Below are 56,364 nucleotides of genomic sequence, written 5' to 3'. Positions count from 1 at the left end.
GTCGGTGAATCTCTCGAACATGTCAGGCTCCTCCGGGTGCCGAGTCTTCTGGCACCTACGTAGAGGCTAACGACCCACGGATGCCGGTATGCCCGTGTTCGCTGGGGGCGCACCCGCGGGACTGCCGGGCCTCCCTCCGCGGGGCCGCCCGGAATCACGACTCCCTCCTTGACACCGCACGCCCGGCATCCATATCGTTTATCAATACCAACGATTATCGATATGGAGGATGCTGTGACCACGACCATCCCATCCCGCACTCTGTCCCGCGCCGACACCGCTGCGATGTGGCTGTTCATCGTCGTCGGCATCGGCGTCTTCGTCGTCTCCGTCGTCGCCGCCGTGACGCGCATCGCATCGGCGTTCGGATCGGCGCCTGTCCACGTGCCGGCGTGGTTCGCGGGCACGCGAGCCGACGCGCCCATCGGGCCGGACGGCGCTGCCGTGAGCGTCGAACTCGACCGGGCGATCCTCACGACCGATGCCCTCTCGGCCGCCGGGAAGGGCGCGCTCGTGCTCGAACAGGTCGTCGCGGTCGCGGCGATCGGCTCGCTGATCGGATGCCTCATCGCACTCACCGTCTCGACGATGCGCGGGCGGGTGTTCAGCCGACGCAACACGGTGCTGGTCACGACCGCCGGCATCGCGCTGTTCCTCTGGATCTTCGGCGTCCCCTTCTTCGGCAACATGGTCGCCAACGACGCGTTCCGCGCGATCTCGGCCGGCACATTCGACAACGCCATCGCGACGGTCGACGTCACGGGCTTGTTCCTCGCCGCCTTCGTCATCGCGATCTCCTCGACGGTGTTCACCGTCGGCGAGCGCCTGCAACGCGAGGCCGAAGGCCTCGTGTGAGTCCGGCGGACGACGACGAGGCCACCGGCATCCACTGCCGGCTCGACGAACTGCTCGCCGCGCGCGGGATGACGCTCGCGCGGCTGTCGGAGATGGTCGGGGTGTCGGTCGTCAACCTCTCGATCCTGAAGAACGACCGCGCTCGCGCGATCCGCTACTCGACGCTCTCGGCGATCTGCCGCGCACTCGAGTGCGAGGTCGGCGACCTGCTGGTGCGCGCGGACTTGCGCGCGCGCTGACGGGCGCGGCGACCGCTCGCGCTCCCTGGCGGCGTTCCCGGTCGCCACACCATTCCCGGGCGCCGAAACGCGGGTGCGCGCGCCCCACACCCGCAAAGCGGCGCCCCGGAACCTCACGCCCCGACCACCGCACCGCGCTCCCGGGTCTCACCCCGACGCCCGAGCCAGCGCGGCGCGCACGCGCGCGATCAGCGCGCCCGGGGCAGCGAAGACGTCCCCCTTCGTGACGCGCAGCACGCACCATCCCGCCGCCTCGAGACGCTCGTAGCGCGCGATGTCCTTCGCCCACTGCACCGGATCGGTGAGGTGGTGCTCGCCCTCGTACTCCAGCGCGACGCGCGCCTCGGGAAAAGCGAGGTCGACCTGCGCGAGCCACACGCCGTCCTCGAAGACGTCGAAATTGACCTCGGGCGCCGGCAACCCGGCATCCTCCACGACGAGTCGCAGCCACGTCTCGGGTCGCGACCGCGCGCGCTCGCTCACGCGCGGCAGCGCGTCGCGCAGGCGTGCGATGCCGACGCGTCGCCCGGCATCCATCGCGGCGGCGAGCTGGTCGCGCGTCGCGAGCGCCGGCGCATCATCGTCGTGGAGCGGGACGCGGACGACCGCATCTGCGACGGCGACGAGATCGCGCAGGTCGCGCAGTTCCGCCCCCAACTGCGCCCACACGGATGCCGGAGATGCCACCGGCACACCGTGCACAGGGTGAAGCGCGACGTGCGCCGAACCTTCCCGGATCGCGTGCCCTCGGACGCCCGTGCCGACAGGAGTGCGGCGCGGGGAGAACACCCCGACGTCGACGTGAGCGCGGGCGCCCAGCCACGGCGGCAGCGGCAGTCCCCACAGCAGCGCGGCGGTCGCATGCATGAAGAACTGATGCTCCGTCATCCGGTGGGCATACGCGAGAGCTCGCTCCACCGGCATCCGGTCGCCCTGCGACGACGCGTGCGGCGTCACCCGCACGCCGGGAAATGGCCGGCCCAGGTCTCGCGCCCGCAACCGGGAGGCGGTGACGCCGAGCGAGCGCGCGTGCGCGACGGAGAACACGTCGCCCAATTCGGGAGGAAGGGATGCCCGGTGCATCGCCCCACCCTGACGCACGGAGCCGTGGAGCGCGGCTCGCGGCCCACCAACCCGGGATAAGTCGCCGAATCCCCCACCTGTGGAGGAGTCGATGGGCCGCGCCGCCACCGCCAGCCCGCGAACCCCCCAACGTTCCCCGGCGCCAAAGTGCGGGTACGCGCCCGCCCGACCCGCAGACCGGCGCCCCGGAACCGACGCCCCCCAACGCTCCCGGGCGCCAAAGTGCGGGTACGCGCCCGCCCGACCCGCAGACCGGCGCCCCGGAACCGAAACCGACGCCCCCGCCCGCTACCCGACGATCGCGACGCGCGCGCCGTCGACGTCGGCGCGGCCCTGCAGCACGAGCGTCGTGGGGCGGGCGACCGCGCCGGGCACCCACGCGAGCGTCGCGCGCGGCGCGAAGCCAGCGGTCGCCATGGGCGTCGAGGGCGGTCCGAAGGTGACGGTGACCTCGTCGTCGCCGGTGATCTCGGCATCCGCCACGACGAGCGGCGGGCGCGACGATCCCCACGTCAGCACCACGAACTGGCCCTCCGCCGACGTCCAGGCGGCGCTCGGCGCCCCGTCGGTCGGCGTACCCGGCGCGTCGGATGCCGCACCTGCCAGCGCCGGGAGCGGTGCCGAACCCCGGACCGCGCCCGTCACCGTGATCGCCACGTCCTGCGCGGGATCGACCCCCTCCGGCACGGCGACGAGCGTGAGCCTCGGCACGTAGTCGCGCGTCGCGGGGCCGCCCGGGTCGGCGAGGACGACCGACACCGCCTGACCCGTGGCGTCGACCGAGGACGCGTAGGGCACCGCACTCGAACTCCCCCGCGTGACGAGCGCGATCATGCGCCCGCCGTCGAGCCAGACGGCATCCACATCTCCTTCGCCGAGCGCCATGCTCAACTCCCCACGATCGGGACGGTCACCGCCGTCTGGAACTGCGCGTCGCCACCCGTCAACATCACGCTCGCGCCGTCGTCGTCGACGTCGAGCCCGGCGGTCGAGACGAGCAGCGCCCGCGGCGCCATGTCCATCGTGCACACCTGGTCGGCGGGCGGGGTCACGAACGTGACCGTGACGCTCTTCGGGTCGGATGCCTCGACCTTCTCGACCTGCGGGGCGCACGACGACGAGCCCCGGTGAGGACGGCGAACAGGTCGTCGTCGACCCATCCGGCGGTCGGCAGGTAGTCGGTCGCACCGTCGGTCGTGAGGCCCGCGACGCCGTCGAGCTCGGTCTCGCCTCGCCCGCCCTGGCCGCCCGTGACGACGATGTCGACGTCCTTCTCGGGGTCGATGCCCTCGGGCACCCCCACGAGCGTCACACGCGGTGCGTAGTCGGCGGTGCAGGGCCGGTCGGCGTCGCCGTCGTCGAGGGTGACGGCGAGGGTGCCGTCGGCCTGCACGGTGGTCTCCGAGGCCGTCGGCACGCACGACGACGAGCCCCACGTGACGAGGGCGATCTGGCGGCCGCCGTCGAGCCAGCCGGCCTCGACGTCGATCTCGCCGGCATCCGTCACCGTGGGCGACGGGCTCTCGGGCGACGCCGATCCGGGCGACGAGGCGCACCCGGCGAACAGCAGGGTTCCCGCACTGAGCAGGGCGAAGAGGGCGGTGGAGCGGCGAACGGTGGTCATGGTGGTCATCCGCGCGCGTCGATCGGGACGGATGCCGGTAGGCACGCCATCGTCGCAGGCATCCACTCTGTCAGTGTCGCGAGCTGCGCCATCGTCTCACCCGGACGAGGCAATCGTCTACTGCAGCGCCGAGGTGAGGCGCGCGATGTTGTCGAGGACGGTGGAGCGCAGCGGCTGCTGCATCCATTCCTCGAGGGTGAGCTCGCGGCTCGACTCGCGATATTCGTCCTCGACGGCGCGCAGCTGCGAGACGAACTCCTCGCCGCGCACGAGGAGGGTGATCTCCATGTTGAGACCGAAGCTGCGCATGTCCATGTTGCTCGAGCCGATGACGGCGATGTCCTCGTCGATCGACATCGACTTCGAGTGCAGGATGTACGGCTTCTTGTACATCCAGATCTTCACGCCCGAGCGCAGCAGCGCCTCGTAGTAGCTGCGTTGCGCGTGGTACACCATCGCCTGGTCGCCCTCTTCGGAGACGAAGAGCTCGACGTGCACGCCGCGCTGGCACGCGGTCTGGATCGCGAGGAGCAGCCCCTCGTCGGGCACGAAGTACGGCGAGACGATGATGATCTTCTCGCGCGCCGCGAACAGCAGCGTCATGAACAGCTTGAGGTTGTTCTGGAACTCGAACCCGGGGCCCGACGGGATCACCTGGCAGTCGAGGTTGCCGTCGCCGTCGTGCGTGGCGAAGAGGCCCATGCCCTCAACGATCTGGTCGGTCTCGCTGTACCAGTCGCTCAAGAACACGGCGTTCACCGACTGGACGACTGGCCCTTCGAGCCGCGCCATCATGTCGACCCAGTGGAGGCCCCGCTTGATGTTCTTCTTGAGGTTGTAGGTCGAGTCGGTGACGTTCTGCGACCCGGTGAAGGCGACGGTGCCGTCGACGACGAGGAGCTTGCGGTGGTTGCGGAGGTCGGGCCGCTGGTACTCGCCCTGGAACGGCTTCACCGGCAGCATGACGTGCCATTCGGCACCCATGTCGGTGAGGCGCCGACAGGTCTCCTTATAGAAGGGCTTGCCCTGGTTGGCCCAGTGGTCCAGCAGCACACGCACGGGGATGCCGCGGGCGGCGACCTCTTCCATCGCGGCGAAGAACGGCTCGGTCGTGGCGTCGGACTGCAGAATATAGAACTCGACGTGGACGTAGTCGGTGGCCGCGCGGATCGCGGCGGCCATCTCGTCGATGCTCTGCTGGTAGTCGGAGATCATGCGGGCGCTGTTCTGGCCCGACAGCGGCATGGCGCCGAGGTTGCGGTTGAGGCGCACGAGCTGCGAGAACCACGGCGGCGGGTTCGGGCGGAGAGTGCCCATGTCGAGGCCGCTGCTGGTCTTGCGGATGTAGTCGTTGAGCTGCGCCTGCTTCTTCCGGCGCTCGCGCGGCAGGCGCGGGCTTCCGATGAGCAGGAAGAGCAGCACGCCGATGAACGGAATGAAGTAGATCGCCAGGAGCCAGGCCATCGCCGCCGTGGGTCGACGGTTGCGCGGCACGATGATGACGGCCAGGACGCGCACGGTGATGTCGACGACGAGGACGACGATGACCCAGACGAGGGCCCATCCGGACTGATCCACGTAGACTCCCCCGCTGGTCGATTGCGTTCAGCGTACCGACAGCGGCCTCAGACGGTGCGCTGATCTCCCTCGGCGCGCGGCGTGGTCGGCGGCAGTCCGCGCTTGGCGCGCTCTTCGGCCTCGATCCGGGCGTAGGTGCGCCGCTCGGTGCGGTCCATGCGAAGGATCGAGCGGAGCACGTAGATGAACAGCCCGAGCACCACCACGGTCGGCAGCAGCGACCAGACGACGGCAGCCCAGTAGGAGTCCATCCCTCCATGGTACGGAAGTCGCGCAGCGAAGTTGTCCACAGGCGGCGACTTCTCGGATCTGTCCACGGATGCCGGTGTCCCGCTCCCACGCGCCCCCGCGCACGGGCACGCTCGTGCGCATGTCCGTCACCGTGAAAGCCGCCGATGCGGCGCAGTTCCTGTCCCTCGTCCCCCGCCTGCTCGGGTTCACCCCGACCCAGAGCGTCGTCCTCGTGCCGATGGCGCGCGGCCGGAGCCTCGGCGCAATGCGCGTCGATCTGCCGCCCGAATCCGCGCCGGGCCAGTCGCCCGACGACGTCGACGACGGTACCCCCGCCGAGATCGTCGACACCGTCGCGTCGAGCGCGATCGGCATGATCTGCCGCATCGACGACGCCGACGCCGTCCTCGTCGTCGTGTACACCGACGCGCCGTTCGCGGGCGGTCCCGACCGCGCGATCGCAGGAGCGCACGTCGTCGGGGCGCTGATGCGGCAGGCGGATGCCTGCGGCCTGCGCGTCGTCGATGCGCTCACCGTCGCCGGCGACGGCTGGGGGTCGCACCTCGAGCACACGGTGCCGGCGGGAGGGCATCCCCTCGATCTCCTCCGGGTGCGCGGCACGGCGGCGACCGCGCTCGCGGATGCCGGCCTCGATGGCTCACCGCCGGGAGATCAGGTGTCGGGGGCCGCGCTCCCGCGGGTGCCGAAAGCGGCGCGGAAGGCCGTCGCCGAGGCGCTGCGCTCGCTCGCCGCGTCGCTCGAGGTGATCTGCGGCATCCCTTCGACCTCGCGCACAGCGCCGCGCATCGATCCGGCCGCGCTCGAGGCGGCCTGCGCACTCGACGACCTGCCGAGCACGTTCGAGGAGGCGCTCGGGTGGAATGTGCCGGCGGCGCCGATGCGCGCCGCGATGCTCGCGTGGTGCCTCGCCCGGCCCTCGCTGCGCGACATCGCGCTCGTGCAGTGGGCGACCGACATCGAGGGGGGCGACATCGCGATGGAGGCACAGCGCCTGTGGGAGGACGGCGCGGAGTACCCGGCGGATCTCGCCTCGGTCATGTGGGGCGAAGGGCCCAGGCCCGACGCTCTACGCCTGGAGGCGGCTCTGGACCTCGCGCGCGAGGTCGCCGCGCTCGCTCCGCGCACGCACAAGCCGGGGCCGCTCGCCGTGTGCGCGTGGCTCTCGTGGGCGCTCGGCCGCTCGACGCACGCCGACCGCTACGCGACGATGGCCCTGTCGTTCGACGACGAGCACGGCCTCGCCGAGATCGTGCGCTCGTTCGTCCACGCCGGCCACCTGCCCGACTGGGCCTTCCGCCTGCGCTGACCCGCAGCGCTACTTGACGAGGGGGAAGAGGATCGTCTCGCGGATGCCGAGGCCCGTGATCGCCATGAGCAGCCGGTCGATTCCCATGCCCATGCCGCCGGTCGGGGGCATGCCGTGCTCGAGCGCGCGGAGGAACTCCTCGTCGACGCGCATCGCCTCGTCATCCCCGCGCGCGGCGAGCTTCGCCTGCTCGACGAAGCGCTCGCGCTGGATGACCGGGTCGACGAGCTCGGAGTACCCGGTCGCGAGCTCGAACCCGCGGACGTAGAGGTCCCACTTCTCGACGACACCCGGAATCGAGCGGTGCTCGCGCACGAGCGGCGACGTGTCGAGGGGGAAGTCCATGACGAACGTCGGGCGCTCGAGGCCGCCCTTGACGAAGTGCTCCCACAGCTCCTCGACGTACTTGCCGTGGGTCGCGACCTTCTCGGGCACCTCGACGCCGACCTCGGCGGCGAGCGCCTGCAGGTCGGCGAGCGACGTCGCGGGGGTGATGGTGCGCCCGGATGCCTCGGACAGCGAGTCGTACATCGAGATGCGGTCCCAGTCGCCGCCGAGGTCGAACTCGGTGCCGTCGGCCCACGTGACGGTGGTGGAGCCCGAGACGGCGATCGCGGCCTTCTGGATCAGCTCCTGCGTGAGGTCGGCGATGCCGTTGTAGTCGCTGTACGCCTGGTACGCCTCGAGCATCGCGAACTCGGGGCTGTGGGTCGAGTCGGCGCCTTCGTTGCGGAAGTTGCGGTTGATCTCGAACACGCGGTCGATGCCGCCGACGACGGCGCGCTTGAGGAACAGCTCCGGCGCGATGCGCAGGTACAGGTCGGCGTCGAAGGCGTTCGACTGCGTGACGAACGGACGTGCGGCGGCGCCGCCGTGCTGCACCTGCAGCATGGGGGTCTCGACCTCGATGAAGTCGTGCGCGGCGAAGGTCTGCCGCAGCGACGCGTTGACCTTCGCGCGCGCGATCACCGTCTCACGGGCCTGGTCGCGGACGATGAGGTCGAGGAAGCGCGACCGCACGCGACCTTCTTCGGAGAGCTCGGTGTGCAGGTTCGGCAGGGGCAGGAGCGCCTTCGACGCGATCGCCCAGTCCGACACCATGATCGACAGCTCGCCGCGGCGGCTGGAGATCACCGGTCCGGTGACCGAGACGTGGTCGCCGAGGTCGACGAGCTCCTTCCACGCCTGCAGCGACTCCTCGCCCACCTCCGCGAGGGACACCATCGCCTGGATGCGCGAGCCGTCGCCCGACTGCAGGGCGGCGAAGCACAGCTTGCCCGTGTTGCGGCTGAAGACGACGCGCCCGGCGACGGAGACGACCACGCCGGTCTCCTCCCCCGCTTCGAGCGCCGCGAACCGGTCGCGGACGGCCGGGATCGTGTCCGAGACGGGCACGGCGACCGGGTATGCGCCGCCCGCGGCATCCGCCCGCTCCGCGAGCAGCCGCTCGCGCTTTCCGAGCCGCACGGCCTTCTGCTCGTGGACGTCATCGTCGTGGACGTCGTCGATGTCGGCGGCGGGCGCGGTGGCAGGCGCGTCGGTCATGGTGGGAGGCTCCTCGGAAAGTCGCCTTCGATTCTACCGAGGCGGCTTCGCCCCGCGGCCCCGGTCGGCGCGGTGCGCAACGGCAAGGCCCGGCGGGCGACACGCCGTCATCCCGGCGTCGTCGCACGGCGCGTCGGGCAGGAAGCCGTGCAGTTGGGTACGGGCCCCGAGCACCGCACCCCTCAGAGCGCGTCGGGCTCGGCATCCTCTGCGCTTTGCAGCGCGCGGTCGAGGGTCGAGTGGACGAGCATCGACAGGTACCGCCCCGGCTCGTCCACGCCGACGTCGGCGAGCAGCGCCGCCGATTGCCGGATGAGGGATGCCGAGAACTCCGTCGCCGTCGCGATCGCCTCGCCGTACGCGGCGCGGTCGGCCTCGGCGACGACGACGGGCTCGCAGCCGAGCTCGACGGCGAGCGCCTGCGCGATGGGGAGGACGGCGGCCGGGGCCGTCACGGCGGCATACGCGTCCTGCAGCTGGCGCAGGTCGATCGAGGTGCCCGTGAACGCGATGGCCGGGTGCACGGCGAGCGGAATGGCCCCGCGGGATGCCGCGGGCGCGAGCACCTCGACGCCGAACGCCGGGTCGGTGTGCAGCACGAGCTGACCGATCTGCCACGCCCCGAGGTCGGCGAGCCCCGCGACGACGCCCGCGAGCTCCGCATGCGGCAGGGCGAGGACGACGAGCTCGCTCCGTCGGACGATCTCGTCGGCGGCGAGCACGGGGATGCCGGGCAGAATCGCCTCGACGCGGTCGGGGTCGGAGCCCGCCGTGATGCCCGTGAGGGCGTGTCCGGCCCCCGCGAGCGCCGCGCCGATGACCGGGCCGACGTGACCCGCGCCGATGATCCCCACACCGAGTCTGCTCGCCTGGGTCATCGCGCCTCCTCTGTCACGATCACGGGGGCGTCCCCGCCGGGAGCGTCCGCGCCCCACCGGTGCGAACGGTCGCCCGCCGCCGCGGCGACCGCGGCGTGGGCGATGGCGTCCCAGGCATCCAGCGCGTCGCGGCGATCGATGACGCCCAACGCGCCCGACACCGGTCCGAGGATCGTGTGACCCGTGAGGTTCGCGAGATCGCACGCCCGGTCGATCGGCCCCTGGCTGATGCGCACCGACTGCAGACGCGCGAGCGGCAGGACGACGAGAGCGCGCCGCAGCACGCCGTGACGCAGGAGCAGCGCCTCGGGCAGGAGGCGGAGCCCGTTGCGACGCCATGAGAGCGGGCGCAGCCATCGACCGCGGCGGGGCGTCGTCGTGAAGGGGTCGCCCTCTCGGCGCGACGAGCCGGTCATGCCGGTCTCGTAGAGGTCATGCGCCTGCGCGTCGGTGAGCCCCGGCAGCAGCAGCCGCAGCACACGGTCGACGTCGTCGCGGGTGCCGACGGGCAGCACCTCCGACATCTCGAGCGACTGCGTGTCGGTGGCCGACCGTCCCGACAGCCGGTTGATGCGGATGGCCCACCAGCCGAACCGCCGCCACAGGATCGGCTGGCGCACCTCGATCGCGTGGACGCGACCGGGCGGCAGCACCTCGGTGACGGTCGTGAACAGCCCGAACGTGATCCGCACCCCGCCCCGCGTGGGGGCGATCGAGTAGCGCAACGCCTTCGTGATCGACCGGAACCAGTACGCCCCGAAGCCGAGGATCGTCGGGATGATCGTGAACAGGACCCACGGCGTCCCGACGACCGCGCCGACGACGACCGCGGCGATCAGGAGAATCAGCCACACGGTCGTCCCCGACAGCAGGTGCGAGGTGATGAGGCGCCCGGTCGGGATGTGGACGACGGATTCCGGCTCGTCGGCATCGCCGTCGACGCCCTCGATGAGCCCCGTGATGCCGGCGGATACGGCGTCGACGGTCGCACGCGAGAGCGGGACGCCGTGGGCCTCGGCATCCTGCAGCTCGGTCAGCTGACGACCCGACGCGAGGCGGAGGATGTCGGCGCGCACCGCCTCGGCGTTGGTGGTCGAGAGGTACTCGAGCTTGACGTTCGCGTCGAGGCCCGCCCCCACGACCTCGAGCTTGGCCGCTCCGAGGAGCCGCGCGATCATCGGCCGGGTGAGGTTGACGCCCTGCACGCGGTCGAGCGGCGCGCGGCGGTGGGTGCGGAAGAGCACGCCGCTGCGCACCTCGACCGCGTCACCGGTGATGCGGAAGGTGTGGAAGCGCCACGACACCCAGAAGAGCGCGAAGATCACGAGCAGGATGCCGAGGACCCCGAGCAGCGCGATGAGCCACAGGTCGTGCTCCCACACGTAGTCGACGGGGTCGCCGTCGGCCTGCTCCCACTCGGACATGCCGGGAACGAACCAGGCGATGAGGCGGTCACGGAGGTTCGTTATGACGATGCCGAGCACGACGAGCAGGAAGAGTCCGCCGCGGAGCACCGGAGTCAGCGGGTGCAGGCGATGCCATTGCCCGTCACTGAGGGGCGACCGCACGGGGGCGACCGCGGTCGGCGGGGTCGGGTGCGCGTCGGTGCCGGTCGCCGGCGGCGTGGACGGGATGCCGGACGGCGGCGGCGTGGACGGGATGCCGGACGAGGGGATGCCGGGCGGGGGCGGCGTCGAGGGGGGCGGTTCGCTGGTCACAGGCCGGTCCGGCGGGTCTCGGCGACGGCGATGAGGGTGTCGCGCAGGCGCTCCGCCGCATCCTGCGTGAGCCCCGGGATCGTCACGCCCGTCGCGGCGGCGGCGGTCACGAGCTTGAGCTGCGCGATGCCGAAGAGCCGGTCGAGGGGGCCGTGGGTGATGTCCACGAGCTGCATGCGCCCATACGGGACGGCGACCATCCGCTGCCAGAGGATGCCGCGGCGGAAGACGAGATCGTCGGCGCGCAGCTGATATCCGTACGCGCGCGCCTGGCGCGGCAGGATGATGAGGGTCCACAGGGTGATCGCGAGCACGATGCCGGCGGGGATCCACACCCAGACCTGGCCCCACCAGACGCCGACGACCAGCGCGATCGCGAGGACGAGGGCGAGGAACGCCCCCGTCGAGATGACCTGGACGGTCACGTACTTGCGCGAGATCTGGTGCCACACGCCGTCGCCGAGAGGCAGGCGGTTGTCGCCGCGCGGTTCGAGGACGTGGTCGTACGTGCCGGCGTCGAGCGCGGGGTCCTCGACGGGTGCGGGCACGGTCGGCGCCGCAGGAGAGGCGGCGACGGGTTCAGTCGTGGTGGGAGAGTCCGAAGCCGGGCTCAGGGGGTCCGGGCTGTTCGTCATCATCGTCCTTCCGGATGGTGCAGAGGTGCTCGGCGACGAGAGCCGCGGCCAGCAGCACGAGGGCCGCGATGAGCGTCGCGACGACCGCGACCACCGAGTCTACGGGGGCGACGGGGCGGGTGAGCAGGAAGGTGAGCAGGCCCGCCGCGACCCCGGCGACCGCCGCGCCGACGATGCTGGATGCCTTCGCGAGCATGACGACGCGCACCGCGCGGAACGGATCGACCGGGTTTGGGTCGGCGCCCGTGATCGCGCGGCGGATCGGGATCGCGAACAGGATGTCGGCGGCCCCGAGCAGGATGAGGAGCACCGGCAGAAGGAGCGAGGGGGTGAACGTCGACCGTCCGGCTCCCGTCAGGAGCTGATCGACCCCGAACCCCACGATCGCGCCGACCACGAAGGCGGCGACGAGCACCCCGACTCCCGTGCGCTTCACGCGTGGTCCTCCGGCGCGGCGGGAGGGGCGGATGCCGGCGACGCGCGCACCTGCGCGAGGAGCTCGTCGACGCGCCCCGCGCCGGGGAGCACGGCATCCGGGTCGACGACGAGCCAAGGGCCGAGGACGAAGTCTCGCTCGGCCGCGCGCGGGTGCGGCAGCGTGAGCGCCGGGTCGGTGCTGTGCACATCGCCGTACGCGATGAGGTCGAGGTCGAGGGTGCGGTCGCCCCAGCGCGCGCGACGCTCGCGGCCGTGCTTCTGCTCGATCGCGTGGAGGTAGCCGAGGAGCACGCTCGGCGCGAGGCGGGTCGTGAGGAGCGCGACAGTGTTGAGGTAGGCGGGAGCGGAGGCATCCGGGCCCTGCGGGGTCACCGCGACCGACTCGATCGGCGCCGCCGCGCGGACCTCCGTCGTCAGCGGCAGGCGCCCGAGGTCGCGGAGGGCCTCGTCGATCGTCGCCGCGCGGTCGCCGAGATTCGCGCCGATCGCGACGACGGCGACCGTGTCGGCATGCTCGTGCGGCGGGTCGTCGCTCGAAAAGCCCTGGGCGAGACGGCGGTTCACGGTTCGGTCCGGATCATGGGGTGCTCCGTTCGCGGCGGATGGTGACGGCGACATCGCCGAAGGGGACGGTGATCGGCGCCTGCGGCTTGTGGACGGTGACCTCCACGGCATCCACTCGCTCGTCCGCGAGCGCGGCGACCGCGATGCGGGCGGCGAGCGTCTCGAGGAGATCGACCGGGTCGCCCGAGAGGATCGCGGCGACCGTCTCGGCGAGCTCGCCGTAGTGGACGGTGTCGGCGACGTCGTCGCTCAGCGCGGCGGGGGCGAGGTCGAGCTCGAGCGCGACGTCGGCGACGAAATCCTGCCCGTCGCGGCGCTCGTCGGGGTAGACGCCGTGGAACCCGGTGGCGCGGATGCCGCGGAGTGCGATCCGATCGGTCATGCGTGCTCCCATCGGTCGAGGACGGTGAGGGCGTCGCGGGTGGAGGCCGCGTCGTGCACGCGCACGGCCCACGCGCCCGCCTGCGCGGCGAGGACGCTCGTCACGGCGGTCGCGAGGTCACGCCGCGCATCGTCCACCGGAGCAGCGTCGACGGCGGCGAGGTCCCCGCCTTCGCCGGCGCGGGCCTCGACGAGCGCCTCGGCGAGGAACCGCTTGCGGCTCGTGCCGACGAGCACGCGGGGCCCGAGGGCGACGATACGGTCGAGCGCGCGCAGGGCGTGCCAGTTCTGCCCGCCGCGCTTGCCGAACCCGATGCCGGGGTCGAGGATCACCCGGTCGGGCGAGATCCCGGCCTGGGCCGCGGCACGTACGCGCTGCTGCAGTTCGGCGATGAGCTCTCGCTCGACGTCGCGGTAGTCGGCGGCCGCGTACATGTCGCTCGAGGGCCCCCGCCAGTGCTGCAGCACGATGTCGGCACCTGTCGCGGCGACGGCGGCGAGCATGCCGGGGTCGGCGAGCCCGCCCGACACATCGTTGACGATCCGTGCACCGGCTTCCACCGCGGCGACGGCGGTGGCGGCGTTCATCGTGTCGATGCTGACGATGACGCCCTCGGCGGCGAGCGCCGCGACGACGGGGAGGACGCGCTCCCGCTCGATCGCCGGGTCGACGCGCTCCGCGCCCGGGCGCGTCGACTCGCCGCCGACGTCGACGATCGTGGCGCCGTCCGCGCGGAGCGCGAGACCGCGGGCGATCGCGGCATCCGCATCGAGGAAGCGCCCGCCGTCGCTGAACGAATCGGGGGTGACGTTGACGATGCCCATGATCGCTGTCATGTCAGCGGCCCGTCACGAGCATCATGATCTCGGCGCGGGCGGCGGGCTCGGCGAGCGCCCCACGCGCCGCGACGGTGACCGTCTCGGCGTCGGGCTGCCGTCCGCCGCGCATCGTGACGCACTCGTGGGACGCCTCGAGGACGACGAGCACGCCGCGCGCATCGAGCGACGCGGCGATCGTGTCGGCGATCTGCTCACCGAGGCGCTCCTGCACCTGCGGGCGGGCGGCGAGGACGTCGACCACCTTCGGCAGCGCCCCGAGCCCGACGACCTGCTCACCCGGGAGATAGGCGAGGTGCGCGCGCCCGGCGAACGGCAGGAGGTGGTGCTCACACACGGAACGGAACCGGATGTCGCGCAGCATCACGGCGCCCGAGGGCAGGGTGTCCGGCGCGGGTCCGCGCGAGACGGAGATCGTGTGGGCGAGGGGCGCCGCGGCATCCTCCCCCACTCCGGCGAAGAACTCCGCGTAGGCGTCGGCCACGCGCTGGGGCGTCGCTTTGAGCCCGGGGCGAGCCGGGTCCTCCCCGATCGCCTCGAGCATCTCGCGCACCGCCGCGGCGACGCGGTCACGATCGACGGCCACGTTCCGAGCCTAGGCGATGGCTATGCGGTCGCGGGGCGGGCCTGCCCGGCCTGGTGCCGCGCGGGGGCCGTGCCGGCCGCCGACTGCGTCGACGCGTCAGCCGCGGCGGATGCCGCGAGTCCGGCATCCTGCTGCCGACGGGGCACTTCCACGGGCGGCAGCGACGAGACGGGCCGCTCCTGGCTCGAGAGCCACTGCGGGCGCGGCGGCAGCTTCTTCACGTCCTTGAAGATGTCGGCGAGCTCGAGGTGGTCGAGCGTCTCCTTCTCGAGGAGCGCGAGGGCGAGCTTGTCGAGCACGTCACGGTTGTCGTTGATGACCTGGTAGGCCTCGTTGTGCGCCTGCTCGATGAGGTCGCGCACCTGCTGGTCGACGCGCTCGGCGATGCGCTCGGAGAAGTCGCGGCCGTGACCCATGTCGCGGCCCATGAAGACCTCGCCCGACGACGAGCCGAGCTTGACGGGGCCGACGTCGGTCGTCATCCCGTACTCGGTGACCATCTTGCGGGCGATTCCGGTCGCCTTCTCGATGTCGTTCGACGCACCCGTCGTGGGGTCGTGGAAGACGATCTCCTCGGCGACGCGGCCACCCATCGCGTAGGTGAGCTGGTCCTGCAGCTCGTTGCGGGTGACGGAGTACTTGTCGTCGACGGGAAGCACCATCGTGTAGCCGAGGGCCTTGCCGCGCGGCAGGATCGTCACCTTCGTCACCGGGTCGGTGTTGTTCATCGCGGCGGCGGCGAGCGCGTGGCCGCCCTCGTGGTACGCCGTGATGAGCTTCTCGCGGTCCTTCATGACGCGCGTGCGGCGCTGCGGGCCGGCGATGACGCGGTCGATCGCCTCGTCGAGCGCACGCATGTCGATGAGCTGCGCGTTCGAGCGGGCGGTGAGCAGGGCCGCTTCGTTGAGGACGTTGGCGAGGTCGGCGCCCGTGAAGCCGGGCGTCTTGCGTGCGATGACCGAGAGGTCGACCGACGGAGAGAGCGGCTTGCCGCGCCCGTGCACCTCGAGGATCTTCTGGCGGCCCTTGAGGTCGGGCGCGTCGACACCGATCTGACGGTCGAAGCGGCCCGGGCGCAGCAGCGCGGGGTCGAGGATGTCGGGGCGGTTCGTCGCCGCGATGACGACGACGTTGACCTTCGGGTCGAAGCCGTCCATCTCGACGAGCATCTGGTTGAGCGTCTGCTCGCGCTCGTCGTGACCGCCGCCCATGCCGGCCCCGCGGTGACGGCCGACGGCGTCGATCTCGTCGATGAAGATGATCGCCGGGGAGTTCTCCTTGGCCTGCGTGAACAGGTCGCGCACGCGGCTCGCGCCGACACCGACGAACATCTCGACGAAGTCCGAGCCCGAGATCGAGTAGAACGGCACGCCCGCCTCACCGGCGACGGCGCGCGCGAGGAGCGTCTTGCCCGTTCCGGGAGGGCCGTAGAGCAGCACGCCCTTCGGGATGCGGGCGCCGACGGCCTGGAATTTCGCCGGGTCCTTCAGGAAGTCCTTGATCTCCTGCATCTCTTCGATGGCCTCGTCGGCGCCGGCGACATCGGCAAAGGTCACGGTCGGCGTCTCCTTCGTGACGAGCTTCGCGCGCGACTTGCCGAACTGCATGACCTTGCTGTTGCCGCCCTGCGCGGCTGAGAAGAAGAACCAGAAGAGGAGGCCGAGCAGCAGCAGCGGCAGGAGCAGCGACAGCATGCTCTCGAAGAAGGTCGTGCGCGGCACGACGTCGTCGAAGCCGTCCTTCGGGTCGGCGCCGTTGATCGCCTCGAGCACCTGATCGGCGCGCGCGTCGACGTAGTAGAACTGCACCTGCGTCGAGCCTTCGTACGCCTTCGAGAGGGTGAGGTCGACGCGCTGGTCACCGTCGGTGTTCGTCACCTCGGTGACCGTGCCGCCCTTCAGCAGCTCCAGGCCCTCCTGCGTCGTGATCTGCTTGGCGCCGGTGAGCGACGTGATGAGAGACACGCCGAGCAGCAGCATCAGGCCGATGAGCAGCACGTACACGAAGGGGTTCCGCGTGAGCTTCTTGAAATCCATGGTGCGCTCAGGCTACCCCGCCCGCACTATGACGGCACTGTGCATTCGCCCACGGCGTACCGTGAGCGTCGCGTCGCGACACCCTCGGTCTCGCGAGCCGTCCTCAGGAGTAGACGTGCGGCGCGAGCACCGCGACGTCGCGGAGGTTCCGGTACTGCTCGTCGTAGTCGAGCCCGTAGCCGACGACGAACTCGGTCGGGATATCGAACCCGACGTACTTCGAGTGGATCTCGACCTTCGCCGCCTCGGGCTTGCGCAGCAGCGCGAGGATCTCGATCGACGCCGCGCCGCGCTTGGCGAAGTTGTCGAGCAGCCACGACAGCGTGAGCCCCGAGTCGATGATGTCCTCGACGATCAGCACGTGCCTGCCGGTCAGATCCGTGTCGAGATCCTTCCGGATCTGCACGACCCCCGACGACTTCGTTCCGGCCCCGTACGAGGACACGGCCATCCAGTCCATCGTGAGCGGGCGCGACAGGCTCCGCGCGAAGTCGGCCATGACCATGACCGCGCCCTTCAGCACCCCGACGAGCAGCAGATCCTTGCCCTCGTAGTCGGCTTCGACCTGGCGGGCGAGCTCGTCGAGCTTCGCGCGGATCTCCTCCTCGGTGACGAGGACGGTGGTCAGCTGGTCCGCGATCTCGGCTGCACGCATGAGGAGATTGTAGGCAGATCGCCCCTGCCGTTCGGCATCCCCCGGTCGTAGGCTGAGCGCGACGGGCGGCCCTCGCCCGCGCATCTCGAGGGGGAGAAGGACATGGCCGGACTGGACGACATCCTGCGAATGCTGCCGATCGATCAGGTCGCCGCGCGACTGGGCGTCGACCCCGACACCGCGCAGGCGGCGGTCACGCAGGGCGGGGGCGCGATCCTCGCGGGGCTGCAGCAGAACGCGGCCACGCCCGAGGGATCCGCCGCGATCGAAGCCGCCCTCGGCAAGCACTCCGGGCCGGGCGCGGTCGTCGAGACCGAGCGCATCGACATCGCCGCCGTCGACACCGCCGACGGCGAGAAGATCCTCGGACACGTCTTCGGCGGCAACGAGCAGCAGGTCGCCGCGACCCTCACCGACAACCCGCAGACCGCCGGCATCGACTTCGGCAAGCTCCTGCCGATGCTCGCGCCGATCGTCATGGGCATGCTCGCGAAAAATCAGAGCACCGCGCAGACCTCCGGCTCGTCGTCGACGGATGCCTCGGCATCCGGTGGCGGAATCGGCGACATCATCGGCGGGCTGCTCGGCGGGTCGAGCGGCCCGGGAGGCTCGGGCGGCTCGGCCGGCGGCTTCGACGTCGGCGGGCTGCTGGGCGGGCTCTTCGGCGGCGGGCGGTAGTCACCGCCGACGCGTCACTGCGCGGAGATGACGACGCGATCGCCCGTGCGGGCGGCGCGGCACCCGGGGAGGTCGATCGGCCCCTGGCCGCGCCAGTCGGTGACGAGGCGGGCGACCTCGAGGGTCTGCGCGCGGGTGAGGCTCTCGCCGAACTCGCTCGCAACGACGTGGCGGATGATCCGGTGGCGGAGCGCCGGCGGGTTCGCCGCGAGCGCCGGCACCGACACGGCGATGCCGGCCTCGGCGTGCTCGACGATGTCCTCGATGGTCTCGTCGATCATGTCGGCGAACGCCGCGGCATCCTCGCGCAGCTGATCGCTCGTGCGGGCCAGGGCCTCCGCGACGCCGGGGCCGAGCTCGTCTTCGAGCACGGGCATGACGTCTTGCCGCACGCGCACGCGGAGGAAGCGGCGGTCGAGGTTGTGCGGGTCTTCCCAGACCGGCAGGCCCTGGGCCGCACACGCGGCGCGCGTCACCCGGCGGCGGACGCCGAGCAGGGGCCGGAGGATCCGGATGCCGTCCTCTTCACGGTCGGGCGACATGCCGCCGAGGCTCGCGGCGCCGGAGCCGCGGGCGAGCCCGATCAGCACGGTCTCGGCCTGGTCGTCGAGGGTGTGCGCGAGGAGGACGGCCTCGGCATCCGCGGCTCGCGCCGCGTCGAGGAGGGCGGCCCGGCGGGCGTCGCGTGCCGCGGACTCGGGCCCGCCCGCGTCGGCGACATGCACGCGGACGACGTGGGCGGGGAGGTCGAGACCCTCCGCGACCGTGGCTGCGCGGGCCGCGACGACGGCGGATCCCTCCTGCAGGTCGTGGTCGATCACGACCGCCGTCGCCACGAGTCCCGCCTTCGGCGCCTCGAACGCGACCGCCGCGGCGAGAGCGAGCGAGTCGGCGCCGCCCGAGAGGCCCACGAGCACCGGACCCGAGACGGTGGCCAGAGCCTGCCGCACGGCGAGGCGGATCTCGGCGACGGCGGGGTCGAGGCCGGGGCGGTGCTCCATGGCATCCACGCTATCGCCGCCGTCGCGTTCCGAAAGCAGGGAGATATCGACCTCGGCGCGCCTCAGACCGCCCGTCGGTGCGATTCGCCCTGCTTTTGGGAGCTTTGGGGACGGGTGGAAGGTCAGAACCGGGCGACTAGGCTGGTCCCGCATCCCACAGACTTCCGAAGGAGCACCATCATGGGCGCATACGACGCCGTCATCGAGATCCCGCGCGGCAGCCGCGTCAAGTACGAGGTCGACCACGGTACCGGTCGCGTCTTCCTCGACCGCGTCCTGTTCACCCCCATGGGATACCCCACCAACTACGGCTTCTTCGAGGACACCCTCGGCGAGGACGGCGACCCGCTCGACGTGCTGGTTCTGCTCGACCGCGACCTATACCCGGGCGTCATGGCCAAGGTCCGCCCCGTCGCGGTCCTCAAGATGCTCGACGAGGCCGGCGGCGACGACAAGGTCATCGCCGTGCTCGCGAAGGACCCGCGCTGGGACCACATCCAGGACGTCGGCGATCTCGACGAGTGGACCAAGGGCGAGATCACCCACTTCTTCGAGCACTACAAGGACCTCGAGCCCAACAAGTGGGTCAAGGTCGACGACTGGGCGGATGCCGCCGAGGCCGAGCGCCTGGTCTCGGAGGCGTTCGACCGCTTCCAGACCGAGGGCGCGCAGACCGCGACCCAGGGTGAGGGCCACGCGCCAAAGACCATCTGACGCAGGTGTCAGACGAGAAGAGCGGATGCCTCGGCATCCGCTCTTTCGCGTATCCGGGTCGGAGTCTTCAGAGCGAGATGCCGCGGGCGCGCAGGAACGGCGCCGGGTCGATGCGGAGAGAGCCGTTCCAGACCTCGAAGTGCAGGTGGCAGCCGGTCGACGCGCCGGTGTTGCCGACGTAGGCGATGACCTGCCCGGCAGAGACCCACTGGCCGACGCTGACATTGAACCCGCCGTTGACGATGTGCGCGTAGGCGGTGACGGTGCCGTCGGAGTGGCGGATGCGGACGCAGTTGCCCCACGAGCTGAGGCCCTGTGCGATGATCACCTGACCTGCGGAGGCGGCGTAGATCGGCGACCAGCAGCCGGCCCCGAAGTCGATTCCCTGGTGACCGGTCGTGCAGTAGCCGTTGCCGCAGATGGTGCCGCGGTTGCCGTACCAGGACGTGATGCCGCCGGATGCCGGGCGCACCCAACCGCCCGTGCCGGGCGTCCCTCCGGTGCCACCGCTCGATGAGCCGCCGCTGGACGAGCCACCGCCGCCTCCGCCGCCGCCGCCGCCACCACCGTTGTTGTTGTTCGCGGCCTCCTGCGCGCGGCGCTCTTCGTCGCGCTTGCGCGCCTCTTCGGCCTGACGCTGGCGTTCGAGTTCGAGCTGGCGCTGCCGCTCCTCCTCGGCCTTGCGGCGCGCTTCGACGCCGGCCTGGTAGTCGGCGATCGTCTTGCTGGTCGTGTCTTTGAGCGCGGCGAGCTGGGCTTCGAGCGTGTCGCGGTTGGCGTTCTGCTCGTCGAGGGCGGCCTGCGCGGCGACGGCGGCCTGCTGGGCCGCCATCATCTTCTGCTCGGCTTCCTTCTGCAGGCGGTCGCGCTCGTCGCGGGCGACGCTCGCCTGGTCGCTGAGGCTCTGCGCGTTGTTGCGCGCGCTCACCGCGTCGGCGTAGGTCGACTGGTTTGCCTCGACGAGGCGATCCATCGTGCCGAGCCGGCTGAGGAGCTCGTCAGCGGTCGCGGCCGAGCCCGAGAAGAAGAGTTCGAGCGCGGCGTCGTCGCCGCCGGAGCGGTACTGCTGCGCCGCGAGGCGCCCGAGCTTCTGGGCGGTCTCGGTGGCGCGCTGCTCTTCGGCATCCGCCTGCTCCTGCAGCGACACCGCCTTCGCCGCCGCCGTCTCGTACGCCTCTTGCGCGGCGGCGTACTCGTCGGCGAGGCGCGCGGCCTCGGCCTGCTTGTTCGCGACGTCGGCTTCGAGGTTCGCGATGAGGCCTTCGATGCGGGAGATCTCGTCGGCCTTCGCGGCCTCGTTGTTCTTCGCGCGCTGCACGTCGTCCCACGAGGGGTAGTTGTCGGCGAACGCGGCCGAGCCGAATCCCATACCGAGCGCGCTCAGGCCCAGGATGCCGAGACCACCGAGACCCAAAGCCGTGCGCCGCGTCAGCGGGCTGCGCAGCGAGGGTTCACGCAGCTCGCGGAGCTCACGCGGCGTCGGCGCGCAGCCGCAGTCATCCGTCGATTCGGACTCGCTCATCACCGCGCCTCGGTCTCTCGTGCTTCGGGGTCTGTGCTGGGTGGCACCGCGTCGGGTCGGGCGGTGCGGGCCGGATTCACACCGACACCACCAGTCACAGTAACAACACTCTCAGCCAGATCCCAGGGGGATCGAGGCATCCGCAGTCGTGGACATTGTCGCGGGGGTCGCGCGTGCGGCAGCGCAGGCGCGCCCTCGATTTCCGATTTGCCGGGGGATCTCGTATGCTTGACCCTCGGTAAGCGTGAGCCCGAGTTCTTGGATTCAGGGGTTCGCTCGGCCCCATCGTTTAGCGGCCTAGGACGCCGCCCTTTCACGGCGGTAGCACGGGTTCGAATCCCGTTGGGGTCACTTTCCACCACACAACTGAAAAAGCATGGCCCTGTAGCGCAGTTGGTTAGCGTGCCGCCCTGTCACGGCGGAGGTCGCGGGTTCAAGTCCCGTCAGGGTCGCTCTGAGCGACGGGCCCTTTCTTCGGTGAGGGCCTTTCGTCTAGACATGGCCTCTTCGGACGCCATGCGGCTCTGTAGCTCAGTTGGTAGAGCGCACGACTGAAAATCGTGAGGTCACGGGATCGACGCCCGTCGGAGCCACCATCTAAAGTCCAGGCGGATCAGGATTTTTCCGGCCTGACGCTTCGCTTCTCTCCCAGTTCTGCTGGGTTCGGGCCATTCTTGGGCCATTGCCGCGGCCAGACTTGCCCTTGCGCCCTGCTCCGGTGCCCTTCCCAGTGCCGCCGCCGAGAGCCTGGTCGAGCACGGCTCCGGCGCGCAGCGCGACGCCCTCGCGGGCACGGGAGTACCGCTCGGTGACCTGGAGGCTGGAATGCCCGAGGGTCGCCTGCACGTCTGGCGCGCTGGCCCCGGCGTCAAACAGGATCGTGGCGAAGGTGTGCCGGAGGTCGTGCATCCGCAGGTCAGGTCGGCCGATCGCCACCCGCAACACGTCCCAGTCGACGGCACGGCGCGCGTTGTGGTTGGTGAGCCGACCGCCATCGGGACCGGACAGCAGCAGGTCGTCCGGCTTCTTGCCGCGGGCGGCGTCTTCGACATGGGGACGCAGCGCGGCGATGAGCGGCACCTCGCGGGACTTGTGGCTCTTGGGGCTCTGCTCCACCAGCTCGCCGTTCCTGCCGGGGCTCAGCGACCGGCTGACCCGGATGATGTTGTGCGCGAAGTCCACGTCGCGCACCCGCAGCGCGGTCGCCTCGCCCGCGCGCATCCCCGTGTAGACGAGGGTGGCGAGGTAGCGCCGGTACACGCCCTCGGGGACGAGCGTGAGCAGGGTGGCGACCTGCTCCAGCGTCAGGGCGCGGGAGATGGGCGAGACGGATTCGCGCATGCTGGGCCGCTTGACCTCGCGGGCCGGGTTGTCGTCGATGAAGCGCGAGCGCCGCGCAGCATCCAGTAGGCGGGACAACACCGCGAGGGCGTCGTTCTTGGCCGACGCACCGCCGGGCCAGGTGACCATCGCGGACTCGATCATGGGCGACGTGATGTCCTCCAGCCGCTGCCGCCCCAGGCTCGGCTTCACCCGTAGCCGCCAGCCCACGTCGTAGCAGCGCGCGGTCGCCGGGCGCACGGACGCCTCGATCGCGGGCCAGTACCGCTCATGCCACTGCTCCAGCGTCATCGAGCCGTTGGGGTTCCGGCCGGCGATGACCTTCGCCAGCTCGCGCTTGGCCTCCGCAAGCGTGAGGAACATACGCGACCGCTCGGCCGCTCCCCCGTCCACGCTCGGGCCGACGACGCGAATCTGATACCGCTGTCGGTCAGCACGCCAGCGGATGCCCTCGGGTAGCGGCCGGCCCGTGCGCGGGTCGATCCGCGCGGGAGAGCCCTTCCCAGGCCGCCCGGCCATCAGGTGTCCGTCCCGCCGCGCGCCAGCAGCTCATCGATGGTGTCGGCACGCCAGAGCAGGTGCTTGCCCATCCGGGCGTCGGGCTCGGGCACGAGGCCGTCCCGCCGCAGCTTGTCGAAGGACGAGACGGGGATACGGCACCGCTCGGCCGCCTCGACGCGGTTCAGGTACTCGACCCGAGACGTCGTCTCGATCATGCCGCGCTCCTTCCACCCGGATAGCCGCGTCCTCTGCGCCCGTATGACGGTCGCAGATAATTGCAGTTATCTGACTGTGGTACCTCGGGCGGATTTCGGCAAGTATCTGAGTTAGAGCGGGAAAGCCGATACACTCGGCGGGTGCCCATCACTCCTCCGCGACGCGGCTACCAGCCCTACGACGGGCTCATCACCGCGGACGACCTGCCCGAAGGCTGGTACCTGCCCGACCGGTTCCCCGGCGAGCGCGAGGACGACGCGAGTAACGAGATCGACGCCCTCCTCGGCTACGACGACTCGCTCGTCACCGACGAGCAGCGCCAGTCGCAGGCGGCGTCGGACGAGAACGAGACCGTCGACGGCCGCTGGCGCTACATCGAGCACACTGAGACCCATACCCGCGTCATGATCCGGCTCCAGCGGCAGATGTTCGCGGTCCTCGAGGAGGTGCGGATCACCGGGGTCATCTATCTGCCGTGGCGACCCGGCGACCCCATCACGAGCCAACTCCTGCGCGAGCTGCCGACCGCCCGCATCGAGGCCGCGATCAACAAGCGCCTATTCGCCATGAAGCGCGCTGAGACGATCACCGGCGGCAAGATCGTCCTCCCCTCCGGCAGCAAGGTCAGCGAGCGCGACCTGCTCAAGCCGCTCGGCGACCCGAAGAAGACACCCGACTTCTACGAGCTGGTCGCCCTCCAGCACGGCCGCCTGACGCGGGAGGGCGACCGCAACCCGAGTGCGACGATGGCGCAGATCAACGGCGTCGCGCTCTCGACCGCGCAGGGGTGGGTGACCAAGGCACGGGATCGTGGGCTGTTGCCGCCAGGGCGGCGAGGGCGGGCAGGGTAGTCAACGGGGAGGGAGTCAAACTCGATCAGCTCCTCCCGCCCACAGGGCCGTGAACCTGTGCTCTGGCCCGTGTTTCCGGGCCTCGCGGAGGGTCACGCCGTCCATGTTTGTTGCCGTTCTGGTGCCACGGTTGCACGCTTCGGAGGCGGTATCAGCCGGTGAACGTGTCGGAGAAGTAGCCGAGGTTCGGGTCATCGAGAGTGCCGACCACAAGCCCTCTGTCGAGGAACCGATTGAACTCCTCGCAGCTCGTCTCGGGGAGCAAGCCGCAGGCGTGACACGCGGCGAGATTGCACGAGTCCGGCCCCTGGCCGTTCTTGCCCGCGTCCATGCACACAGGGTCCGTCGAGCACCAGTGGGCGTCAGCCAGGGCAGACGCAAAGACTTGGCGCAGGTTGTCCGGGCGGGCCATGCGAACGAGGCCGCCCATCGTTCCTTCGGAGTCACCTGCCGCAGTGTAGATCAGTGCCCCGGCCATGTTCCGTTCGGTCGACTCGGAAACGTAGAGGCGCTCTCGGAGCGACGCGGAGCTGTAACCGCAGGCAAAGATGAGCTCGTTGATGAGTAGATGAGACACCGTGTGCAACAGCACGAACCGTGGGCTGATCGTCCGCCCGAGCAGCCCGCGCTGACTCGCGACCGATCCGTAGTGATCGGTGAGCAGCTGGGCGCGGGCTTGGACCTCCGCACGCCCCTCCCAGGCCGCCAGCCTCGCGCCGTCGAGCTCGAAGTAGATTCCTTCGCCCTTCACCACGTAGGCCGGGAGCCAGTCCTGCGCAGGCGTCAGGCTGGTTCGCCTGAGCATCGCCTTCCCCTCGGTGAGTTTCAGCTCTCCGTCACGCACTCGCGTGAACCCTCGCAGCGCGCGCGTCTCGCGAAGGACGTCTACCGACCTCACGCGGGAAAGGTGGCTTGTCAGATCAGCGTGAAGCCCCGGGTCGGAAGCTGCGAGGAAATCGTCCTTAGGCGTCTCGCGGATCTTCACATATTCGGGGTGACGCCAGATGTCGTCGCTCGTAAGACTCTCCGCGTCAACCGGAGTCTCGGCCGACTCCTCCCCGCTGTTCTCGCCGATACCGAACTGATCCTGATACGCCGCCAGTAGCTCTTCGTCAGAGATGGGAGCAAAGAGCTCGGGTGGGACGTTCCGCTCCAGCAGTTTCCGCAGTTGCCCACCGGACACCTCATCCAGCCCCAACTGGAACACGTTGTTGAAAGTCGTGCTCACAGCAGGATGTCGAAGCAATTGATGGACCTCCTCGCTCACGGCGCCTTCGCGCCGAGGAAGATAAATTGAGGACTCCACCTTCGGGAAGTAGACATTTCCCGCCGCGCGCAAGGCGCCACGAATCGGCTGATCACAGACGCCATCAAGCTGTGCGAGCCATGGCCGAGCTCCACCGCACAGATAGGGCTGGTCCGGCGACACAAGCTGATCGCTCAAGTTCGTGTGCTCTTCGCCATTCTTGTCGAACCGCGCCTCGGTGACCCCACGAAGTGAGCGCTCCTGCTTGCAGGCGTCACACGTCACGACCTGTCCTTCGAGCCCACCGCCTCCGCGCGACACGAGGCGGAGCGTGCCCGTACACGACGGGTTAGCGGAACGGTGTACCCACTTGTCGAATGGGAAGTCATTCAGGTGCCCACGGGTGCAGATTGCCACGAACGGAACCTGCGACATCTTCGGCTTGTACTTCTTATCGGCATGTTCCTTGTCATGGCACTCCACGAGCGTCTTCATCGTGAGCTTGCTGAGTTCCAGACGCTTGCAGTAGATACAGAACGACCATCGCGGGAAGCGAAGCACAGGAACAGTGAGTCGAACATTCCGGAGGTCGCTACCCTGAGCCGACGGCCTGTAGTCCGGGGGTAGCCGGAACTCAGACACCTTGAGCCGGGACTCAAGCCGCCAGTCGTGTTCCTGGTATTCCTCCATCGCGAGAGCGCTCTGATCGACGACTTCATACCAGTGATCAAGGCCCGCGGTGATGACGGAGGTCCCGTTTACGAGCACACTCATGGCACCGACACCGAACGGTGTCACCAGTTGCGCTCGGCGCATCGCTCCAGTGCTCATGCAGGTTCCTCCGCTGCCGTGTCCGCGAACAGGTACGCCTGACTGATCTCAAGACGGCATTCGGCATCGACGTTCCGCATACTTGTCGGCACGTCCCAGATCGTCGCGCGGCGGTCAAGATCAGGCAGCGTTCCTGCGAACCGCATAAGTCCTTGCAGTGGATCACCGAATGGAGCAGGGTTTGCATCCCACTCGGTGCGCTCCCACCCTCCCCACTGCCGGGCGCGATCACGCGCAAAGCGATCCAAGACGGGGACCTCGTCCGGCTCGGCGATCTCCGCTCGCTCCCGCAGCAGCCGAACGGCCTCATCGTAAGCAGACAAAGGGAACGGGTCAGGCCCAAGCGTCTCGGGCGAGGTCTGCCGAACATAGGCGACGGCGGCCGCGTGGAGTGCTCTGCGAAGGACAGGCATGGCGAATGGGGTGACGGAAGTCGGCTCCACTTGCGCGTAAAGCTGCTGATGGTAGGTGCGGAAGCGCTCGTAGTGACTGCGATCGCGTGGTTTTGCGGCCCCGTAGATGGTGATGACCAGCCCAGGGCTGACCTCCGGGTTCCGGCCGACTCGACCGCTCACCTGGATGTACTGGGCTGTAGTTTTCGGCTGGCCGACGATCGTCATCAGGGCGAGTCGATCGATGTCCACACCTACCTCGATGATGTTCGACGCCAGGCAGATGTCGAACGCTTCCTGGCGCTCCTTGCCGACGGCGTACTTCACCTGAAGTTGCTCGATCGCTTTTGGAATCTCGTCTGAACGACGCCGCGACGTGAGCTCCATCGTGCGATGCGGCCAGCGAGGGTCGATGCCGTCGCGTCGCCGGAGTCCAGTGAGGTAGTCCGGAATGTCGGACTGGACGAGCGAGACCGTGTTTCCGAGCTCTCGAAGCGAGTTGAGGAAGTTGAGGTTCGTCCAGTAGCCGTCCCGGTCCTCCTCCGGGATGTCGACCGCGGCCTGAAGGGTTGCGGCTGCGACACGGACCTGGACGGTCTGAGTGGAGCCCAGCGATGCGCTCATGACGCCGATATAGCGTCGCCCTGGCTCCGGGGTGCCGTCGGCGGACGTCGCTGGTTCAGCAAAGAAGGAGCGGCCTTCCTCGAGACCGTGCGGCGGGAACAGCGCGACGGTCTCCCTGCCGAACAGTCCCTTGATCTGGTCCTCATAGCGCCTGACCGTCGCGGTGGAAGCGATGATCTTAGGCAACACAGGGCTTGCGCCGCGACGATCAGTGCAGAGTTCGTCGATCACCGGCTCGTAGAGACCGACCATCGAACCAAGAGGGCCGGAGATGAGGTGCAGCTCGTCCTGAATGATCAGGCTGGGTGGAGACACCTCCCGAGCACCGCTTGCACCCAGACCAAAGATATTCCGTGCTCGCGGTCGCCACGCCATCATCGCGAACTTGTCGACGGTCCCGATAACGATCGACGGTCGAACTTCGTAGATATCGTCGTCGACCACATGGACAGGCAGACCAGCACGGCGTGAATACTTGCACTCACCGTCAATGCAGCGAAGCACGACCTTGCCCGCCGCTTCCTCGTACCCGATCGGTTCCTGTCCGCCGCCCTTCTTAGGCTGCGGGCCCATCTGTGCACCGCACCAGGGGCACCTCAGCAGAAGGAAAAGGTTCTGTTCGTGAGGCCTTCGACGCAGAGACCGCAAATTGTCAAGTGCCTGCTTCCAGGTATTCGGCGTTGAGCTGCCACCCAGCCAAATCCCGATCCCAAAGGGAGCAGCACCGAGAGTGTCAGAGTTCTGCTCCCGAATGTCTTCGAGCACGCAGACCAGCGATGCAGCACGGAGGAACTGCTGCGCCGTGAGGAGACGCAGGGTGTATCGCATGAGGGTGTCTGTTCCTGTGTCTCCGGGGTTGCGGAGCCGCCGGGAAAGCAAACTGACGGCGGCCGCGCCAAGGTACGCCTCTGTCTTGCCACCACCAGTGGGGAAGAAGATCAGATCGACGTCGCTGCGAGTCTGGCGTTCTGGCTCAACGAGTTCGGGCAGCACCGCAAGTAGGAACGCAATCTGGAATGGACGCCAGTATCCCCGGCCAGTCGGCACTGTGAGCGCGGGGTGCGCTCCCTCGACTCTCCAGCGACCATCACCGCTCTGCTTGGCCTCGCGCAGCTCGAATCCGGATCGGACCTGCTGGAGCAGCATCGCCTCGTTTGCCCAGCGAAACGCTCGCGCAGCTCGATCATTCACTGTCACGAGGTTCCAGCCTGTTCGCATCCGCGTCAGCGCAGCTCGTGCTCGACGCATGTGCTCACTCGCGGCGTCCTGATAGCGCGGAAGCAACTCGCGGATCTCGGCCTCTCGCCGATCGATCCACTTCTCATACTGACTGAGGACAAGCTCCACTTGGGCGGCGCCGTCCTCGTTACCACTTGCCAGGGCAGCCATACTGACAGCCACCGGCTGCCGCTTGCCATCGACATCGAAGGCAGGGTTCCCGTCATCGTCAGACAGGTACACGTTCGGTGAGAGGCTGACGACCTCATACGCAGGCAGAGCCGCGGCCCGCACGAACGGCACAACTCCATCGGCGTTGACTGCCCCCCACTCGGCTGCACAGCCATGCCCGATCGCATAGGTGCGTTGGTTCCGGTAGAGGAGGTCAAGCGATCGCTCCTCCTCGTCCCGATCGGGCAGCTCAACCTCTGGATAGGGGACGATGTCAGCGTCGCCGACAGTCGACACCTTGAAGCCAACCTGAAAGACCGCCGCAGACGGGCCGGAACCAGGGGAATCATTGACGACTGCGACGGTTACGATCCTGAGAGCCGGGTCGTCCGCCCCAGGGATCGGACGACTGAACACTCGCACCGCAAGAGGGACAACACCTTCGCCGCTCAGGAGCATGACGTCAACGACTTTGAGCCGATTCGTCTCCCGCAGAACCGTACGACCCGAGATCGTGCCGACCGCCTCGAAGGGGCGCCTGACCCACCAATCGACTGGTCTAGCGACACCTGCGATGTGGACCGTCAGCTTCTCGTATCTCGCTCCGACTACCTCAACGGTGAGGGCTCCCGCGTCAGCCATGCGAGTCTCAAACGAGACGGCCATCGCGGACGGCTTGAACGTGTTGGCATCCGTAAGATCGAAGTCATCCGAGTCAGCGATATCGTGACGGACGTGGCCCTGAATCTCGACAGGCGGCCCAATCAAGTCGTCCTCAGAGAGCGCTATACCGGTGACTCCGTCGAGGGCGTCGGAACCCTCCTCGACGGCGCTTTCCACCGGCGAGCCGCCGACGGTAGCGCCCGCGAACAAGACTCCGACGCCGTAGCGCTTGAGCGGGGTGCCGCTCGTGAGAATCTCCTGGCCACTGTCCGCATCATGGAACTGGCCCCGGGATGCCTCCTTCTTCTCGAAATGCACGACTCCGGCGTTAATGGTCAGCGGCTGCCCCCGCACGGGATCACCGTCGAGGGGGCCGAAGAGCTCGCGCCGTAGGGCCGCCTCAACGGTCTCACGGGCTTCGATTCCGCTCATGCCTCACCTCCAATCAGTCGCCGCAGCGTCTTCGTTTCTACCAGGGCGGTGAGGCGATCCGTCGCACGTGTCAGCCCGACGTAGACGAGCGCATCAAAGTTCGACCCACCCGAGTCGTCAAGGTCAGTGACGACGACAGTCGGCGCGTCCAGTCCCTTGAACGAGTGGATGGTGGCGTGGCGGAGCCGTCCCTTGATCGGCTTCGACCCGTCTGCGGGACTCAGCACTTGACGAAGCCAGGGGTCGGATGTGCTCGCAGCGACAGAACTATCGGCAAGCGGGCTGAGCACGACGATCTCTGTCAGATCGAAGCCTTCGTCGCGAAGATCGCCTACGATCTTCCGCAGTATGGCGGCCTGGTCCTCGCCGCGGACGTACTTGATGATCGTCGGATCGATGCCGTCGTCCGATCGTCGAAACTCCCTGAACCCGGGAGCGAGATGTCCTAGAAGATTCACCTGATACCCGATGCGAGGAAGGTTGCGGCAGTTCTCAGACAGTCGGAACGACGCCAGATGCGGCGCTCGGGAGCGAAGCACCTCGCGTGCGCGCTCGCTGCCATAGATCGCCTGACGTTCAAAGTCACCGAACATGAGCACCCGACCGTTGCGCAGCCCGCCCTTGACGAGCAGATCGAGGAAGTCCAGGTACGTGTCGGTCGCGATGTCCTGAATCTCATCGACGATGAGGAAGTCCCCGACCTCCTCCGCGCTCTGCTCAGCAAGGCCCTCAAGCGCCAGCTCGGGCAGCACTCGATTCCAGAAGTCGCTATCAGCGTTTGCCGGCGGGCCGCTCATGTCGGCGAGCCGGAGCATCTCCTTGTGCAAGGTGCCCACGCGTAGCCCGACGATATCCGAGAGCTTCTCGCCGAGGCTGTGCCCAAGCAGGCGGTTGAAGCATAGAAGCCGCCCCGTTCGCCCCTGAGCGACCTCCCGCTGAGCCGACTCGGCGGCAAGGAAGGTCTTGCCCGTTCCGGCAGGGCCGGTAAACAAGACGCCTCTGTTGTCGGCGGCTGAGTCCAGTGCGCGGTACTGCTCTTCGACGAACTGTGCGAGCTGACCCTCTCGCGCTTGTCGGCGGTCCCCAGCAGTCATCACGACCTCGAACCGCGGGCGAAGCGTGGCAACGATCCGTTCAGTGTTGGCCTGGTCCGGGCCGAATCCGCCAAAGCCGAAGTACTTGATCGTGGAGGCGAGGTGCTGCGCTCCCTCTCTCATGACTCGTTCAACCGCTTGAACTGCGCTCGGCAGATCGCTCGAATCGAGCACCTGCCACGAGTGCCACTCCGGTGAGTCGGGCAGCGTCGCTCGCGCACGCACTCCTGTGAACCACACGGCGTGCAAGATCGGGACATCCCGCAGCTCGACTCGTTTACTCAGGAGATAGTCCCGGATACTATGCATCGCCTCCTGTGCCTGCTGAAAGGGTCCTCGCACTGTCGGAGGGTCCTGACCGAGGCGCCAGGCGCCATCGGAGCTACGCGCGACCGACAGGTGCGACTTCACCTCGATCACCACCAGCCCGGCATCGGGCGCGACGATGACGAAGTCCGCCTCACCTTCGACTTGTCGCTCATGCTGCGCGATCCCAAGTGAGTGCAGCACCGTCCAGTGCTCAGCCCCAGCTACATCTCGCAGCGCCGCGAAGACGGCCTTCTCCCCTGGAGGCGCGGACTCGGCGCAATAGGCCGGAATCATTCGAGCCATTGAGCACCCTCGTCAGCAAAGGGCACGCGAGCGTCGTGGCGGGCGATCAGCTCCGTAAATGGCGCGATCGCGAGGACGCGGGTAACGAACATGCCCCGAAAGCCCGGCTCGACAATATCTAGCGTCATGTGACCAACGCGCTCGAGCTCGTGAAGATCCGCGACATCTGCTGCCGCTTCCAGCCGGTCACGCAGCTCCCGAGTGGCTCGGTGCACCTCGTGTCTCAGCAACGAGGCGTTCCCGAAGTGCGGCTGCACCGGTAGCCCCAGCCATCCGAGGAGCCGCTCGAAGTCACCATCGCTCTGCGGACGGATAACGTGCGGCGATGTCCAAGCGCGGACCTGGCCGGCCGCGCGAACCCCGAGTGCACGCAAGGCGCTTTCGGAGTCGCGGGCGCTTCTCCCCCTGAGCCGCTCAATCAATGCGGACTTCCAGGACGCCTGCGACTCCTGGATTACTGACGCGCGAGGGCCGATTCGCCCGAATGCTCGCGCGTGGAGGGACTCGCGCTCAGCCTCACCTTCACGCAGAAGCAGGTACGTGCCCGGAGCGACCGCGGACACATCGGAATAGCCAACGCGCTCGCCGGGCGGCTGTGTCGGATCAAGCGCACGGATGCGCTCACCATCGTCATCAAGCCAGATCGCGCGATTCCCCGAAAGAAGGACTTTGCGCGCCTCCACCTCGTCCGCGTTCGGCGCGCGGTCCTCACTCACCCGACTCCCCCAGACCGGCTGCGGAAGGAGGTCCTCCTCTGGGATCGGCTCGGTCTCCGACGTCGCAGGCTCCGGCAACGCGGGTAGTGGATCGCCAGCCTCGACGATGCGCGCCGCGACCTGGATGCCGCCCTCGGCATACTGTGCGATCGCCGACCTCGGGACAGTTCGATCGCCGAACCACGCCGGGAGGATGAACGTGACCTCCAGTGTGCGGGGGGCTGTGACCGCCGCCGACTTGAAGAATCGTGGCGGACCCACGAAGTAGGCGATGTCTTCGGAAACATCGACGCGCTCAAGCTCGCCTAGCGTGAGAACTCGTGTGCCAAATGAGCCAAGCCATTCGCCCAGGGCTTCTCGCGATCGACTGCTCGCAGCCACGACAACTGCCGATTCCGGGCCTACCTCAGTGAGCGACTCGCGCAGTACGACGCCCATGAGTGGGTCACGGGTGCAGAGAGCAGCCGCGGCGTCAGCAATCTCTCGCAGCAGCGCGTCTTCGTCGACGGCGCCGATCAGCTGCCGGGCCTGACGACCCACCCCGCCCGCGGCGGCCGTGAGCTGGGCATTGCGTTCGATCGGCATGGGATCGGTGATTAGGTGCCAGCGCAGTGCTTTCGCGGCACCGGCGAGGTGATCCCAGACCCCAGGCCCATCCCGCTGGATCAGCCGGAACAGGCTGCGGGTGGCCGAATCGAACCTCGCGCCGCGCTCGTCCCGAACGGTGATGATCTCAACGCCATGCCGCACCAGCGAAGCCGAGGCCGCGTATCGCTGATCAAGTCCGATGATCCGGGGCGTCATAGCGCCACCGTGAATCCGAGTGCCTCGATTCCCGCAGGCGGAGTCCAGCCCAGCTGAGACGACAGCGCGAGCGGCTCCCCGCGCGAGTTTCTGAGTTGTACGACCTGTTCCGCTGCGCTCTCGTCTGCAATCGATCGATCGAAGACACACACGACGACGGGGCTGAGAACATCATTGAGATACTTGATTGCGCCCTGGCCGTCCAGAATCGTGAGTAATACGTCGTCGGGCAGCGGAAGCTGGTCGGCAAAGCCCGAAGACGAGTAGATGCGTGAGAACCAAGTCGCCGACTTCCCAGTCCTTGGGAGAAGCAACGATGCCAAGGAGTCCCCATCGCCATCATCGCCGCGAGCTAGGACGGCTTCGAGGTCGTCACCGATCCAGCTCTTCGTTCCCACAATTGCAAGGTCGGCTGCGGGTGCAACGAGCCGCCGCACCCAGTCTCGATCGACCCCGCTCATGCGACCGATGCTCCCGACTTGCGGGCGAGGCATTTTCTCTGCCGGGTCACTCTCTGCCACGGGTGCAACGGCCTCAAGTCGATCAACGGCCCAGTGGCCCGCCAAAGCAACCCGCGCCGGCGTGCGGCTTTCATCGAGTCCCTGAAAAGGCCCCGAGATCACGTGTGTCGCGTTCAACGCACGGTAGTTGCCTCGCGGCAGACCTCCTCGAAGCACTGACAACGGATCAGTCTCTACCTGAGCGGGCGGCCTTCCAAGAGTCCACCCGACCCCGATTAGCACCGCGGCGTACTCGCGGCTTGGGACCGAAACCGCGACGATCAGCTGACGGCCGGCGAAGGTGTCCGCCTTACGCGCAAGTCGTGTCCCAAGCGCGAGGATCGGGCCGATCCACGCTGACCGCACCGGCGTGGACTCAGGACTTTCAGCAAGGCTAAGGAGCACGTTCGGCCCAGGCCGATTCCCCGCCTCGCTCATCGCCTTCCCCCGCTCGTCGCCATTCGACTGTAGCGATGACGACCGACATTCGGCGGTGACAACCATGCCGACTACGCAGCCGTCTCCTGGCCGATGCTCGGCACCGCAGTCAGCGCAACGCGGGTGGCCGCAGCAAGAGAACTCGCCACTGGCGGCGGGACCGCGTTCGAGACCTGCTCTACCTGCTGCGAAAGAGTGCCTTCGAGGACGAAAGTCTCAGGGAAGCCCTGAAGGAGCATCGCCTCGTAAATGCTCAGTCTGCGAGTTCCGTCTGGGTGCACGTGAATCTCACGGTGCCCGTAGGCCACCGTCGGGCTTGGCTTGTCCCACGAGAGTCGTCGGAAGCTCCTGGTGGGCGCGGGGCCGTCGGTCTCGCCCTTGAATCGCTTGGACCGGGGAGTCATCGTCCAGTGGTTCGGATGAGGTCGGATCTCGTCGACTGAGAGACTCCGCGAGAAGAACGCTGGCTGAGGGAGGAAACCGATCGTGCCACGCACGGTCAAGTCGACTTCCTCGCGAGGGATGGTCTTTGGCTTGAAGGCTCTGGCCGCGGCCTCGCTCTTGAACCCCGAGATGATCACTCGGTTCCGCGTCTGGGGCACGCCGTAGTCGAGAGCCGAGTGGTCGGCGACGCCTGCCGTGAGTTTCAACTCCTTGAACCGCGCGAGGATACCGCGGAAGGTCACCGAATGCTTCGCATCGCGGATGCCCATGACGTTCTCGAAGAGGACGAACTGCACGTCGTAGCGCGCTTGCAACGCCTCGACGATTTCGAGGTAATAGGTCGGCATCTGGTTGCGAGGGTCGTCGGCGCGAGAGTTCGGGTTCGCGCGGGAGAATCCTTGGCAGGGCGGACCGCCGATGATGCCGATTGCCTCGCCATCCTTCAAGACTTTCGCGATCTCATCCAGGATGACGAGCCTCCCGGACGGCTCACTCCGGGCCGTGATGTCCGCCGCGACTGACGTCGTCGTCGGGAAGTTGCGCTTGTGCGTCTGGATCGCAGCCACCATCCGATCGACCGCGAAGGCGATCTCGTAGCCCTCTTGATGGAAACCAAGATCAAGTCCGCCGGCACCCGAGAAGAGGCTCACGATACGAGGCAAGACCATCGGGCGCTCCTTCGGCTACGCAGGCGCCCGACTGGGCCTTTACGCACCAGCGTACCGCCAACAGGGAACCAGATCCGAGCGGCGTCAGCGTGTCGCACAACCTGAACGCGAATGCCGGCTAGGCGGGCGCCGCCCGCTGCGAGAGCGGGCCTGACCGCGTCGTCCAGCGCAAGCGAGGCAGTGGATCACGGAACAGCGAGACGGTGTGAACCCGCCCGGACCAGTCCGGCGGAGGTCAGGGACCGGGCGGCCGGAACGGACTGCAGGCCAGGGGCGGCGAGCCGGGATCGGCGTTCCATCCCGTTCCATCCACTCCGCGTCCCAGCTCCTCCACCACCCTTCTGCTCCCTCCCCTCCTCCCGTAATCTCCCCCTCACCCCCCACCCAACCCCCGCTACCCAACTCTCTCCTTCCCCTCCCTGGATGAATGGACGTATGCTACCTTCGATAGTTGCAAGTATCTGAGTAATCAGGAGGCGAGCATGAAGGGCGGCGTGATCCTGTTCCGGGGCACCGGGACGGATGCGTTGCGCTATCTGGAGGCCGACCGCTCCAGGGCCGATGAGTATTACCTGGAGGCGGGCACCGCTCTGGCCGAGTTCACGGCCGTCGATGCCGAAGGCCGGGTCGTCGGTGAGGTCGCGCTGAGCGCGGACGAGTACCGCCAGTGGGTCGATTGGATCAACCCGCTCACCGGCGAGTCGATGGGCAAACCCCGGATGCCCGGCGATGGGCGGCGGGGGTCTCCTCGGTTCGCGGAGATGGTCGTGAATGTCCCCAAGTCCCTCTCGGTCGCCGCTGCCCTGCACCCCGAGGTGTCGGAGGCTCTGGACGCGGCGCAGCGCGACGCCGTGGCCGAGATTCGCTCCTGGCTCGGGCAGCACTCCGTCACGCGGGTCGGGCCGCGAGGCAAGCAGGAGGTGGTGCCGGTCGAGCAGTTGGAGACGGTCGCCGTCTCACACAAGACGAGCCGGGCCGGTGATCCGCACCGACATATCCACTTCCAGACCAGCACCCGCGTCTGGGCCGGCGGGAAGTGGCGCGGACTCGAAACGGCGGCGCTGTTCCGGCAGCAGGGCGCGATACGCGCGCTCGGCACCACGGTCATCGCCGCGCACCCGCAGCTCGCCGACGTGCTCGACGCGCACGGGCTCACCCTCGATCCGGTGACCGGCGAGGTTGCGGAGCTGGAGCCATGGAAAGCGCTCATGTCGAAACGTGGCGTGCAGGTGGCACGCAACCTCGACAAGTTCATGGCGGAGTGGGAGGCGGCGCATCCCGGCCAGGAGCCGGGGCCGGTGGTGCGGTCCCGGTTGCAGGCGAAGGCATGGGATCACGAGCGCCCGAACAAGAAGCCTTCGCAGCTCGGCTCCGAGGCCGGGTGGCTGCGCGAGTTGCAGGAGGCCGGCTACACACCGAACCTGCCGCGCGCCGCCGTGCAGTCGGCGCGCATGCTGGACGAGCTGGCTGTGCAGCAGGTCGCGTCTCGTGCGCTCGACCGTTGCGCCGCCGCCGCGTCGGCGTGGACGGTGCATGACGTGCAGGAGCAGGTGGCGCGCATCGTCACCGAGGCCGGGGTGCGTGCCACCCCGGCCGAGCTGCGCGAGTTCATCGGGATCACGACGCGGCTGGCGGTAGACGACTGCCTCTCGATCCTCCCGCCGGGCGCACCGACGCCGGAGCATGTGGCGCACCTGACCACGCTGCACGTCGTCGCGGTCGAGACGGAGCTGCGCGACCGGCTCGCCGCACGCGCCACCGCACGCACACTCGGCGCAACCCCGACCGTGCGCGAGCCTGGCTTGGATGCGGACCAGACGCGCGCCGCTGCCGCGGTCGCCTCATCCCGGCCGCTGGTCGTGGTCGAGGGCGCGGCCGGTGCAGGCAAGACCACCATGCTCGGCGCGGCGATTCGCACCGCCGAACAGGACGGCCGCGCGGTGCGGGTGGTGACGCCGACGAAGAAGGCCGCCGAGGTCGCCGCGATCGAACTCGGTGTGCCGACCGACTCCGTGGCCGCACTCGTCCACGCGCACGGGTTCCGGTGGAACGCCGATGGCGTCTGGACCCGGCTCATGCCCGGTGACACGGACCCAGAAACGGGCGCGACCTACCACGGCCCCGCCAAGGAGAACCGCCTTGCTGCTGGTGAGCGGGTCGTGGTGGACGAGGCCGGGATGCTCGACCAGGACACCGCCCTCGCCCTCCTGACCGTCGCGGACGAAGCCGGCGCGACGCTCGCCCTGGTCGGGGACCGGGCACAGCTCCCCGCAGTCGGACGCGGGGGCGTGTTCGACATCGCCGCCGCGCTCGTGCCGCGGGTGTATGACCTGACGAGCCTGCACCGCTTCACCGATCCCGACTACGCGCAGCTCACCCTCGACCTCCGCGCTGGCCGCGACCCGGTGGCGCTGTTCGATCGGCTGCACGCGCTCGGCCTGGTCCTGCTGCACGAGGACACCGAAACGCTGCGCGCTGCGGTCGCCGCCGAACGGATCAACGGGGCCGCGATCACCGCGGCGACGAACGACGAGGCCCGCGAGCTGAATGCCCTGATCCGCGAGAACCGGGTACGCGCCGGGCTGGTCGACGACGCCCGCACCGTCGAGGGCTCGGACGGGTTGAGCATGGGCCGGGGCGACCTAATCCAGACCCGCCGCAACGACGCCGAGGTGGGCGTGACGAACCGGCAGACCTGGATCGTCCAGCAGGTCGGGAACGATGGCGACCTGTGGGTACGGGACGCTGCATCCGAGCGGAAGGGGCAGCACACCGTGCGGCTGCCTGCGGCGTACGTCGTGGAACACGCACACCTGGCCTACGCCGCGACCGCTTACGGTGTCCAAGGCCTCACGGCGCCGGAGTCCCACACGATCCTCACCGACGCCCTCGACGCCGCCGGCGTCTACGTCGGCCTCACCCGCGGACGGGAGGCGAACCGCCTGCACATCGTCGCCGCCGACCCCGGAGACGCCCGCGAGCAGTTCGCCGCCGCACTCGAGCGCGATCGCGCCGACCGCGGACTGGTTGAGGCGACGCAGCGGGCACAGGCTGCGGTCGCCGGGATCGTCGCCGACGGTCCCGTGGCGGTCGTAAACACCGAGCGTGCCCGTCTCGCGAAGCTGATCGAACAAGCCGAGCGCGCGGCGGCGAAGTGGGAACGGGACGCCGCCGCGTTCGCCAAGCTGTCGAATCGGCACGAGAGCGAGGCGGATGAGCAGCAGATGATCGTCGCTGCGGCAGAAGCGGAGGCCCAGCGAGTGCGAGAGGAGGAGGTCGGTCCGCTCGTCGCCCAAGCAACCACGGACGGCACGGCGGTCATCACTGCACAGTCTCGGATGTGGGAGGCATCGCGGGCGCGGAGTGCGGCGCGAAGGTTCCGCAAGCGCAGTGCGGCCCGTGCCCTGAGTGCCGCGACAGGCGAGCGTGAGACCGTAGAGACGGCCGCTCGCCAGCGTTGGGGCAGCATCCCTGCCACGGCCGCAAGCGTTGAGGGGTGGGCCGCGGCCGTCGCAGGTCGTGAGGCCGACGCGCACCCTCGCGTGGTCGAGCAGCGTGAGCACGTCGCGGATGCCAAGCAGAAGCAGCAGGAACTCGCAGCCCGGCACACGCAGGAGAACCGCACCCTCATCGCCCAGGCGTTCGGGGATCGAACCCCGAGCAGCCCACGGAAGCTCGCCGTCCAATGGCGGGCGCAGGTAGAGACGGTCCGCCGCGACCTCGCCACCATCGAGGCCCTACCCGTGGGCGAGGCAGCGCAACTCATCCGCGACCGCGCCGCTCAGGAGCAGGCTCGACGCGAGGCTGCCGAGCGCGCCCTGGTCGCGCGGAAGGCACGCGCCACGCAACTCCACGACTTCACGCGGCGCCCGCCCGACCACGGGCCGAAGCCGCCGACCCGTGGGCTCGGGCTGTAACGGCACGGCTGGTAGGAATGAGGCATGCCCTTGCCGGACGCCGACTTCGACCGCATCCAGTTGTGGTGCCGCGGGGTCTGGCCGGAACACCTGTGGGATCAGGCGAAGGTCGAGGCGGACGTGTCCGCACGACACGTCGACATCGTTGAGGTCCGCCCGCCGTGGGATGGCATCGGCGAGCACACCCGCTTCCCGATCGCACGACTGCGCTACACCGCCTCGACCGGACTGTGGTCGATCTATTGGCGGGATCGGAACCTCAAGTTCCATGAGTACCGACGCAAGCGCCCGACGAAGAATGTGCAGGCGCTCCTCGACCACATCGGCAGCCACGACGATCCGATCTTCTTCGGGTAGTCGAGGCCCTCCGTCAACAAGCCATCAACAAAGGCAGGCGCCAGAAACCCTTGAGAACACGGGGCTTCGAGCCGCTCGGCCGGTTCGTTGCGGGTCCGCGATCAACGAGCCATCAACAATCAGCGGGCTGGCTCCGAGAGGCCGACGGCCCAGAACGGGATGTAGCGGCGGTTACGCGGACCGGCGTTCTTGTCGTAGGCAACGACGAGACCGCGGTCGAGCGCTTCCTTAATCAGCCGGGATGCGACCGACTTGTTCTTCTCCTCGATGCCGAACCGCTGGCGGATCGAGCTGTTCGTCGTGTCTATACGGGAGACCTGGTTGAGGCAGGCGTGGAGGTACACAGCGTGCGCGCGCTCGTCGGGTGTCATGCTCCCGAGTGGCCTCGGCGACAACAGCGTCACGCGGGTGGTGTCCGAGGTGGTCAGCACTTCTGGAGCCGGCAACTGGTGGAACTCGACTTCGAAGGCGACCTTGTCCCAGCCGCTTCCGCGCTCCTCGCAGATGCCCATGCGCCTCATGAGCGCCGCGAGCCCTTCGTTCCGAGACTTCGGCGGAGTGTCGATGAGCCTTGCCGGGTCAACGATCGGTGACCCGGGGTTGGAGATCTCGACGCGATCATCGAAGACTTCCACGATCGGCCCTGAGCCTGTGATGGCGAAGTCCTGATGGATGAGCGCGTTCGCGATGAGCTCGCGGATCGCCAACGGTGGATACAGCGGCGTCGTCGTCCGAAGCGCCACGCCGATCGCCTCGTTCGCGGGGAAGAACGCACTGACGTAGTCGATGAGCCCCTCGAATCCCGAGGCATAGCCGCGACCGCCGATCTGCTCCTTCGTCGTCTTCAGCCGGTCGACCCCGTCGTAGCGGATGACGCGGAGGGCTTTCCGCGAGAGCGACGGGAAGTCCGTCAGTCGCTTCGCGAGCAGGATCGCGCCAAGGTTCGCGACTTTCCACCCGGTGCCCGCCATACGGCCGATCAGGCTGTCACTCTCCAACGCACCGAGAATCCCGACTCGGTTCTCCGGGAGCGGCAGACCGAGCAGCTCGAAGTACTTCGGGTAGTCGAGCAAGTCGAGCACCTGCTCATCTGTCAGCCGCTCCTTCGCGGTGCCGCCCTCCCAGCCGCGCTCATCAAATGCGCGCCACAACCGCCGGGCATGGTCTGGATACCGATCGAGTTCCTGGGTGTTCTCGCTCACCCGAACGAAGGCCTTTGGCCCGAACCGTACCGGCTCGAAAGACGCGGGAACGATCGTGAGTACAACGAGCCGCAGCCCACCAACTTGGACGGTCTCGAACTCGAAGTGGATCTGCGGGTGGATCGAGTGCGCGAGCCACGCCTCAAGCGCCTCATTCCCCTTCTTCGCCGTCTCTGGCTCGAACGTGGTGCCGATGATCTTGTGCGTACCGTCCTCAACGCCCCAGATCAGGTAGCCGAAGTCCTGGCCGTTGATCTTCGCCGAGTTCGACAGCGCGGAGATGCGCTCAGCGATCATCGTCGGATCCGTGTTGTTGACCTTGAACTCGACCCACTCGGCCTCTGCTGGCAACGCGGTGAGCTGCGGGATGAGGTGAAGGAGCTGGTCGCGCGAATGGATCATGTCGCGCCTCCTGTCGCCTCCGTGTCGAGCATCCAGCGTAGTGATCGGACTAGGAAACGGCGGCCGGCCCGCCGCCTTGCGCCGTGATGCAGTTACTCTCACATCTACTACAACGCCGATGTCAGAGCGCGTTAGAGTAGCCCGCTCCACCAAGGCGGACAGAGGGTCGATCCGTGCGATAGCCCCTCTGGGGCGGGCCATATCCGGGCCATATCCGCCCGCCGAACCAACTGAGAGCAACTGCGACCATCCAGGAAAATACCTGGTCAGAAGCGAGCCGCCACCATAGATACAGTGCGAAAACGCCCCCGAACTCACTGAAAATCGTGAGGTCACGGGATCGACGCCCGTCGGAGCCACACGGACCGTCGTTACAACGGTCCCAGAAACCCTCGCCTAGCTTCTACATGGCGGGGGTTTTGCCTTGCCCCGGCGAGGGCTGGTTTTCTCGCTTCTGCGGATGGCTTCGACCACGGTCGTTGAGCGAGCGCAGCGAGTCGAACGACTCGAACGGACGCCGGCACGCAAGGCTTGTCAAAGGCTCGGGCCGCCTGGGCCGGTCGTTGAAATGTCGACCCCGGCGCCGCCGCGACTGGGAGGATGAGGCGTGCCCTCCCCGCAATCACTGAGTGACAGGGACCGACGACTCGTCGCCGCCTGGGCCGCGGATTGCGCCGAGCACGTCATCGACCTGTTCGAGCGCGAAACTCCCGACGACGACCGTCCGCGAGACGCCATCGCTCGAGCCCGTGCGTACTCTCGGGGCGAACTGGACGCGGCACGCGAGATCCGACGCCGGTTCGTCGCGGGACGTGCGGCATCCGCGGTCTCGTCCCCACCCGCGATCGCGGCCGCACATTCGGCAGCGCAGGCAGCGGGCGTGGCACACATGGGTGCGCACGCGCTGGGCGCAGCCGCCTACGCCGCGAAAGCTCGCGGCCTCAGCGCCGCACACGAGAGCGACGCGATCGCGGACGAGGTCCGATGGCAGCTCTCGATCATGTCCGAGCCAGCGCGCGCAGCGCTCCGCCAGCTGCCCCCGGTCGGCGAGGACTCAGCGGGCCCCCTCGGTGCGGGCGGCCTTCTGGCAACCGGCATCCTCGGCTCGGTGATCAGGACGATCCAGCAATCGTTGCGTCGCTCGGGACCGTCTGATTGACGGCCCATGTGACCGTGCCCGACCGCGACAAGGCGCGTACGAGCGTTGAGCGTCTGTACACACCATCAGGAAAGATCGCGTGTTCGGGTTCGCGGGGGCGACGCGGCGTCGGACGGTGTTCGTGTGGATGCCGAGATCGCCGGCTGCCCTCCGCAACGACGAGCGGTGCTCGGGCCAGCGGATCCGCACGCGTTATCGGCGCACGAACTCCAGCTCCAGGTACGGCAGGTGCTCCCGCGCGATGACGGCGGTGAGGGTCCCACCGTCGGGCAGCGCGGCGCCGACGGCGTAGACGAACGGGTCGGTGTCGATCTCCACACCCGGAATCGGGCGGCCGTCCAGCACGACCGGGACACCACGGCGCACCCCCCGCCGCGAGGTGAGCGCCGGCGAGTCCCACTCCCCCAGCCCGAGGCCCGCCTGCTCGCGGAACTGGTTCATGATGATGTGGTTCGTGTGGGTGACGAGATGATCTTCGAGGGTCGCACGTCGGGAACCCGGACGGGTCCAGGTGGTCTGCACCGCTTCCCACAGCATCGGGTACCGCATGCGCTCGACCTGCTCCACAAGCCACGCCGGGCGCGGCCATGGCGGCACATCCTCGATCGCGCTGCGGGTCGCGTCGTCGAGCTCGGCGAAGTTGACCGGGTCCGATCTGTCCGCGGGATTCCGCCACAGCGTCGACGAGACCGACACCGACATCTCGGAGAGGCCGTCGGCGCCACCGGTCGTGCCCACGCCGAAGTCGGCACCATCCACGGCCGGCTGGGGCGCGAGCTCGACGATCGGGATGGGCATGAGCGCCAGCATCTCGCGCCGCCGGTCGCGCGGGTCAGGGGCATCCGGGGGCAGCACTCCCGCGATTCGCATGGGGCCATCCTCCCCGGTTGCGGCGTGCGCCGCCAGAGACGACGGTCGCGATCGCGGCGCCCAGCCCGGCACCCGCCCGATCACGACGCGCGCGCCGCGACCTCCACCGGAACCGGCAGCGCCTCGAGCCCGCGCACGAGGTCGGCCTCGTCGCTCGCCGCGCAGATGCGGATCCATCCCTCGCCCGCGGGGCCGAAGGCCGACCCGGGGGCCACCGCGACGCCCTCGGTGACGAGGAATCGCTCGCACCACGCGGCGACATCCCCGCCGCTCGCGTGGGAGACGTCCACCCACAGGTAGAACGCTCCGGTCGGCGGCAGGTAGGGGATGCCGCGCTCATCCAGGATCCGGGTGCTCACCGCGAGGCGATCGCGGTACAGGTCGGCGGCGCGCTTGACCGACTCCTGCGATCCCGTGAGCGCGCCGTATCCGGCCCACTGCACCGGCGTATTGACACAGCTTGTCGTCGCCTCCTGGATCTTCGCCATGATGCCCGCGAGGCCGGGCGGAGTGACGAGCCAGCCGAGGCGCCCGCCCGTCAGCGCGTAGGTCTTCGACACCGAGTGCACCGTGAGCGTGCGCTCCGCCGCGCCCGGCAGCGTGGCGATGCTCACGTGCGGAACCCCGTAGGTGAACCGCTCATACACCTCGTCGCTGATGATCCAGAGGTCGTTCTCGACGGCGAGATCGACGATCGCCTGCAGCGTCGCGCGATCGAACGCCACACCGAGCGGGTTCGAGGGCGAGTTCACGACGATGGCCCGCGTGCGGGGCGTGATGAGGGAGCGGATGACCGCGGCATCCGGGGCGAAGCCTCTCTCGGGTTCCAGGCGGTACCGCACCGGCACCGCGCCGATCATGCGCGGCGCCATCGAGAAGACGGTGTAGCCGGGGTCAGGCACGAGGATCTCGTCGCCCTCCGCGAGGGTGAGGAGCATCGCGTGCGACAGCGCCTGCGTACCGCCCGCCGTGACGACGATCTGGTCGAGGCCGACCGTCATCCCGTTCTCGCGCGCGAGCTTCTCGGCGATCGCACCGCGCAGGGGCGCGATGCCGCCGTTGGCCGTGTAGCGCACGTCGCCGCGCTCCCACGCGTCGATCGCGGCGCGCGTCGCCTCGATCGGGGGCGTCGCGAACGGCTCGCCGACCGCGAGCATCGTCGTCCCCGGCCGCTCGAGGGCGAGTTCGAAGATGCGGCGGATGCCCGACTCGGGCATGGCGAGGGAACGGGACGAGACCTCGGGCATGCGTCCATGGTAGGCGCGTCGACGGACGCTCGACCTCACCCCCTGACGCCCCACCGGCGCGCGGTGCAGGATGGACGCGGAGAGGAGACGCACATGGATGCCGAAACGATCGTCCGCGGGTTCTACGCCTGCTACAGCGAGGGCCGCCCCGAGGACTTCGACCGCTACGTCTCGCCCGACTACCTCGACTGCGGGCACACTCCTCCCGGTCGCGGGGCGGAGGGCGCCCGCGACGACTACGTACAGGCCGTCGCCAAGGTCGGCGGCATCGTCACCTACACGCTCGACGCGATCGTCACCGATGAGGACGTGGTCGCGGTGGTCTGGACGGGCACCCTCCCGAACGGCGACCACATGCGCGGCCTCAGCACGTATCGGATCGCGGACGGTCTGATCGCCTCGACGCGCCACACCCTCCTCAGGCGGTAAGGCCCGCGCGGGTAAGGCCTCGCGGGGTAGGGCTTCGGCGTAAGGCTCGGCGGCGCCGCCCAGGTTCTGGGCCGCGCGCCCCCTACGATGTCTCTGGCGCCCACCTCGGGACGGCGAGCGCCAGGAACGGGGACACACGTGCGCACCATTCACTCCCGCCGGGGGCGCATCGTCGCGCCGATGACCGGGCTGCTCGTCGGCGCCGTCGCGGTCGGCGCGCTCCTCACCGGCTGCGCCGCAGAGTCGACGGATGCCACAACCTCCGACCCCAGCGCGACGAGCGCGACGCCCACGCCCACCCCGACGCCGCTCACCCCCGCCGAGCAGCTCCTCGCCGACAACGCGACGGTCGCGGGAGCGTGCGCCGTGTCGTTCCAGCTCGACGGCGCCGCGCTCGACCCGCAGCTGCAGATCCAGGATCGGCTGTACGTGCGACTGCCGATCCCTCGCGCCGACGGTCGCGCCTTCGCGGGCTGGTACGCCGATCCGGCCGCCGCCGCTGCGGCATCCGCCGATCCCGCGACAGGGGCGAGCAACCCCGCCGTCCGGGTAAACGGATCAGACCTCGTCGCCTGCACCGACCAGCAGACGACGCTCTACGGGGCATGGACGACTCCCGAGGCCGTCGCGGCCGTCGGCGCGCGCATCCCGATCATGATGTACCACCAGTTCACCGACAAACCCGAGGGTGAGAGCGGCTGGCTGCGCGGCAACTACTCGTACATCGAGGACTACCGCGCGACGATGCAGTACATCAAGGATTCGGCGTTCTACCTGCCGACCTGGGACGAGCTCGACGCCTTCATCGATGGCGCCCTTTACCTACCCGACCACTCCGTCATCGTCACCGACGACGACGCCGACCCCACGTGGCTCACGATGGCCTCCCCCATCAACGAGCAGCTCCAGGTCATGGCGACGTCGTTCGACATCACCGGCGACGGCGCCTCACCGCAGAACCGGTTCATCCTCCCCCGCTCGCACACCAACAACATGCACACGGCCGGCGCGAACGGCAAGGGTCAGATGGTGAACCTCACCCCCGCCGAGATCGCCGCCGACATGACGGCGTCGGTGCAGGCGCTCGAGGGGATCGGCGTCTCCCCCGAGAGCGCGACGGAGATCATGGCATATCCCTTCGGCCACAACGACGAGAGATCGCACGAGGGGCTGCGCGAGGCCGGCTTCGTGCTCGCGCGCACGATCGAGCAGGGCTACGTCAAGGTCGGCAGCGACAAGCTCACCCTGCCGTGCATCCGCATCAACTTCGGCATGGGCGTGGATGCCGTGAAGAAGCTCATCGGGTGAACGGATTCTGACGGGCAGGTGGCGCGGGGGTTCCTGAACGGCGGCCGACGGAGGAAGCATGCGTATCGCTCAGGTTTCGCATAGCGAACTGACAGAGCGCGGCCTGTTTCCGCCAGGCATCCCCCGGCTACGCTGAGACCACCTTGTCCGCCGTCCGATTCGCGAGCCTTCCCCCATGGACCTCACCGTCATCGTTCCGACCTTCAACGAAGGCCCGAACGTCGCCGAGCTCGTCGGCCGTCTGGGGGCCGCGCTCGAGGGCCGGGATGCCGAGATCCTCTTCGTCGACGACTCGACCGACGACACCCCGGCGATCATCGCGAGCGTGGCCACGACCTCGACCATCCCGGTACGACTCATCCACCGCGACGAGCCCGTGGCGGGACTTGGCGGGGCGGTGCTGGAGGGGTTCCGGGCCGCGCGGGCGCGCTGGTGTCTCGTGATGGACGGCGACCTGCAGCACCCGCCCGAGGACGTCCCGCGCATGCTCGACCGCGCCGCCGTGGGCGACGTCGACATCGTCGTCGCCTCGCGCTATGTGACGGGCGGGACGGCGGGCGGCCTTGCGGGAGCCACGCGCACCGCCGTGTCGCGGGCCTCGACAGCGCTCACGAAATCGATGTTCCCACGGAAGCTCCACGGGACGACCGACCCGATGACCGGCTTCTTCCTCGTCGACCGCGACGCGATCGACCTCGATGCGCTCCGCCCGCGCGGATTCAAGATCCTGCTCGAGATCCTCGCCCGGCGCCAGCTGCGCATCGGCGAGGTGCCGTTCGCGTTCGCGTCGCGCTACGCCGGCTCGTCGAAGGCGAGCTTCACGCAAGGCATCCGCTTCCTCACCCAGCTCGCGATGCTCCGCTTCGGCCGCATGTCGGCCTTCGCTGTCGTCGGCGGCGTCGGCGCACTCGCGAACCTCGCGATCATGTGGGGGCTCATCCACCTCGGCATGGGGTACCTGCCGGCCGCGATCATCGCCTCCGAAGTCACGATCATCGGCAACTTCTTGCTGCTGGAGTACCTCGTCTTCTCCGACATGCGCGCCGACTCGGGCCTCATGCGCACGCGCTTCATCAAGTCGTTCACATTCAACAACGTCGAGGCGCTCGTGCGCATCCCGGTGCTGGCGTTGCTCGTGCAGGATGCCCATATCCCGAGCGTCCTCGCCGCGGCCATCACCCTCGTCGCGGCGTTCATCGTCCGTTTCGTCTTCCACGCGCTCTGGGTCTATGCCCCCAAGAGCCAACCATCGGCCACCCCCTCTCCGGCCCTCCCTCAGCCGACCGGTCGTACCCTGGAATCATGACGACCCCCTCCGACATTCCCGCCGGCCCCGACGCCGACACCACCATCACGATGTTCGGCGCCGACTGGTGCCGCGACTGCCGCCGCACCAAGGCGCAGCTCGACGGTCTCGGCATCGCGTACACGTACGTCGACCTCGAAGCCGACCCCTCCGCCGCGGACGTCGCCCGCGACATCTCGGGTCGCACGAACATCCCCGTCGTCGTGTACCCCGACGCCACGCACCACGTCGAGCCCTCGAATGCCGATGTCGAGGCGAAGCTGCGCGAGCTCGCACTGATCTGACGCCCCGCGCCCCGGGCCTGACCCGGAAGGCATCCGGGTGCCACAAGACCTGGAACCCGGTGCCACCGGCGACGTAGGCTGTCTCTCACGCTGAGCCGGCCACGAAGGAGTGAGTTGTGACGACGACCGACGCATCCGCAACGCCCACGAGGACGCCACAGCCGAAGCCGAAGAAGGCGCCCGCTCGCACGACGCGGAAGACGCCCGACCTTCCCGCCGAGCAGGCCGCCGACCTCGACGCCGCCATCTCCGAGCTCGAGACCGGCGCCCGCGCCTGGAGCGCGCTCACCCTGATGCAGCGGCGCACGCTCCTCGAGCGCATCCACGCCGCGACCGCCGCCGTCGCCGAGGAGTGGGCCGATCTCGCCGCCACCTCCAAGGGGCTCGCGCCCGGGCATCCCCTGCGCGGCGAGGAGTGGCTCTCGGGCCCGTACGCCGCGCTCGTCGCGCTCGACGCGTACCGCGACACCCTCGGAACCCTCGCCGACGGAGGATCGCCGCTCGACGGCATCCGCTCCGGCACCGCTCCCGGCGGACGCCTCGCCGTGCGCACCTCTCCCCTGAACGCCACCGACGCGCTGCTGCTCTCGGGATACAAGACGCAGGTGTGGCTGCAGCCCGGCGTCACCCTCGCCGATGCCCGCGGCGCGGCCGGGCTCGGGCAGCTCCGGCCCACCGAGTCCGGGGGCGTCGGACTCGTCCTGGGCGCCGGCAACATCACATCGATCCCGTTGCTCGACGTGCTCTACGAGCTCCTCGCCTTCAACCGGGTCTCGATCCTGAAGGTGAACCCCACGCAGGACGCCCTCGTGCCCGTCTTCGAGCGGGCGCTGGCACCGCTCATCGAGCCGGGGTTCCTCCGGATCGTCCGCGGCGGCGGCGACGTGGGTGCATACCTCACGCAGCATGCGTCGATCTCACACGTGCACATCACGGGGTCGGAGTCGACCTTCCGCGCGATCGTGTGGGGCACCGGCGCCGACGCGACGCGGCGCCGGGAAGAGGGGCGGCCGCTGCTCGAGAAGCCGATCTCCGCCGAGCTCGGCGGCGTCTCGCCGATCATCATCGTGCCCGGTGAGTGGTCGCGCGCCGACCTCCGCTACCACGCGGAGCACGTCGTCACGATGCGGCTCCACAACTCGGGCCACAACTGCATCGCCGGCCAGGTCGTGATCGTCAGCCGCGACTGGGCGCAGCGCGACGACTTCCTCGATGAGCTGCGCGCCGCGTACGAGCGCGCTCCGCAGCGCCCGGTCTGGTACCCGAAGAGCGACGAGAAGCTCGCCGCCGCGAGCGAGGACTATCCGGATGCCGCGCACTGCGGCGACGGGTCGCGCCTGCTCATCGAGACGACGCCCGACGACGCCGGCGCGCTCGAGACGACGGAGTACTTCTCCCCCGTGCTCGGTGTCGTGGGTCTTCCGGGCGACGGGCAGGAGTTCCTCGACGCGGCCATCGCGCACGCGAACGACAAGCTCACCGGCACGCTCGGCGCGAACGTCCTCATCGACCCGGCGACGCAGGATGCCTTTGGCGCAGGGTTCGCGCGGGCGATCGCCGACCTCCACTACGGCACCGTGGCGATCAACGCCTGGACGGCCTTCGGCTTCCTCACTCCGACCGCGACGTGGGGCGCCTACCCCGGCGGCACGCTCGAAGATGCCCCGAGCGGCATGGGCGTCGTGCACAACGCGCTCCTCCTCGACCGCGTCGAGCGCACCGTCGTCACGGGACCCTTCCGCCCGTTCCCCCGCTCCGTCTCGGCACTCACCCACCGACGCGGCGTCTCGGTGCTGCCGAAGCCGCCGTGGTTCGTGACCTCGCGGACCGGCGCGGCCGTCTGCGAGGGCTTCACCCGGTTCCGCATCGACGGCGACTGGGCGAAGATGTCGGTCGTTCTCGTCAAGGCCTACGGCGCATGAACGCCCGCGCGACGGGGTCACGACGTGGTAGCCCCGGCATCCGCTCGCGCCGTGCGCGCCGCCGCGCGCAGAACCTCGACGCGGACTACGTCGTCGTCGGTGCAGGTTCTGCCGGTGCCGCCCTCGCCGCACGGCTGAGCGAGGACCCGGCCGTCTCCGTGCTGCTGCTCGAAGCGGGGCCCGTCGACAAGGCGCTCGAACTGCACGTGCCGGCGGCGTTCTCGAAGCTGTTCCGGGGGATCTACGACTGGAACTACGACACCACGCCGCAGCCGGCGCTCGAGGGTCGCACCGTCTACTGGCCGCGCGGCAAAACCCTCGGCGGCTCGTCGTCGCTCAACGCGATGATGTGGGTACGCGGTTTCGCGGCCGACTACGACGAGTGGGCGACCGTCGCGGGCGAAGGCTGGTCGTGGCAGGCGCTCGCGCCGTACTTCCGGCGCGTCGAGAACACCGAGGGCGCCGCCGATCCCTCTCTCGGAGTCGGCGGAGCGCAGGCGATCGAACGCCAGCGCGATCCGCGACCGCACACCGCCGCGTTCCTCGCCGCCGCCCGCGAGCGCGGCCACGCCGTGACGACGGCGAACCTGCCCGAAGGGCAGGGCTTCTCGCAGACGATGGTGTCGCAGCATCGCGGCGGCCGGGCCTCGACCGCCGACGCGTACCTCCGCCCCGCGCGGAAGCGCGCGGGCCTCCGCATCGTGACCGACGCCCTGGTGCGGCGCGTGACGTTCGCCGTCGGAGGCGCGGATGCCCCGCCGCACGCGACCGGCGTCTACGTCGAGATCGACGGCGTCACCCGCCACGCGCGCGCCCGACGCGAAGTCATCCTCTGCGGGGGCGCGATCAACACGCCCCAGCTCCTGATGCTGAGCGGCATCGGGCCCGCCGACCACCTCGCCGAGCACGGAATCGACGTCGTCCTCGACGCCCCGGGGGTCGGCGCGAACCTGCAGGACCACCTCGTCGCGGGCCTTGCGCCCGAGGCATCCGGCGGCACGCTCTACAACGCCGAGAAACCGGGCGAACTCGTGCGTTACCTGACGGCCCGCCGCGGGATGCTCACCTCGAACGTCGCCGAGGCGTACGGCTTCATCCGCACGAGCGTCGCCGACGAGACCGACGCGCCCGCAGACCTGCCCGACATCGAGATCATCTTTGCGCCCGCGCCGTACGTCGGCGAGGGCCTCGTGCCGCTCCCGGGCGAGGGGCTGACGGTCGGCGCGATCCTTCTGCGCCCGCGCAGCCGCGGGACGATCCGCCTCGCGTCCGCCGACCCGCGCGCGGCGGCGGTGATCGACCCGGCCTACCTCAGCGACCCCGACGGCGTCGATGCACGGACCCTCCGCGCCGGACTCGCCGAGTGCGAGGCGCTCATCGCGACCGACGCGCTCCGCGCGATCACGACCGGCGGGTGGGTGCAGCCCGCCGGCGGCGAGACCATGACCGCCGATGAGCGCGACGAGCTCGCGATGCGCCGGTACTCGCACACCCTCTACCACCCGGTCGGCACCGCGCGGATGGGCGAGGACGAGGCATCCGTCGTGGATCCGGAGTTGCGCGTGCGCGGGGTGACGGGACTGCGGGTCGCGGATGCCTCGGTCATCCCGACCGTGATCCGCGGGCACACCAACGCCCCCGCGATCGTCATCGGCGAGCGCGCCGCCGACCTGATCCGCGGGCGCTGAGGCCGGCGGGATCCGCCTGGAGCGCGGCGCGCGTTCATAACTCCGGAGATGGCGCACCGCGCGAGCGCCCGGCCCGCAATCACGCGGCCGACGACGGGAACGCTCCCGATTCTCCGGAGTTGTGAACGGCGCGCGCCGGAGTTGTGAACGGCGCGCGTGCCATGGCGAGAGCGCCCGCGGCGGGTATGTGCGCCGCCGCGGGTCAGCGGCCGGAGCGGCGCTGGCCCCCGCCGTTCTGGCGGACGACGGAGCCGACGGTGAGCTTGCCCGAGCCGCCGGCGTGCGAGGCACGACGACCCGAGGTGCGAGGGTTGCCCTGGGCGTGCTGCGGCGCGCCATGATCGCGTGCCGGGCGGTGCTCACGAGGGACGTCGGATGCCGGACGGCCCGAGCGCTCTGCCTGCGGACGACCCGACCGGTCCTTGCGCGGCTGACCGCCCTGACCGGCACCTGCACCCTGGCCGGCGCCCTCGCGCGCCTCGCGCGCGGCGCGCTTGCGCTGCGCGTTGGCGCCCTGGCTGCGACCACCGCCGGAGCCGCCCGAGCCCGACCCGCGGCGCTGCTGCTCCGCCTTCGGCGCGGGGGCGACGTAGGGCGCGACCTCGCCGACGAGTTCCGTGACGTCGGCGGAGGTCGCCGAGACTTTCACGGGCGTCGCCGTGATCGCGGCCTTACGGAGGAGGTCCTTCACGTCCTTCTCCTGGCCGGGGAGGACGAGGGTCACGACCGAGCCCTCCGCGCCCGCGCGAGCCGTGCGGCCCGAGCGGTGCAGGTACGCCTTGTGCTCCATGGGCGGGTCGACGTGGATGACGAGCTCGACGTCGTCGACGTGCACTCCGCGCGCGGCGACGTCGGTCGCGACGAGCACCTTCGCCTCGCCCGACGCGAACGCGGCGAGGTTCCGGTCGCGGGCCGGCTGCGACAGGTTGCCGTGCAGGTCGACCGCGGGGATGCCCTGCGCCGTCAGCTGCTGCGCGAGCTTCTTGGCGTGGTGCTTCGTGCGCATGAAGAGGATGCGACGCGACGCACCGGAGGCGAGCGTCTTGACGAGGTCCTTCTTCTCCTCGACCGACGCGACGTGGAAGACGTGGTGCGTCATCGCGGCGACCGGCGAGTTCGCCTCGTCGACCGAGTGCAGCACCTCGTTCTCGAGGAAGCGGTTCACGAGCTTGTCGACGCCGTTGTCCAGCGTCGCCGAGAACAGCATGCGCTGACCGGCCGACGGCGTCTTGTCGAGGATGCGCGTCACCGACGGCAGGAAGCCGAGGTCGGCCATGTGGTCGGCCTCGTCGATGACCGTGATCTCCACGGCATCCAGCTTCACGAAGCCCTGCTGCATGAGGTCTTCGAGGCGGCCGGGGCACGCGACGACGATGTCGACGCCGTCCTTCAGAGCGGCGACCTGGCGGTTCTGGTTCACGCCCCCGAAGATCGTCGTGGTCTTCAGCCCGTAGGCGGATGCCAGCGGCGCGAGCGTCGCGTTGATCTGCGTCGCGAGCTCGCGGGTCGGGGCGAGCACAAGGCCGAGGATGCGGCCGGCGCGGCGCGATCCGCCCGCGAGCGCGCCGCCGAGGCGAGCCGCGAGCGGGATCGAGAAGGCGAGGGTCTTGCCCGAGCCCGTCTTGCCGCGGCCGAGGACGTCGCGGCCGGCGAGGGTGTCGGGGAGGGTGTCGACCTGGATGGGGAACGGGCTCGTCTTGCCGTCCTGCGCGAGGACGTCGAGGAGCGGAGCGGGCACGCCGAGCGTGCGGAAAGTGATGTCAGACATAGGGGTGTTTCTGGGCAGGATGCCCGGATCGGTGGCCTCTGCGCGGATGCGCACAGGGTCGCCGTACGAAGAATGTCAGCCGATCATCCGAGCATCGCTCGGGCGGCGAGGGAAGCGTTCTACGACGCGAGCGCACCGAACAGATTCAAGGATCAGAGATTCAAGGATCGGTGCGACAGGTGAGATCAGTCTAGCAGTGCGCTAGGACGCGAAGCGGTCGGTCGCGTCGCGCAGCGCGCGGGCGATGCCGGGTTCGGTCGCGGAGTGCCCGGCATCCGGCACCACGATGTACTCCGCCTCGGGCCACGCGCGGTGCAGATCCCATGCGGTCATGAGCGGGGTGCAGATGTCGTAGCGGCCCTGCACGATGACGGCGGGGATGTCGCGGATCGCCCCGACGTCGTCGATGAGCTGCCCCTCGCGCATCCAGCCGGCGTTGACGAAGTAGTGGTTCTCGATGCGGGCGAACGCGACGGCAGCCTCGGGCTCGGCCATCGACGAGACGAGGTCCGGGTCGGGCAGGAGCGTGAGGGTGGATGCCTCCCACGTCGTCCAGGCGATCGCGGCGGGAACGTGGACCGCGGGGTCGGGGTCGGACAGGCGCCGGTGGTACGCCGCGATCAGCCGCGACCGCTCGAGCACGGGGATGGGCGCGAGGTAGTCCTCCCAGAGGTCGGGAAAGATCGCCGACGCCCCTCCCTCGTAGAACCATTCGAGCTCGTAGCGACGGAGGGTGAAGATGCCCCGGAGGACGAGCTCGGTGACGGCATCCGGATGCGCCTCGGCGTACGCGAGCGCGAGCGCCGAGCCCCACGATCCGCCGAAGACCTGCCACTTCTCGATGCCGAGGTTCTTGCGCAGCAGCTCGATGTCGGCCACGAGGTGCCACGTCGTGTTGTGACGGAGGTCGGCGTCGGGGGCGCTCACGTGCGGCGTCGATCTGCCGCACCCGCGCTGGTCGAACAGGATGATGCGGTACCGCTTCGGGTCGAAGAAGCGTCGATGCCAGGGCGAGGTGCCCGCGCCGGGACCGCCGTGGAGGAAGACGACGGGCTTTCCCTCGGGGTTCCCCGACTGCTCCCAGTAGAGCCGCTGCCCTTCGCCCGCGAGCAGGAAGCCGGTCTCGTACGGCTCGATCTCCGGGTAGAGGATGTCGTCGAGGTGACTCGGCCCGCGGAAGTCGCTCACAGGTCCCTGCCCGAAACCGAGAACGTGTCGCATGCCCCGACGCCCGACTTGTAGCCGGTCGCGAACCAGCGCTGACGCTGCTCGCTCGACCCGTGCGTCCAGGTCTCCGGGTTGACGTACCCCGACTGCGACTGGATGTGATCATCGCCGACGGCGGCCGCGGCCTCGAGCGCATCCTGCAGCTGGGCTTCGGTGGGCGCCTGCAGATACGGGACGCCGTTGTCGTCCTTCTGCTCGGTCATCGCCGAGATCCAGCCGCCGGCGAAGCAATCGGCCTGCAGCTCGGAGCGGACGCCGTTGCTGTCGGGGCCTGTTCCGTTGTCGGGGTACTGGTCGAAGATTCCCGTGATCTGCTGGATGTGGTGTCCGTACTCGTGCGCGAGGATGTACAGCTGCGCGAGGTTGCCGGTCTCGGCGCCGAACTGCTGGCGCATCACCTGGAAGAACGTGGGGTCGATGTAGACGGTCTCCTCCGGCGGGCAGTAGAAGGGGCCGGTCTCGTTGGATGCCGTGCCGCACGCGGTCTCGGTCGACCCGTCGACGAGGACGAGCTGCGGCTCGCGGTAGTCGGTCACCTTGCCCGCCCAGAACTGGTTGATGGCGAGGGATGCCGCGGCGAGCCGGCACGAGTCGTTCTCGTTCGCGTCGGCGCCCGTGTCGCACTGGGTGATCTCACTCTCGGGCTGCTCCGCGTAGCCGCCACCGCCGAGGCCGCCCAGGAGCGCGCCGAAGTCGCCGCCCGTGAAGAGGTTGAGAAGGAGGAGCGCGATGCCGCCGAGACCCGTGATGCCGCCCGCGGCGATCGCACCGCCGCGTCCACGGCGCGTTGCCCCGCTGCCGCTGACATCGGCGTTGCTGTTGAACGTCATGCGCTCACCGTACCGTCTGACGCGTCGCCGCCGTAGGCTCGGACCATGGACCACCCCCGCTCATCCGACGCGACGACCATCACCATCACGGGCGCGGGAGGCCAGATCGGCTACGCGCTGCTCTTCCGCATCGCCTCGGGCGCGATGCTCGGCGCGGATCGACCCGTGCGCCTGCGCCTGCTCGAGATCCCGGCCGGGGTGAAGGCCGCGGAGGGCGCGGCGCTCGAGCTCGAGGACTGCGCCTTCCCGCTGCTGCGCTCGGTCGACATCACCGACGACGCGGCGGTGGGCTTCGAGGGCGCGAACGTCGCGATGCTCGTCGGCGCGAAGCCGCGCTCGGCGGGGATGGAGCGCGCCGACCTGCTCGCCGCGAACGCGGGGATCTTCGGACCGCAGGGGGCGGCGCTGAACGCGGTCGCAGCCGACGACATCCGCGTCGTCGTGGTGGGGAACCCGGCGAACACCAACGCGCTGATCGCCGCGGCATCCGCCCCCGACATCCCCGGCGAGCGCTTCGGGGCGCTCACCCGTCTCGACCACGACCGTGCGGTCGCGCAGCTCGCGGCGGTCACCGGCGCCGCGGTCACCGACATCGACGGCGTCGCGATCTGGGGGAACCACTCGGCGACGCAGTTCCCCGACGTCGACCACGCGACCGTCGCCGGGCGCGCCGCCCGCGACGTGCTCGCCGAGCGCCTGGGCGGCGCCGCCGAGGCCACCGCGTGGCTCGACGACGAGTTCGTGCCGCGGGTCGCGAAGCGCGGCGCCGAGATCATCTCGGTGCGCGGGTCGTCATCGGCAGCGTCGGCGGCGAACGCCGCGGTCGCGCACATCCGCGACAGCGTGCAGGGCACGGGAACGCCCGCGAACCCCGCCGCCTGGACGTCGGCGGCCGTGCTCTCGCACGGCGAGTACGGCGTCGCGGAGGGCGTGTACTCGTCGTTCCCGGTCACGAGCGACGGCTCGGGGTACCGCATCGTCGAGGGACTCGACCTCGACGAGCGCGCCCGCGGCCGCCTCGACGCTTCGGTCGCCGAGCTCGTCGCCGAGCGCGACGCGGTGCGGAACCTCGGTGTGATCTGAGACACGGGAGAGGAACGGAAGGACACCGGTGGAGGCACTCGTCTGGCTGATCGCGGGCATCGCCGCGATCGCGGCATCGACGGTCCTGGCGCGCTGGCTGGGGGTCGCCGGCCCCCTGATCCTCGTGGCCATCGGCATCGTCGCCTCGCTCTTCCTGCCGAAGATCTCGGTTCCCGCGGAGCTGATCCTCGTCGGCATCCTGCCGCCCCTGCTGTACTCCGCGGCCGTGCGCCTGCCCGCCGTCGAGTTCCGCCGCGACGCCCTCCCGATCACGGGGCTCGCGGTGCTGCTCGTCGTCATCACGTCGCTCGCGCTCGGCACCCTCTTCTTCTTCGCGATCCCGGGGCTGGGCTTCCCGCTCGCCGTCGCGCTCGGGGCGATTCTCAGCCCGACGGATGCCGTGGCCACCGGCATCGCGAAACGTCTCGGCATCGCGCCGCGCGTCATCACGATGCTCGAGGGCGAGAGCCTGCTGAAC

The 56,364-nt window shown here is 69.3% G+C and carries 51 protein-coding genes and 3 tRNA genes (2 of these 54 only partly in view); 20 read left to right on the top strand and 34 right to left on the bottom strand.

The genetic code is table 11. The features are described 5' to 3' along the window. Positions 1-21 carry the 5' portion of an ATP-dependent Clp protease ATP-binding subunit gene (locus AC3ENQ_RS09090; protein WP_431803822.1) on the bottom strand. It extends 2,505 nt beyond the left edge of the window, so 21 of the gene's 2,526 nt are visible here — the first part of the coding sequence; the start codon lies at positions 19-21; its stop codon lies beyond the left edge, outside the window. A 213-nt stretch (positions 22-234) separates the two neighbouring features. Between AC3ENQ_RS09090 and AC3ENQ_RS09085 the strand changes: the two genes are divergently transcribed. Together AC3ENQ_RS09085 and AC3ENQ_RS09080 are read left to right on the top strand one after the other, a co-directional pair. Next, positions 235-855 (top strand): hypothetical protein, encoded by a 621-nt coding sequence (locus tag AC3ENQ_RS09085; protein ID WP_431803820.1) that lies wholly within the window; start codon positions 235-237, stop codon positions 853-855. After that, positions 852-1,094 carry a helix-turn-helix domain-containing protein gene (locus AC3ENQ_RS09080; protein ID WP_431803818.1) on the top strand — a complete coding sequence of 81 codons (243 nt, stop codon included), beginning with the start codon at positions 852-854 and terminating at the stop codon, positions 1,092-1,094. The genes AC3ENQ_RS09085 and AC3ENQ_RS09080 overlap by 4 nt, the downstream gene beginning before the upstream one ends. Before the next feature lie 147 nt (positions 1,095-1,241). Here AC3ENQ_RS09080 and AC3ENQ_RS09075 read toward each other — a convergent pair whose 3' ends face one another. The 6 genes from AC3ENQ_RS09075 to AC3ENQ_RS09050 all read right to left on the bottom strand — a co-directional run bounded on the left by AC3ENQ_RS09075 (position 1,242) and on the right by AC3ENQ_RS09050 (position 5,630). Further along, positions 1,242-2,177 (bottom strand): endonuclease domain-containing protein, encoded by a 936-nt coding sequence (locus AC3ENQ_RS09075; protein WP_431803817.1) that lies wholly within the window; start codon positions 2,175-2,177, stop codon positions 1,242-1,244. Between the two features lie 288 nt (positions 2,178-2,465). After that, positions 2,466-3,062 (bottom strand): hypothetical protein, encoded by a 597-nt coding sequence (locus AC3ENQ_RS09070; protein WP_431803815.1) that lies wholly within the window; start codon positions 3,060-3,062, stop codon positions 2,466-2,468. A 2-nt stretch (positions 3,063-3,064) separates the two neighbouring features. After that, positions 3,065-3,229 (bottom strand): hypothetical protein, encoded by a 165-nt coding sequence (locus tag AC3ENQ_RS09065; RefSeq protein WP_431803813.1) that lies wholly within the window; start codon positions 3,227-3,229, stop codon positions 3,065-3,067. Next, entirely contained in the window at positions 3,226-3,801 is a 576-nt protein-coding gene (locus tag AC3ENQ_RS09060) for a hypothetical protein (RefSeq protein ID WP_431803811.1), read from the bottom strand. Before AC3ENQ_RS09060 ends, AC3ENQ_RS09065 begins: the two co-directional genes overlap by 4 nt. Positions 3,802-3,918: 117 nt before the next feature. Next, positions 3,919-5,379: a cardiolipin synthase gene (gene cls / locus AC3ENQ_RS09055; RefSeq protein WP_431803809.1), complete on the bottom strand. Its 1,461-nt coding sequence runs from the start codon at positions 5,377-5,379 to the stop codon at positions 3,919-3,921. Between the two features lie 47 nt (positions 5,380-5,426). Further along, a complete protein-coding gene (locus tag AC3ENQ_RS09050) occupies positions 5,427-5,630 on the bottom strand; it encodes a hypothetical protein (RefSeq protein ID WP_431803807.1) in 204 nt (67 codons plus the stop codon). A gap of 119 nt (positions 5,631-5,749) precedes the next feature. On the opposite strand from AC3ENQ_RS09050, the gene AC3ENQ_RS09045 reads away from it, so the two are divergent. Further along, the gene (locus AC3ENQ_RS09045) at positions 5,750-6,937 is read left to right on the top strand and encodes a DUF4192 family protein (protein WP_431803805.1); all 1,188 of its coding nucleotides are present in this window, start codon (positions 5,750-5,752) and stop codon (positions 6,935-6,937) included. A gap of 9 nt (positions 6,938-6,946) precedes the next feature. Here the strand turns inward: AC3ENQ_RS09045 and lysS are convergent, their stop codons facing one another. From lysS to hpt, 11 genes are all read right to left on the bottom strand, one after another. Then, the gene (gene lysS, locus AC3ENQ_RS09040; protein WP_431803803.1) at positions 6,947-8,482 is read right to left on the bottom strand and encodes a lysine--tRNA ligase; all 1,536 of its coding nucleotides are present in this window, start codon (positions 8,480-8,482) and stop codon (positions 6,947-6,949) included. Between the two features lie 182 nt (positions 8,483-8,664). Continuing rightward, entirely contained in the window at positions 8,665-9,360 is a 696-nt protein-coding gene (locus tag AC3ENQ_RS09035; protein WP_431803801.1) for a DUF2520 domain-containing protein, read from the bottom strand. Continuing rightward, positions 9,357-11,078, bottom strand: a complete 1,722-nt coding sequence (locus tag AC3ENQ_RS09030; protein WP_431803799.1) for a PH domain-containing protein — start codon at positions 11,076-11,078, stop codon at positions 9,357-9,359. Before AC3ENQ_RS09030 ends, AC3ENQ_RS09035 begins: the two co-directional genes overlap by 4 nt. Next, positions 11,075-11,713 carry a PH domain-containing protein gene (locus AC3ENQ_RS09025; protein ID WP_431803797.1) on the bottom strand — a complete coding sequence of 213 codons (639 nt, stop codon included), beginning with the start codon at positions 11,711-11,713 and terminating at the stop codon, positions 11,075-11,077. The genes AC3ENQ_RS09030 and AC3ENQ_RS09025 overlap by 4 nt, the downstream gene beginning before the upstream one ends. Beyond that, complete coding sequence (locus tag AC3ENQ_RS09020; RefSeq protein ID WP_431803795.1) at positions 11,658-12,149, bottom strand: DUF3180 family protein; 492 nt, start codon at positions 12,147-12,149, stop codon at positions 11,658-11,660. The genes AC3ENQ_RS09025 and AC3ENQ_RS09020 overlap by 56 nt, the downstream gene beginning before the upstream one ends. Next, positions 12,146-12,715, bottom strand: a complete 570-nt coding sequence (folK, locus tag AC3ENQ_RS09015; protein ID WP_431803793.1) for a 2-amino-4-hydroxy-6-hydroxymethyldihydropteridine diphosphokinase — start codon at positions 12,713-12,715, stop codon at positions 12,146-12,148. Before folK ends, AC3ENQ_RS09020 begins: the two co-directional genes overlap by 4 nt. 13 nt (positions 12,716-12,728) lie before the next feature. Beyond that, a complete protein-coding gene (gene folB, locus AC3ENQ_RS09010) occupies positions 12,729-13,097 on the bottom strand; it encodes a dihydroneopterin aldolase (protein WP_431803791.1) in 369 nt (122 codons plus the stop codon). Beyond that, complete coding sequence (gene folP / locus AC3ENQ_RS09005; RefSeq protein ID WP_431803789.1) at positions 13,094-13,933, bottom strand: dihydropteroate synthase; 840 nt, start codon at positions 13,931-13,933, stop codon at positions 13,094-13,096. Before folP ends, folB begins: the two co-directional genes overlap by 4 nt. A 1-nt stretch (position 13,934) precedes the next feature. Further along, a complete protein-coding gene (folE, locus tag AC3ENQ_RS09000; RefSeq protein ID WP_431803787.1) occupies positions 13,935-14,519 on the bottom strand; it encodes a GTP cyclohydrolase I in 585 nt (194 codons plus the stop codon). Between the two features lie 20 nt (positions 14,520-14,539). Beyond that, positions 14,540-16,555 carry an ATP-dependent zinc metalloprotease FtsH gene (gene ftsH, locus AC3ENQ_RS08995; RefSeq protein ID WP_431803785.1) on the bottom strand — a complete coding sequence of 672 codons (2,016 nt, stop codon included), beginning with the start codon at positions 16,553-16,555 and terminating at the stop codon, positions 14,540-14,542. A gap of 103 nt (positions 16,556-16,658) precedes the next feature. Beyond that, entirely contained in the window at positions 16,659-17,210 is a 552-nt protein-coding gene (gene hpt, locus AC3ENQ_RS08990; RefSeq protein ID WP_431803783.1) for a hypoxanthine phosphoribosyltransferase, read from the bottom strand. A gap of 102 nt (positions 17,211-17,312) precedes the next feature. Here hpt and AC3ENQ_RS08985 point away from each other — a divergent pair, with 102 nt between their 5' ends. Then, complete coding sequence (locus tag AC3ENQ_RS08985; protein ID WP_431803781.1) at positions 17,313-17,888, top strand: DUF937 domain-containing protein; 576 nt, start codon at positions 17,313-17,315, stop codon at positions 17,886-17,888. Between the two features lie 14 nt (positions 17,889-17,902). Here the strand turns inward: AC3ENQ_RS08985 and tilS are convergent, their stop codons facing one another. Continuing rightward, a complete protein-coding gene (tilS, locus tag AC3ENQ_RS08980) occupies positions 17,903-18,889 on the bottom strand; it encodes a tRNA lysidine(34) synthetase TilS (RefSeq protein ID WP_431803779.1) in 987 nt (328 codons plus the stop codon). A gap of 180 nt (positions 18,890-19,069) precedes the next feature. Between tilS and AC3ENQ_RS08975 the strand changes: the two genes are divergently transcribed. Next, positions 19,070-19,603, top strand: a complete 534-nt coding sequence (locus AC3ENQ_RS08975; RefSeq protein WP_431803777.1) for an inorganic diphosphatase — start codon at positions 19,070-19,072, stop codon at positions 19,601-19,603. A gap of 67 nt (positions 19,604-19,670) precedes the next feature. On the opposite strand, the gene AC3ENQ_RS08970 is transcribed toward AC3ENQ_RS08975, so the two are convergent. After that, entirely contained in the window at positions 19,671-21,125 is a 1,455-nt protein-coding gene (locus tag AC3ENQ_RS08970) for a peptidoglycan DD-metalloendopeptidase family protein (protein WP_431803775.1), read from the bottom strand. 278 nt (positions 21,126-21,403) lie between these two features. Between AC3ENQ_RS08970 and AC3ENQ_RS08965 the strand changes: the two genes are divergently transcribed. From AC3ENQ_RS08965 to AC3ENQ_RS08955, 3 genes are all read left to right on the top strand, one after another. Further along, a tRNA-Glu gene (locus AC3ENQ_RS08965) sits at positions 21,404-21,476 on the top strand. 27 nt (positions 21,477-21,503) lie between these two features. Beyond that, positions 21,504-21,577, top strand: a tRNA-Asp gene (locus tag AC3ENQ_RS08960). Between the two features lie 68 nt (positions 21,578-21,645). Beyond that, positions 21,646-21,721: transfer RNA gene (locus AC3ENQ_RS08955), tRNA-Phe, on the top strand. A 1-nt stretch (position 21,722) separates the two neighbouring features. Here the strand turns inward: AC3ENQ_RS08955 and AC3ENQ_RS08950 are convergent. Together AC3ENQ_RS08950 and AC3ENQ_RS08945 are read right to left on the bottom strand one after the other, a co-directional pair. Next, positions 21,723-22,829 carry a tyrosine-type recombinase/integrase gene (locus tag AC3ENQ_RS08950; RefSeq protein ID WP_431803773.1) on the bottom strand — a complete coding sequence of 369 codons (1,107 nt, stop codon included), beginning with the start codon at positions 22,827-22,829 and terminating at the stop codon, positions 21,723-21,725. 155 nt (positions 22,830-22,984) lie between these two features. Further along, entirely contained in the window at positions 22,985-23,182 is a 198-nt protein-coding gene (locus AC3ENQ_RS08945) for a helix-turn-helix transcriptional regulator (protein WP_431803771.1), read from the bottom strand. A 141-nt stretch (positions 23,183-23,323) separates the two neighbouring features. On the opposite strand from AC3ENQ_RS08945, the gene AC3ENQ_RS08940 reads away from it, so the two are divergent. Next, positions 23,324-24,034, top strand: coding sequence for a hypothetical protein (locus AC3ENQ_RS08940; protein WP_431803769.1), 711 nt, complete (start codon positions 23,324-23,326; stop codon positions 24,032-24,034). 151 nt (positions 24,035-24,185) lie between these two features. On the opposite strand, the gene drmB is transcribed toward AC3ENQ_RS08940, so the two are convergent. The 6 genes from drmB to AC3ENQ_RS08910 all read right to left on the bottom strand — a co-directional run bounded on the left by drmB (position 24,186) and on the right by AC3ENQ_RS08910 (position 34,869). Further along, entirely contained in the window at positions 24,186-26,111 is a 1,926-nt protein-coding gene (drmB, locus tag AC3ENQ_RS08935) for a DrmB family protein (protein WP_431803767.1), read from the bottom strand. Next, positions 26,108-29,611 (bottom strand): helicase-related protein, encoded by a 3,504-nt coding sequence (locus AC3ENQ_RS08930; RefSeq protein ID WP_431803765.1) that lies wholly within the window; start codon positions 29,609-29,611, stop codon positions 26,108-26,110. The genes drmB and AC3ENQ_RS08930 overlap by 4 nt, the downstream gene beginning before the upstream one ends. Further along, complete coding sequence (locus AC3ENQ_RS08925) at positions 29,608-31,317, bottom strand: nuclease-related domain-containing DEAD/DEAH box helicase (protein WP_431803763.1); 1,710 nt, start codon at positions 31,315-31,317, stop codon at positions 29,608-29,610. Before AC3ENQ_RS08925 ends, AC3ENQ_RS08930 begins: the two co-directional genes overlap by 4 nt. After that, positions 31,305-32,837: a DISARM anti-phage system protein DrmE domain-containing protein gene (locus tag AC3ENQ_RS08920; RefSeq protein WP_431803761.1), complete on the bottom strand. Its 1,533-nt coding sequence runs from the start codon at positions 32,835-32,837 to the stop codon at positions 31,305-31,307. The genes AC3ENQ_RS08925 and AC3ENQ_RS08920 overlap by 13 nt, the downstream gene beginning before the upstream one ends. Further along, positions 32,834-33,298 carry a hypothetical protein gene (locus AC3ENQ_RS08915; protein WP_431803759.1) on the bottom strand — a complete coding sequence of 155 codons (465 nt, stop codon included), beginning with the start codon at positions 33,296-33,298 and terminating at the stop codon, positions 32,834-32,836. The genes AC3ENQ_RS08920 and AC3ENQ_RS08915 overlap by 4 nt, the downstream gene beginning before the upstream one ends. A 548-nt stretch (positions 33,299-33,846) precedes the next feature. Then, on the bottom strand, positions 33,847-34,869 hold the full coding sequence (locus tag AC3ENQ_RS08910; protein ID WP_431803757.1) for a DNA cytosine methyltransferase: 1,023 nt from the start codon (positions 34,867-34,869) through the stop codon (positions 33,847-33,849). A gap of 500 nt (positions 34,870-35,369) precedes the next feature. Between AC3ENQ_RS08910 and mobF the strand changes: the two genes are divergently transcribed. Next, positions 35,370-38,804 (top strand): MobF family relaxase, encoded by a 3,435-nt coding sequence (mobF, locus tag AC3ENQ_RS08905; protein ID WP_431803755.1) that lies wholly within the window; start codon positions 35,370-35,372, stop codon positions 38,802-38,804. Between the two features lie 24 nt (positions 38,805-38,828). After that, positions 38,829-39,161: a DUF3024 domain-containing protein gene (locus AC3ENQ_RS08900; RefSeq protein ID WP_431803753.1), complete on the top strand. Its 333-nt coding sequence runs from the start codon at positions 38,829-38,831 to the stop codon at positions 39,159-39,161. A 119-nt stretch (positions 39,162-39,280) separates the two neighbouring features. Here AC3ENQ_RS08900 and AC3ENQ_RS08895 read toward each other — a convergent pair whose 3' ends face one another. After that, positions 39,281-40,966, bottom strand: a complete 1,686-nt coding sequence (locus tag AC3ENQ_RS08895) for an ATP-binding protein (protein ID WP_431803751.1) — start codon at positions 40,964-40,966, stop codon at positions 39,281-39,283. A 406-nt stretch (positions 40,967-41,372) separates the two neighbouring features. Between AC3ENQ_RS08895 and AC3ENQ_RS08890 the strand changes: the two genes are divergently transcribed. After that, entirely contained in the window at positions 41,373-41,924 is a 552-nt protein-coding gene (locus tag AC3ENQ_RS08890) for a putative immunity protein (protein ID WP_431803750.1), read from the top strand. A 192-nt stretch (positions 41,925-42,116) separates the two neighbouring features. Here the strand turns inward: AC3ENQ_RS08890 and AC3ENQ_RS08885 are convergent, their stop codons facing one another. Further along, entirely contained in the window at positions 42,117-42,794 is a 678-nt protein-coding gene (locus AC3ENQ_RS08885; RefSeq protein ID WP_431803748.1) for a hypothetical protein, read from the bottom strand. A gap of 80 nt (positions 42,795-42,874) precedes the next feature. Continuing rightward, positions 42,875-44,041, bottom strand: coding sequence for a pyridoxal phosphate-dependent aminotransferase (locus AC3ENQ_RS08880; protein WP_431803746.1), 1,167 nt, complete (start codon positions 44,039-44,041; stop codon positions 42,875-42,877). Positions 44,042-44,134: 93 nt separating this feature from the next. On the opposite strand from AC3ENQ_RS08880, the gene AC3ENQ_RS08875 reads away from it, so the two are divergent. The 6 genes from AC3ENQ_RS08875 to AC3ENQ_RS08850 all read left to right on the top strand — a co-directional run bounded on the left by AC3ENQ_RS08875 (position 44,135) and on the right by AC3ENQ_RS08850 (position 50,978). Continuing rightward, positions 44,135-44,470 carry a nuclear transport factor 2 family protein gene (locus AC3ENQ_RS08875; RefSeq protein WP_431803744.1) on the top strand — a complete coding sequence of 112 codons (336 nt, stop codon included), beginning with the start codon at positions 44,135-44,137 and terminating at the stop codon, positions 44,468-44,470. 138 nt (positions 44,471-44,608) lie between these two features. Further along, a complete protein-coding gene (locus AC3ENQ_RS08870; RefSeq protein ID WP_431803742.1) occupies positions 44,609-45,778 on the top strand; it encodes a polysaccharide deacetylase family protein in 1,170 nt (389 codons plus the stop codon). 175 nt (positions 45,779-45,953) lie between these two features. Continuing rightward, a complete protein-coding gene (locus tag AC3ENQ_RS08865; protein WP_431803740.1) occupies positions 45,954-47,084 on the top strand; it encodes a glycosyltransferase in 1,131 nt (376 codons plus the stop codon). Further along, complete coding sequence (locus AC3ENQ_RS08860) at positions 47,081-47,368, top strand: glutaredoxin family protein (RefSeq protein ID WP_431803738.1); 288 nt, start codon at positions 47,081-47,083, stop codon at positions 47,366-47,368. The genes AC3ENQ_RS08865 and AC3ENQ_RS08860 overlap by 4 nt, the downstream gene beginning before the upstream one ends. Positions 47,369-47,484: 116 nt before the next feature. After that, the gene (locus tag AC3ENQ_RS08855; protein WP_431803736.1) at positions 47,485-49,290 is read left to right on the top strand and encodes an aldehyde dehydrogenase family protein; all 1,806 of its coding nucleotides are present in this window, start codon (positions 47,485-47,487) and stop codon (positions 49,288-49,290) included. Further along, positions 49,287-50,978: a GMC family oxidoreductase gene (locus AC3ENQ_RS08850; protein WP_431803734.1), complete on the top strand. Its 1,692-nt coding sequence runs from the start codon at positions 49,287-49,289 to the stop codon at positions 50,976-50,978. Before AC3ENQ_RS08855 ends, AC3ENQ_RS08850 begins: the two co-directional genes overlap by 4 nt. Positions 50,979-51,180: 202 nt before the next feature. Here the strand turns inward: AC3ENQ_RS08850 and AC3ENQ_RS08845 are convergent, their stop codons facing one another. From AC3ENQ_RS08845 to ypfJ, 3 genes are all read right to left on the bottom strand, one after another. Continuing rightward, on the bottom strand, positions 51,181-52,746 hold the full coding sequence (locus tag AC3ENQ_RS08845; protein WP_431803732.1) for a DEAD/DEAH box helicase: 1,566 nt from the start codon (positions 52,744-52,746) through the stop codon (positions 51,181-51,183). Positions 52,747-52,947: 201 nt separating this feature from the next. Then, positions 52,948-53,934 carry a prolyl aminopeptidase gene (gene pip, locus AC3ENQ_RS08840; protein ID WP_431803730.1) on the bottom strand — a complete coding sequence of 329 codons (987 nt, stop codon included), beginning with the start codon at positions 53,932-53,934 and terminating at the stop codon, positions 52,948-52,950. After that, a complete protein-coding gene (gene ypfJ / locus AC3ENQ_RS08835) occupies positions 53,931-54,803 on the bottom strand; it encodes a KPN_02809 family neutral zinc metallopeptidase (protein ID WP_431803728.1) in 873 nt (290 codons plus the stop codon). Before ypfJ ends, pip begins: the two co-directional genes overlap by 4 nt. Before the next feature lie 45 nt (positions 54,804-54,848). On the opposite strand from ypfJ, the gene AC3ENQ_RS08830 reads away from it, so the two are divergent. Continuing rightward, positions 54,849-55,886 carry a malate dehydrogenase gene (locus AC3ENQ_RS08830; RefSeq protein ID WP_431803726.1) on the top strand — a complete coding sequence of 346 codons (1,038 nt, stop codon included), beginning with the start codon at positions 54,849-54,851 and terminating at the stop codon, positions 55,884-55,886. A gap of 28 nt (positions 55,887-55,914) precedes the next feature. Continuing rightward, positions 55,915-56,364, top strand: the 5' end (the start) of a protein-coding gene (locus AC3ENQ_RS08825; protein ID WP_431803724.1) for a cation:proton antiporter. Its footprint extends 1,326 nt past the window's final position; only the first 450 of its 1,776 coding nucleotides appear in the window; its start codon is at positions 55,915-55,917; its stop codon lies beyond the right edge, outside the window.

The organism is Microbacterium sp. bgisy203, from assembly GCF_057706945.1.
Note: the sequence above shows the minus strand (reverse complement) of the source record. Positions and strands in the feature narration are given on the sequence as shown.

Excerpts from the sequence above, each read along its gene's own strand:
- AC3ENQ_RS08930 (WP_431803765.1), bottom strand. The coding sequence starts at position 29,611 with ATGAGCGGAATCGAAGCCCGTGAGACCGTTGAGGCGGCCCTACGGCGC.
- AC3ENQ_RS08875 (WP_431803744.1), top strand. The coding sequence starts at position 44,135 with ATGGATGCCGAAACGATCGTCCGCGGGTTCTACGCCTGCTACAGCGAG.
- AC3ENQ_RS08985 (WP_431803781.1), top strand. The coding sequence starts at position 17,313 with ATGGCCGGACTGGACGACATCCTGCGAATGCTGCCGATCGATCAGGTC.
- ypfJ (WP_431803728.1), bottom strand. The coding sequence starts at position 54,803 with ATGACGTTCAACAGCAACGCCGATGTCAGCGGCAGCGGGGCAACGCGC.
- drmB (WP_431803767.1), bottom strand. The coding sequence starts at position 26,111 with ATGAGCACTGGAGCGATGCGCCGAGCGCAACTGGTGACACCGTTCGGT.
- AC3ENQ_RS08945 (WP_431803771.1), bottom strand. The coding sequence starts at position 23,182 with ATGATCGAGACGACGTCTCGGGTCGAGTACCTGAACCGCGTCGAGGCG.
- mobF (WP_431803755.1), top strand. The coding sequence starts at position 35,370 with ATGAAGGGCGGCGTGATCCTGTTCCGGGGCACCGGGACGGATGCGTTG.
- AC3ENQ_RS09075 (WP_431803817.1), bottom strand. The coding sequence starts at position 2,177 with ATGCACCGGGCATCCCTTCCTCCCGAATTGGGCGACGTGTTCTCCGTC.
- AC3ENQ_RS08950 (WP_431803773.1), bottom strand. The coding sequence starts at position 22,829 with ATGTTCCTCACGCTTGCGGAGGCCAAGCGCGAGCTGGCGAAGGTCATC.
- AC3ENQ_RS08925 (WP_431803763.1), bottom strand. The coding sequence starts at position 31,317 with ATGGCTCGAATGATTCCGGCCTATTGCGCCGAGTCCGCGCCTCCAGGG.
- AC3ENQ_RS08970 (WP_431803775.1), bottom strand. The coding sequence starts at position 21,125 with ATGAGCGAGTCCGAATCGACGGATGACTGCGGCTGCGCGCCGACGCCG.
- AC3ENQ_RS08830 (WP_431803726.1), top strand. The coding sequence starts at position 54,849 with ATGGACCACCCCCGCTCATCCGACGCGACGACCATCACCATCACGGGC.
- AC3ENQ_RS08895 (WP_431803751.1), bottom strand. The coding sequence starts at position 40,966 with ATGGCCCGCCCCAGAGGGGCTATCGCACGGATCGACCCTCTGTCCGCC.
- folB (WP_431803791.1), bottom strand. The coding sequence starts at position 13,097 with ATGACCGATCGGATCGCACTCCGCGGCATCCGCGCCACCGGGTTCCAC.
- AC3ENQ_RS08920 (WP_431803761.1), bottom strand. The coding sequence starts at position 32,837 with ATGACGCCCCGGATCATCGGACTTGATCAGCGATACGCGGCCTCGGCT.
- AC3ENQ_RS08845 (WP_431803732.1), bottom strand. The coding sequence starts at position 52,746 with ATGTCTGACATCACTTTCCGCACGCTCGGCGTGCCCGCTCCGCTCCTC.
- AC3ENQ_RS08860 (WP_431803738.1), top strand. The coding sequence starts at position 47,081 with ATGACGACCCCCTCCGACATTCCCGCCGGCCCCGACGCCGACACCACC.
- AC3ENQ_RS09045 (WP_431803805.1), top strand. The coding sequence starts at position 5,750 with ATGTCCGTCACCGTGAAAGCCGCCGATGCGGCGCAGTTCCTGTCCCTC.
- AC3ENQ_RS08975 (WP_431803777.1), top strand. The coding sequence starts at position 19,070 with ATGGGCGCATACGACGCCGTCATCGAGATCCCGCGCGGCAGCCGCGTC.
- hpt (WP_431803783.1), bottom strand. The coding sequence starts at position 17,210 with ATGCGTGCAGCCGAGATCGCGGACCAGCTGACCACCGTCCTCGTCACC.
- AC3ENQ_RS08900 (WP_431803753.1), top strand. The coding sequence starts at position 38,829 with ATGCCCTTGCCGGACGCCGACTTCGACCGCATCCAGTTGTGGTGCCGC.
- AC3ENQ_RS09035 (WP_431803801.1), bottom strand. The coding sequence starts at position 9,360 with ATGACCCAGGCGAGCAGACTCGGTGTGGGGATCATCGGCGCGGGTCAC.
- ftsH (WP_431803785.1), bottom strand. The coding sequence starts at position 16,555 with ATGGATTTCAAGAAGCTCACGCGGAACCCCTTCGTGTACGTGCTGCTC.
- AC3ENQ_RS09050 (WP_431803807.1), bottom strand. The coding sequence starts at position 5,630 with ATGGACTCCTACTGGGCTGCCGTCGTCTGGTCGCTGCTGCCGACCGTG.
- AC3ENQ_RS08885 (WP_431803748.1), bottom strand. The coding sequence starts at position 42,794 with ATGCGAATCGCGGGAGTGCTGCCCCCGGATGCCCCTGACCCGCGCGAC.
- AC3ENQ_RS08880 (WP_431803746.1), bottom strand. The coding sequence starts at position 44,041 with ATGCCCGAGGTCTCGTCCCGTTCCCTCGCCATGCCCGAGTCGGGCATC.
- AC3ENQ_RS09025 (WP_431803797.1), bottom strand. The coding sequence starts at position 11,713 with ATGACGAACAGCCCGGACCCCCTGAGCCCGGCTTCGGACTCTCCCACC.
- AC3ENQ_RS09060 (WP_431803811.1), bottom strand. The coding sequence starts at position 3,801 with ATGACCACCGTTCGCCGCTCCACCGCCCTCTTCGCCCTGCTCAGTGCG.
- folP (WP_431803789.1), bottom strand. The coding sequence starts at position 13,933 with ATGACAGCGATCATGGGCATCGTCAACGTCACCCCCGATTCGTTCAGC.
- AC3ENQ_RS08850 (WP_431803734.1), top strand. The coding sequence starts at position 49,287 with ATGAACGCCCGCGCGACGGGGTCACGACGTGGTAGCCCCGGCATCCGC.
- AC3ENQ_RS08915 (WP_431803759.1), bottom strand. The coding sequence starts at position 33,298 with ATGAGCGGGGTCGATCGAGACTGGGTGCGGCGGCTCGTTGCACCCGCA.
- AC3ENQ_RS08865 (WP_431803740.1), top strand. The coding sequence starts at position 45,954 with ATGGACCTCACCGTCATCGTTCCGACCTTCAACGAAGGCCCGAACGTC.
- tilS (WP_431803779.1), bottom strand. The coding sequence starts at position 18,889 with ATGGAGCACCGCCCCGGCCTCGACCCCGCCGTCGCCGAGATCCGCCTC.
- lysS (WP_431803803.1), bottom strand. The coding sequence starts at position 8,482 with ATGACCGACGCGCCTGCCACCGCGCCCGCCGCCGACATCGACGACGTC.
- AC3ENQ_RS09070 (WP_431803815.1), bottom strand. The coding sequence starts at position 3,062 with ATGGCGCTCGGCGAAGGAGATGTGGATGCCGTCTGGCTCGACGGCGGG.